Annotated in this window: 49 protein-coding genes and 1 tRNA gene (2 of these 50 running past the window's edge); 8 read left to right on the forward strand and 42 right to left on the reverse strand. The window is 71.7% G+C overall.

Annotated features, from left to right (window positions below):
* From efp to ACSU6M_RS05875, 12 genes are all read right to left on the reverse strand, one after another.
* Window positions 1–479, reverse strand: partial view of an elongation factor P gene (efp, locus tag ACSU6M_RS05820; protein WP_437067638.1) — the 5' portion only. It extends 88 nt beyond the left edge of the window; 479 of the gene's 567 nt are visible here — the first part of the coding sequence; its start codon is at window positions 477–479; the stop codon falls past the left edge of the window.
* A 47-nt stretch (window positions 480–526) separates the two neighbouring features.
* The gene (locus ACSU6M_RS05825; RefSeq protein ID WP_437067640.1) at window positions 527–1,633 is read right to left on the reverse strand and encodes an aminopeptidase P family protein; all 1,107 of its coding nucleotides are present in this window, start codon (window positions 1,631–1,633) and stop codon (window positions 527–529) included.
* A 67-nt stretch (window positions 1,634–1,700) separates the two neighbouring features.
* Window positions 1,701–2,528: a Pro-rich N-terminal domain-containing protein gene (locus ACSU6M_RS05830; protein WP_437067641.1), complete on the reverse strand. Its 828-nt coding sequence runs from the start codon at window positions 2,526–2,528 to the stop codon at window positions 1,701–1,703.
* Window positions 2,529–2,680: 152 nt separating this feature from the next.
* Window positions 2,681–3,763, reverse strand: coding sequence for a 3-dehydroquinate synthase (gene aroB / locus ACSU6M_RS05835; RefSeq protein WP_437067643.1), 1,083 nt, complete (start codon window positions 3,761–3,763; stop codon window positions 2,681–2,683).
* Window positions 3,760–4,275, reverse strand: a complete 516-nt coding sequence (locus ACSU6M_RS05840; RefSeq protein WP_437067645.1) for a shikimate kinase — start codon at window positions 4,273–4,275, stop codon at window positions 3,760–3,762. Before ACSU6M_RS05840 ends, aroB begins: the two co-directional genes overlap by 4 nt.
* Entirely contained in the window at window positions 4,272–5,456 is a 1,185-nt protein-coding gene (gene aroC / locus ACSU6M_RS05845) for a chorismate synthase (RefSeq protein ID WP_437067646.1), read from the reverse strand. Before aroC ends, ACSU6M_RS05840 begins: the two co-directional genes overlap by 4 nt.
* A 256-nt stretch (window positions 5,457–5,712) precedes the next feature.
* A complete protein-coding gene (locus ACSU6M_RS05850) occupies window positions 5,713–6,558 on the reverse strand; it encodes a shikimate dehydrogenase (RefSeq protein ID WP_437067648.1) in 846 nt (281 codons plus the stop codon).
* Window positions 6,539–8,182 (reverse strand): endolytic transglycosylase MltG, encoded by a 1,644-nt coding sequence (mltG, locus tag ACSU6M_RS05855; protein WP_437067649.1) that lies wholly within the window; start codon window positions 8,180–8,182, stop codon window positions 6,539–6,541. Before mltG ends, ACSU6M_RS05850 begins: the two co-directional genes overlap by 20 nt.
* A 122-nt stretch (window positions 8,183–8,304) precedes the next feature.
* The gene (gene ruvX / locus ACSU6M_RS05860; RefSeq protein ID WP_437067650.1) at window positions 8,305–8,769 is read right to left on the reverse strand and encodes a Holliday junction resolvase RuvX; all 465 of its coding nucleotides are present in this window, start codon (window positions 8,767–8,769) and stop codon (window positions 8,305–8,307) included.
* Complete coding sequence (alaS, locus tag ACSU6M_RS05865; RefSeq protein WP_437067651.1) at window positions 8,769–11,441, reverse strand: alanine--tRNA ligase; 2,673 nt, start codon at window positions 11,439–11,441, stop codon at window positions 8,769–8,771. Before alaS ends, ruvX begins: the two co-directional genes overlap by 1 nt.
* Window positions 11,441–11,812 carry a hypothetical protein gene (locus ACSU6M_RS05870; RefSeq protein WP_437067652.1) on the reverse strand — a complete coding sequence of 124 codons (372 nt, stop codon included), beginning with the start codon at window positions 11,810–11,812 and terminating at the stop codon, window positions 11,441–11,443. Before ACSU6M_RS05870 ends, alaS begins: the two co-directional genes overlap by 1 nt.
* 8 nt (window positions 11,813–11,820) lie before the next feature.
* Entirely contained in the window at window positions 11,821–12,264 is a 444-nt protein-coding gene (locus ACSU6M_RS05875) for a DUF948 domain-containing protein (RefSeq protein ID WP_437067654.1), read from the reverse strand.
* A gap of 154 nt (window positions 12,265–12,418) precedes the next feature.
* Here ACSU6M_RS05875 and ACSU6M_RS05880 point away from each other — a divergent pair, with 154 nt between their 5' ends.
* On the forward strand, window positions 12,419–14,611 hold the full coding sequence (locus ACSU6M_RS05880) for an ATP-binding protein (RefSeq protein ID WP_437067656.1): 2,193 nt from the start codon (window positions 12,419–12,421) through the stop codon (window positions 14,609–14,611).
* A 31-nt stretch (window positions 14,612–14,642) separates the two neighbouring features.
* Here the strand turns inward: ACSU6M_RS05880 and rpsD are convergent, their stop codons facing one another.
* The 5 genes from rpsD to ACSU6M_RS05905 form a co-directional block, all read right to left on the reverse strand.
* Window positions 14,643–15,257, reverse strand: a complete 615-nt coding sequence (gene rpsD / locus ACSU6M_RS05885) for a 30S ribosomal protein S4 (RefSeq protein WP_437067657.1) — start codon at window positions 15,255–15,257, stop codon at window positions 14,643–14,645.
* A gap of 291 nt (window positions 15,258–15,548) precedes the next feature.
* Window positions 15,549–16,904, reverse strand: a complete 1,356-nt coding sequence (locus tag ACSU6M_RS05890; protein WP_437067658.1) for a replication-associated recombination protein A — start codon at window positions 16,902–16,904, stop codon at window positions 15,549–15,551.
* Between the two features lie 39 nt (window positions 16,905–16,943).
* Window positions 16,944–17,600, reverse strand: a complete 657-nt coding sequence (locus ACSU6M_RS05895; protein WP_437067660.1) for a vitamin K epoxide reductase family protein — start codon at window positions 17,598–17,600, stop codon at window positions 16,944–16,946.
* A 193-nt stretch (window positions 17,601–17,793) separates the two neighbouring features.
* Window positions 17,794–19,056 (reverse strand): histidine--tRNA ligase, encoded by a 1,263-nt coding sequence (hisS, locus tag ACSU6M_RS05900; RefSeq protein WP_437067662.1) that lies wholly within the window; start codon window positions 19,054–19,056, stop codon window positions 17,794–17,796.
* A 13-nt stretch (window positions 19,057–19,069) separates the two neighbouring features.
* Complete coding sequence (locus tag ACSU6M_RS05905) at window positions 19,070–19,783, reverse strand: MBL fold metallo-hydrolase (protein WP_437067663.1); 714 nt, start codon at window positions 19,781–19,783, stop codon at window positions 19,070–19,072.
* A gap of 141 nt (window positions 19,784–19,924) precedes the next feature.
* Between ACSU6M_RS05905 and ACSU6M_RS05910 the strand changes: the two genes are divergently transcribed.
* Window positions 19,925–20,740 carry a peptidylprolyl isomerase gene (locus tag ACSU6M_RS05910; RefSeq protein WP_437067665.1) on the forward strand — a complete coding sequence of 272 codons (816 nt, stop codon included), beginning with the start codon at window positions 19,925–19,927 and terminating at the stop codon, window positions 20,738–20,740.
* A 135-nt stretch (window positions 20,741–20,875) separates the two neighbouring features.
* Window positions 20,876–22,105 carry a DUF349 domain-containing protein gene (locus tag ACSU6M_RS05915; protein ID WP_437067667.1) on the forward strand — a complete coding sequence of 410 codons (1,230 nt, stop codon included), beginning with the start codon at window positions 20,876–20,878 and terminating at the stop codon, window positions 22,103–22,105.
* 95 nt (window positions 22,106–22,200) lie between these two features.
* On the opposite strand, the gene ACSU6M_RS05920 is transcribed toward ACSU6M_RS05915, so the two are convergent.
* The 15 genes from ACSU6M_RS05920 to pgsA all read right to left on the reverse strand — a co-directional run bounded on the left by ACSU6M_RS05920 (window position 22,201) and on the right by pgsA (window position 38,749).
* Complete coding sequence (locus ACSU6M_RS05920; protein WP_437067668.1) at window positions 22,201–24,744, reverse strand: RelA/SpoT family protein; 2,544 nt, start codon at window positions 24,742–24,744, stop codon at window positions 22,201–22,203.
* A 439-nt stretch (window positions 24,745–25,183) separates the two neighbouring features.
* On the reverse strand, window positions 25,184–25,723 hold the full coding sequence (locus ACSU6M_RS05925; protein WP_437067670.1) for an adenine phosphoribosyltransferase: 540 nt from the start codon (window positions 25,721–25,723) through the stop codon (window positions 25,184–25,186).
* Entirely contained in the window at window positions 25,720–26,826 is a 1,107-nt protein-coding gene (secF, locus tag ACSU6M_RS05930) for a protein translocase subunit SecF (RefSeq protein WP_437067672.1), read from the reverse strand. The genes ACSU6M_RS05925 and secF overlap by 4 nt, the downstream gene beginning before the upstream one ends.
* A gap of 1 nt (window position 26,827) precedes the next feature.
* Window positions 26,828–28,570, reverse strand: a complete 1,743-nt coding sequence (gene secD / locus ACSU6M_RS05935) for a protein translocase subunit SecD (protein ID WP_437067674.1) — start codon at window positions 28,568–28,570, stop codon at window positions 26,828–26,830.
* A gap of 134 nt (window positions 28,571–28,704) precedes the next feature.
* Window positions 28,705–29,190, reverse strand: coding sequence for a preprotein translocase subunit YajC (gene yajC, locus ACSU6M_RS05940; RefSeq protein ID WP_437067675.1), 486 nt, complete (start codon window positions 29,188–29,190; stop codon window positions 28,705–28,707).
* Between the two features lie 196 nt (window positions 29,191–29,386).
* Window positions 29,387–30,457 carry a Holliday junction branch migration DNA helicase RuvB gene (gene ruvB, locus ACSU6M_RS05945; RefSeq protein WP_437067676.1) on the reverse strand — a complete coding sequence of 357 codons (1,071 nt, stop codon included), beginning with the start codon at window positions 30,455–30,457 and terminating at the stop codon, window positions 29,387–29,389.
* 203 nt (window positions 30,458–30,660) lie between these two features.
* Window positions 30,661–31,266, reverse strand: a complete 606-nt coding sequence (gene ruvA, locus ACSU6M_RS05950; RefSeq protein ID WP_437067678.1) for a Holliday junction branch migration protein RuvA — start codon at window positions 31,264–31,266, stop codon at window positions 30,661–30,663.
* Window positions 31,263–31,814, reverse strand: coding sequence for a crossover junction endodeoxyribonuclease RuvC (gene ruvC, locus ACSU6M_RS05955; RefSeq protein ID WP_437067680.1), 552 nt, complete (start codon window positions 31,812–31,814; stop codon window positions 31,263–31,265). Before ruvC ends, ruvA begins: the two co-directional genes overlap by 4 nt.
* 117 nt (window positions 31,815–31,931) lie before the next feature.
* Window positions 31,932–32,684 (reverse strand): YebC/PmpR family DNA-binding transcriptional regulator, encoded by a 753-nt coding sequence (locus ACSU6M_RS05960; protein ID WP_437067682.1) that lies wholly within the window; start codon window positions 32,682–32,684, stop codon window positions 31,932–31,934.
* A 50-nt stretch (window positions 32,685–32,734) separates the two neighbouring features.
* Window positions 32,735–33,346, reverse strand: coding sequence for a pyridoxal 5'-phosphate synthase glutaminase subunit PdxT (gene pdxT, locus ACSU6M_RS05965; protein WP_437067683.1), 612 nt, complete (start codon window positions 33,344–33,346; stop codon window positions 32,735–32,737).
* A gap of 7 nt (window positions 33,347–33,353) precedes the next feature.
* Entirely contained in the window at window positions 33,354–34,259 is a 906-nt protein-coding gene (gene pdxS / locus ACSU6M_RS05970; protein WP_093718978.1) for a pyridoxal 5'-phosphate synthase lyase subunit PdxS, read from the reverse strand.
* Window positions 34,260–34,454: 195 nt separating this feature from the next.
* Window positions 34,455–34,997: a hypothetical protein gene (locus ACSU6M_RS05975; RefSeq protein WP_437067685.1), complete on the reverse strand. Its 543-nt coding sequence runs from the start codon at window positions 34,995–34,997 to the stop codon at window positions 34,455–34,457.
* Window positions 34,998–35,880: 883 nt separating this feature from the next.
* Window positions 35,881–37,050 (reverse strand): glycosyltransferase family 4 protein, encoded by a 1,170-nt coding sequence (locus ACSU6M_RS05980; RefSeq protein ID WP_437067687.1) that lies wholly within the window; start codon window positions 37,048–37,050, stop codon window positions 35,881–35,883.
* Window positions 37,047–37,991 carry a phosphatidylinositol mannoside acyltransferase gene (locus ACSU6M_RS05985; RefSeq protein ID WP_437067689.1) on the reverse strand — a complete coding sequence of 315 codons (945 nt, stop codon included), beginning with the start codon at window positions 37,989–37,991 and terminating at the stop codon, window positions 37,047–37,049. The genes ACSU6M_RS05980 and ACSU6M_RS05985 overlap by 4 nt, the downstream gene beginning before the upstream one ends.
* Complete coding sequence (gene pgsA / locus ACSU6M_RS05990; RefSeq protein ID WP_437075017.1) at window positions 37,988–38,749, reverse strand: phosphatidylinositol phosphate synthase; 762 nt, start codon at window positions 38,747–38,749, stop codon at window positions 37,988–37,990. The genes ACSU6M_RS05985 and pgsA overlap by 4 nt, the downstream gene beginning before the upstream one ends.
* A gap of 269 nt (window positions 38,750–39,018) precedes the next feature.
* Here pgsA and ACSU6M_RS05995 point away from each other — a divergent pair, with 269 nt between their 5' ends.
* A complete protein-coding gene (locus ACSU6M_RS05995) occupies window positions 39,019–41,217 on the forward strand; it encodes an elongation factor G-like protein EF-G2 (RefSeq protein WP_437067691.1) in 2,199 nt (732 codons plus the stop codon).
* Between the two features lie 186 nt (window positions 41,218–41,403).
* Window positions 41,404–43,065 carry a hypothetical protein gene (locus tag ACSU6M_RS06000; protein WP_437067692.1) on the forward strand — a complete coding sequence of 554 codons (1,662 nt, stop codon included), beginning with the start codon at window positions 41,404–41,406 and terminating at the stop codon, window positions 43,063–43,065.
* 99 nt (window positions 43,066–43,164) lie between these two features.
* Here ACSU6M_RS06000 and ACSU6M_RS06005 read toward each other — a convergent pair whose 3' ends face one another.
* The gene (locus ACSU6M_RS06005; protein WP_437067694.1) at window positions 43,165–43,722 is read right to left on the reverse strand and encodes an HIT family protein; all 558 of its coding nucleotides are present in this window, start codon (window positions 43,720–43,722) and stop codon (window positions 43,165–43,167) included.
* Between the two features lie 124 nt (window positions 43,723–43,846).
* Here ACSU6M_RS06005 and ACSU6M_RS06010 point away from each other — a divergent pair, with 124 nt between their 5' ends.
* Window positions 43,847–44,452: a potassium channel family protein gene (locus ACSU6M_RS06010; protein WP_437075018.1), complete on the forward strand. Its 606-nt coding sequence runs from the start codon at window positions 43,847–43,849 to the stop codon at window positions 44,450–44,452.
* A gap of 25 nt (window positions 44,453–44,477) precedes the next feature.
* On the opposite strand, the gene thrS is transcribed toward ACSU6M_RS06010, so the two are convergent.
* The 3 genes from thrS to ACSU6M_RS06025 all read right to left on the reverse strand — a co-directional run bounded on the left by thrS (window position 44,478) and on the right by ACSU6M_RS06025 (window position 48,320).
* Window positions 44,478–46,454 carry a threonine--tRNA ligase gene (gene thrS, locus ACSU6M_RS06015; RefSeq protein ID WP_437067696.1) on the reverse strand — a complete coding sequence of 659 codons (1,977 nt, stop codon included), beginning with the start codon at window positions 46,452–46,454 and terminating at the stop codon, window positions 44,478–44,480.
* Between the two features lie 91 nt (window positions 46,455–46,545).
* Window positions 46,546–47,757, reverse strand: coding sequence for a hypothetical protein (locus ACSU6M_RS06020; RefSeq protein ID WP_437067698.1), 1,212 nt, complete (start codon window positions 47,755–47,757; stop codon window positions 46,546–46,548).
* Window positions 47,754–48,320, reverse strand: coding sequence for a DUF4365 domain-containing protein (locus ACSU6M_RS06025; RefSeq protein WP_437067699.1), 567 nt, complete (start codon window positions 48,318–48,320; stop codon window positions 47,754–47,756). Before ACSU6M_RS06025 ends, ACSU6M_RS06020 begins: the two co-directional genes overlap by 4 nt.
* A gap of 170 nt (window positions 48,321–48,490) precedes the next feature.
* Between ACSU6M_RS06025 and ACSU6M_RS06030 the strand changes: the two genes are divergently transcribed.
* Window positions 48,491–49,228, forward strand: a complete 738-nt coding sequence (locus tag ACSU6M_RS06030; protein WP_437067701.1) for a 3'-5' exonuclease — start codon at window positions 48,491–48,493, stop codon at window positions 49,226–49,228.
* Between the two features lie 38 nt (window positions 49,229–49,266).
* Here ACSU6M_RS06030 and ACSU6M_RS06035 read toward each other — a convergent pair.
* Both ACSU6M_RS06035 and ACSU6M_RS06040 read right to left on the reverse strand, forming a co-directional pair.
* Window positions 49,267–49,338 (reverse strand) — tRNA-Val (locus tag ACSU6M_RS06035).
* Between the two features lie 39 nt (window positions 49,339–49,377).
* Window positions 49,378–49,848 carry an SRPBCC family protein gene (locus ACSU6M_RS06040; RefSeq protein WP_437067702.1) on the reverse strand — a complete coding sequence of 157 codons (471 nt, stop codon included), beginning with the start codon at window positions 49,846–49,848 and terminating at the stop codon, window positions 49,378–49,380.
* A gap of 110 nt (window positions 49,849–49,958) precedes the next feature.
* Here ACSU6M_RS06040 and ACSU6M_RS06045 point away from each other — a divergent pair, with 110 nt between their 5' ends.
* Window positions 49,959–52,340, forward strand: a complete 2,382-nt coding sequence (locus ACSU6M_RS06045; protein ID WP_437067703.1) for an SCO7613 C-terminal domain-containing membrane protein — start codon at window positions 49,959–49,961, stop codon at window positions 52,338–52,340.
* Window positions 52,341–52,453: 113 nt separating this feature from the next.
* On the opposite strand, the gene ACSU6M_RS06050 is transcribed toward ACSU6M_RS06045, so the two are convergent.
* From ACSU6M_RS06050 to ACSU6M_RS06065, 4 genes are all read right to left on the reverse strand, one after another.
* A complete protein-coding gene (locus ACSU6M_RS06050) occupies window positions 52,454–55,189 on the reverse strand; it encodes a Tat pathway signal sequence domain protein (protein ID WP_437067704.1) in 2,736 nt (911 codons plus the stop codon).
* Window positions 55,190–55,389: 200 nt separating this feature from the next.
* Window positions 55,390–55,980, reverse strand: a complete 591-nt coding sequence (locus ACSU6M_RS06055) for a hypothetical protein (protein ID WP_437067705.1) — start codon at window positions 55,978–55,980, stop codon at window positions 55,390–55,392.
* Between the two features lie 10 nt (window positions 55,981–55,990).
* Window positions 55,991–56,869, reverse strand: a complete 879-nt coding sequence (locus tag ACSU6M_RS06060; protein WP_437067707.1) for a carbohydrate ABC transporter permease — start codon at window positions 56,867–56,869, stop codon at window positions 55,991–55,993.
* Window positions 56,866–57,413, reverse strand: partial view of a carbohydrate ABC transporter permease gene (locus ACSU6M_RS06065; RefSeq protein WP_437067709.1) — the 3' portion only. It continues 409 nt past the right edge of the window; only the last 548 of its 957 coding nucleotides appear in the window; its start codon lies beyond the right edge, outside the window — the gene reads right to left on this strand; its stop codon occupies window positions 56,866–56,868. Before ACSU6M_RS06065 ends, ACSU6M_RS06060 begins: the two co-directional genes overlap by 4 nt.

The following is a 57,413-nucleotide window of genomic DNA, read 5'->3' on the forward strand; positions in this document are numbered from 1 at the left end:
TGGTGGCCGGTCTCCAGCGTGGCGGGCTTGGTGCCACCGGTGGAGCGGTCGCCCTGGACGCCCGGCTCGGTCTCCGCGATCGTCAGCTCGACGGCGGCCGGCAGCTCGACGAAGAGCACCTCGCCCTCGTGCTGGGCGACGGTGGCGGTGAAGCCCTCGATGAGGAAGTTGGCGGCGTCACCGACCGTCTTGCGGTCGATGTGCAGCTGGTCGTAGGTCTCCATGTCCATGAAGACGAAGTACTCGCCGTCCATGTACGAGAACTGCATGTCGCGCTTGTCGACAGTGGCCGTCTCGACCTTGACGCCGGCGTTGAAGGTCTTGTCGACGACCTTGCCGGAGAGCACGTTCTTGAGCTTGGTGCGCACGAAGGCCGGGCCCTTGCCGGGCTTGACGTGCTGGAACTCGACGACGGACCAGAGCTGGCCGCCTTCGAGCTTGAGCACCATGCCGTTCTTGAGGTCGTTCGTGGAAGCCACGGTTGCGGAATCTCCTGGACTGACGTGGACGACCCCGGGGCACGCACCTATAGCGCGAGCAGCTCCTTGGTCGTAATGGTGAGTAGCTCGGGTCCGCCGTCCGCCTCGGGGCGGACGACGAGCGTGTCATCGATCCGGACGCCGCCCCGGCCCGGGAGGTGGACCCCCGGTTCGACGGTGACCGGCACGCAAGCGTCCAGTTTACCCATGGCCGCGGGGGTCAACTGAGGGTCCTCGTCGATTTCGAGTCCGACGCCGTGGCCGGTGAGCGGTGCGAGGCCCTGCGCATAGCCCGCGGAGTCCAGTACGTGGCGGGCCGCGCGGTCCACATCGCGGTAGGCCGCACCGGGCACCAGGCTCTCCCGTCCGGCCCGCTGGGCGGCGAAGACCAGGTCGTACAGCTCGATCTGCCAGTCGGCGGGGGTGGTGCCGATGACGAAGGTGCGGCCGATCTCGCAGCGGTAGCCGCGGTAGGTGGCGCCCAGGCAGACGGAGAGGAAGTCGCCCTCCTCCACCCGCCGGTCGGTGGGCCGGTGGGCGCGGCGCCCGGCGTTGGGGCCGGTGGCCACCGAGGTCGGGAAGGCGGGGCCGTCGGCGCCGTGGTCGACCAGGCGGCGCTCCAGCTCCAGGGCGAGGTGGCGTTCGGTGCGGCCGACCAGGATGGACTCCAGCAGTTCACCGAGCGCCTGGTCGGCGATCTCCGCGCCGATGCGCAGACAGGAGATCTCCTCCTCGTCCTTGACCACCCTCAGCTGTTCGACCGCGCCTCCCAGGTCGGCCAGCCTGAGCTGCGGCGCGACCGAGCCGATCGCGCGATGCCGGGCGACGGTGAGGTGGTGTTCCTCGACGGCGAGGGAGTCGGCGCCCTGGGCCCCCGCGAGATCCGCGGCGGCGACGGCGGGGTCGCCCGCGGGGCCGGGGAGGACATGGACACGCAGGGCCTCGTCGGGGCGGCCGTCGGTGGGGCGGTCCTCCGGGGGGCCGGTGCAGACGAGGAGGTCCTCGCGTTTTCCGAGGAGGAGGACGGCACCCTGCGGGGCCGCGCCCGCGAGGTACCGCACATTGGCGGGGCGGGAGACCAGGGCCGCCGCGCTTCCGCTCGCGGTGCAGCGCTCCCTCAGCCGCGTTCGGCGGGCTGCGTGTACCTCTGACATGAACCGAGCGTACGAGCGGTGGCCGGAAGTCGCCGGTCGGGAGCGCCATCCGTGGGCGAGCCACGGCTCACCACTTGGGCGGACTCGCGATCGCCCTGGCCAGCACCTCGTCCAGCACCCGTGCCGTGCCGGGGACATCGAGCTGGGAGTTGTCGATGATCGGCAGCCCCGAGCCGTACCAGCCGGCCATCCGGCCGTGGATACGGGCGACCTCCTCGTCGGAGAGCCTGCGGTTCCCGGACCGCTCGGCGTTGCGCTCCAGGACGATCTCCAGGCCCGGCAGCAGGACGACGGGCAGCAGACCGGGGCCGACATGCCGCTTCCAGCCGCCGAGCCCGACGACCGGTCGGTCGGGGAAGACCGCGTCGTCGAGGATGCAGGAGATGCCGTTGGCCAGGAAGTTGCGCGCGGCGAAGCCGCAGGTGCGGCGGGCCAGGCGGTACTGCGCCTCGGAGTTGTCGTTCCAGCCGGACTGCGGGTCGGCGAAGCCGGAGCGGACCCACTCGCGGACGTCGTCGAGGCTGATGTGGGCGGTGGGCACCCGGCGGTGGTCGGCCCAGTACTTGGCGACGGAGGTCTTGCCGGCGCCCGCGGGCCCGATCAGCAGGACCGCCATGGTGGTGGTCAGCGGGTCCGGCGCGGTGGCCGCGGGCGGCGGCGGGCCGGGCGCCGGCACCGGTCCGCCGGGCGGCAGCGTGACATGGCCGGTGGTGTCGACCGGGGGCGGGGCCGGGGGCATCTGCGCCGGGGGCGGCGCGCTGAAGCCGGGGGCGGGGGGCGGTGGGGGGACCGGGTGGTGCTGACCCTGGTGTTGTGCGGCCGGTGACCAGCCGACGGCCGGTCCGTGCCCCGGCTGGTGGGGCGGCGGCAGCGGAGACCCCACTGCGTGCTGCATCCGGTGCCACTCCGTCTCGTACAGGCAAATGGGCGGTGGCGGCGGGGCGGGCCCGCTCCCTACCGAACGGTACCGCCCCCGGCCGCCGTTTGGTGAACGGCCGGGGGCGGTCCCAAGTGCCCGGATCGCCCGGCGAATCGGGCGGACGGTGCTTACTGGCCCACTTCGCCGTACGCGGCGAGCAGCACGGCCGGATCGGGGCCCTCCAGCACGGTGGGCTTGGCCAGACCGTCCAGGACGATGAAGCGCAGCAGGTCACCGCGGGACTTCTTGTCGACCTTCATGGTCTCCAGCAGCTTGGGCCACTGGTCGTAGCGGTAGTGCAGCGGCAGACCGACCGACTCCAGGATCGTGCGGTGGCGGTCGGCCGTGGCGTCGTCCAGGCGGCCCGCCAGGCGGCCCAGTTCGGCGGCGAAGTGCATGCCGACGGCGACCGCGGCGCCGTGGCGCCACTTGTAGCGCTCGTTCTTCTCGATGGCGTGGGCGAGCGTGTGACCGTAGTTCAGGATCTCCCTGAGGCCCGACTCCTTCAGGTCCGAGGCGACGACGTCCGCCTTGACCTTGATGGACCGCTCGATCAGCTCGGCGGTGTGCGGGCCCGCGGGCGTGCGGGCGCCCTCCGGGTCGGCCTCGATCAGGTCCAGGATCACCGGGTCGGCGATGAAGCCGGCCTTGATGATCTCCGCGAGCCCGGAGACGTAGTCGTTGACCGGCAGGGAGTCCAGCGCCGCCAGGTCGCACAGCACGCCGGCCGGCGGGTGGAAGGCGCCGACGAGGTTCTTGCCCTCGGCGGTGTTGATGCCGGTCTTGCCGCCGACGGCCGCGTCGACCATCGCCAGCACGGTCGTCGGTACGGCGATCCAGCGCACCCCGCGCAGCCAGGTCGCCGCGACGAAGCCTGCCAGGTCGGTGGTGGCGCCGCCGCCCACGCCGACGATGACGTCGGTGCGGGTGAACCCGGACTGGCCGAGCGCCTTCCAGCAGTAGGCGGCGACCTCGGCGGTCTTGGCCTCCTCGGCGTTGGGCACCTGGATGGCGACGGCCTCGTAGCCCTGCTCGGCCAGGTCGGCGCGCAGCGCGTCCCCGGTCTCGGCCAGCGCCTCGGGGTGGACGACCGCGACACGCTTGGCCTTCTCGCCGATCAGCCCGGCGAGCTCACCGAGCAGCTGACGGCCCACCAGCACGTCGTAGGGGGCGTCGCCGCCGACGTGGATCCGCGTCACCGACTCGCTCATGCTTCCTTCAACTCCAGTGCGTCAAGGGCTGCTTGCACGACCTCTTCGGGCGTACGGCCATCGGTCGCGACCACCGCCGTCGCGACCTCCTCGTACAGATGCCGCCGGGCCTCCATCAGCTCGCGCCACTGCTTGCGCGGGTTGACCGCGAGCAGCGGGCGGGCCACGTTCAGGCCGGTGCGCCGCACCGCCTCCTCCACGTCCATGGAGAGATAGACGACCGGGCGGCCGGCCAGCAGCGCGCGCGTGTCCGCGTCGAGGACCGCGCCGCCGCCGAGCGCGAGGACACCCTCGTGCTCGGCCAGCGCCCGGGCCACGGCCTGCTTCTCCAGCGCGCGGAAGGCGGGCTCGCCCTCCTCGACGAAGATGTCGGAGATGGCGCGGCCCTCGGCGGCGAGGATGTCGTCGTCGGTGTCCCGGTAGCCGACCCCCAGGCGCTCGGCGAGCAGCTGCCCGACGGTGGACTTGCCCACGCCCATCGGGCCGACCAGGACGAGAAGCGGACCGCTCATCGGATGTGCAGGTTGTCGAGGTACGAGGTGACGTTGCGCCGTGTCTCGGCCACGCTGTCACCGCCGAACTTCTCCGCGACCGCGTCCGCGAGGACGAGCGCGACCATCGCCTCGGCGACGATGCCGGCCGCCGGCACCGCGGAGACGTCGGAGCGCTGGTGATGGGCCTGCGCGGGCTCCCCCGTGGTGACATCGATGGTCTTCAGCGCCCGCGGCACCGTCGCGATCGGCTTCATCGCCGCCCGCACCCGCAGCAGCTCACCGGTGGACAGGCCGCCCTCCGTGCCACCCGCGCGGCCGGAGACACGCCGGATACCCTCGGGCGTCTTCACGATCTCGTCGTGCGCCTTGGAACCGGGGACACGGGCCAGCTCGAAACCGTCACCGATCTCCACGCCCTTGATGGCCTGGATGCCCATGAGCGCACCGGCCAGCCGCGCGTCCAGCTTGCGGTCCCAGTGCACATGGGAGCCGAGACCGACCGGCACGCCGTAGGCCAGGACCTCGACCACACCACCGAGGGTGTCACCGTCCTTGTGCGCCTGGTCGACCTCGGCCACCATCGCCTTCGACGCGTCGGCGTCCAGGCAGCGCAGCGGGTCGGCGTCCAGCTTCTCCACGTCGGCAGGCGTCGGGTAGACACCCTGCGGGGCCCTCACCGAGCACAGCTCGACCACATGCGAGACGATCTCGATGCCGGCCGTCTCCTTCAGGTACGAGCGCGCGACCGCCCCCAGCGCGACACGGGCCGCGGTCTCACGGGCGGAGGCACGCTCCAGGATCGGACGGGCCTCGTCGAAGCCGTACTTCTGCATGCCCGCCAGGTCCGCATGGCCCGGACGCGGCCGGGTCAGCGGGGCGTTACGGGCCAGTTCGGCGAGCTCGCCCGGATCCACCGGGTCGGCCGCCATGACCTTCTCCCACTTCGGCCACTCGGTGTTGCCCACCATGACCGCGACCGGAGAGCCGAGGGTCAGGCCGTGCCGGACACCACCGAGAAAGGTGACCTCGTCCCGCTCGAACTTCATCCGCGCACCACGGCCGTAACCGAGCCGGCGCCGGGCCAGGTGATCCGCCACCATCTCCGTCGTGACCGGCACGCCGGCGGGAAGGCCCTCCAGCGTCGCCACCAGTGCGGGACCGTGCGACTCCCCCGCGGTCAGCCAGCGCAACCTGCTCAACGGTGCTCCTCCATGCTCGCGCCCCGGTACTGCTGCCCTGCGTACGCGTGTGCGCGCGTACGGCGACGGCGGAACCCGGTGCGCGGCCCTGGGCCCGCCACCTCCGATCCTCCCACGTCCGCGCCCTTGTCCCGGCCGCCGGTCCATCAGACGGACGGAAGGCGGGCGGAGGGCGGACGGAGGGTGACCGGAAGGCGGCCGGAGCGTCGGCGGGAAGGCGGGCCGGAAGCCCCGGCCAGGACTGACCAGGACTCCGTCAGACCGTGCCGCTCGCCAGGCTGCGCTCGCCCGCCGACCGCATCGCCGCCAGCGGCGCGGGAGCGCGGCCGGTCATCTGCTCGACCTGGAGCACCGCCTGGTGCACCAGCAGGTCGAGGCCGCTGACCACGGCCCCGCCGTACGCCGACCAGCGGGCGGCGAGCTGGGTGGGCCACGGGTCGTAGAGGACGTCGAAGAGGGCCGCGGGGCGCTCGGGCAGGTGCGCGGCGAGGGCGTCGGTGGCGCCGGCCGGGGTGGTCGCGACGACCAGCGGGGCGCGCAGGGCCCGCTCGGCGTCGGCCCAGTCGGCGACGCGGACGTCCGCCTCCAGCCGCTCGGCCCACTCGCGCATCTCGGCGGCGCGGGCCTCGCTGCGGACGTAGACGGCGATCTCGCCGGTGCAGATGCGCGACAGCGCGGCCAGCGCGGAGGAGGCGGTGGCCCCCGCGCCGAGGATCGCGGCGGTCTCGACCTTGTCGATGCCGTGCTCGCGCAGGGCGGCGACCATGCCGGGGATGTCGGTGTTGTCGCCGACCCGGCGGCCGTCCTCGGTGAAGACCACGGTGTTGACCGCCTCGACCGAGCGCGCGGTGTCGCTGATCTCGTCGAGCAGCGGGATGACCGCCCGCTTCAGCGGCATGGTCAGCGACAGCCCCGCCCACTCCGGGCCGAGCCCTTGCAGGAACCCGGGCAGCGCCGCCTCGTCCACCTCGAACCGGTCGTAGGACCAGTGGGTGAGCCCCAGCTCCTCGTAGGCGGCGCGGTGCAGCACCGGGGAGAGGGAGTGGGCGATGGGCGAGCCGAGCACGGCGGCCCGGCGGGCGTCAGTTTCCGGTGTTGGCATTGAATTTGTCCTGGAGCCTCTTGTGCTCGGCGTACGTCTTGGCGAACTCGGTGTTCTGCATGCCGTCGGTCGCCACGAAGTAGAGCCAGCCGTCGTCCGTGGGGTTCAGCGTCGCCCGCAGTGCCTCTTCGCCGGGGTTGCCGATCGGGCCGGGCGGCAGACCCGGGTACTTGTACGTGTTGTACGGGTCCGGGTTGGAGTTGACCTCGTCGTTCCCGATGTGGATGTTGCTCTCGTTCATCAGGTAGTTGTAGGTCGAGTCGAACTGGAGCTTCTGGTTGGTCTCCGTGTTCGTGGGCTTGAGGCGGTTGTAGACGACCTCCGCCATCTTGCGGTAGTCGTCCTCCGTCTTGCCCTCGGCCTGGACCAGGCTCGCCACCGTGATGACGTCCAGCGGGTTCTCCAGGTCCAGCGCCTTCGCCTTCGCCCCGAGGTCCAGTTCCTCGTACTCCTTGGCCGCGCGGCCGACCATGTCCTTCAGGACGGACTCCGGCTTCATGCCCTTGGCGGCGGGGTAGGTGCCGGGGTGCAGGAAGCCCTCCAGCGGGTCCTTGATGTCCTGGTCGTCGTTGGCCCACTCCGGCAGCCCGAGGCTGGCCAGCTTGGTCTCGGACGCCTTCTTCGTGGTGCCCGCGGCGAGCCCCAGCTTCTCGTCGATGGCCTTGTAGACGCTGGCGTTGCGCTCGCCGGGCCTGACCATCACGTTGTTCTGGCTCTTGGGGTCGAGCATCATCTCGACGGCGCTCTCGGCGGACATCCGCTTCCTGAGCAGATAGGCACCGGCCTGGATGGTGTCGCCGTCGGGGTTCTGGGACTGGGCGGAGACGAAAGCGTCGACGCTCTTGACGACGCCGGCCTCCTTCAGCCGCCGGCCGATCTCGTAGCCGAGCGCGCCCTTGGGGATCTGCACGGTGACCACTTCGCCGGTGCCGTCCCCCGCGTAGTCCGGAGCCGTGCCGAAACGATCCTGGTAGAACTGGTACCCGAAGTAGCTGACACCGGCCAGACCGCCGCCGAAGACGAGGGCGACCACCAGGCAGGCGATGCCGTTGCGGCTCTTCCTGCCCTTGCCGCCGCCGCGGCCCCGCCGCTCACCGCGTCCGCGCCGGTCCCCCGGCTCGGGGGCCTCGTCGTCGGCGTCGTTCCCGTCCGCGAAGAAGTCGCCCTCGCCCTGGTCGGCGCCTGGGTCCCAGTCGGTGCTCGGCTCGGGCTCGGGGCGCCGCCGGGAGGGCGGCTCGGGCGGCGGGTAGGCGTCCGGCGTCTGGTAGAAGTCGGGCTGCTGGTCGCCGTAGGCCGCGGTCTGCTGGCCGTAGGGGTCGGCCGGGTCGCCGGGGTAGGGGACGTGCTGCTGGGTGCCCGTGGCCCAGCCGCTGTTGTCGTACGACGGCTGGGCGGTGCCGTACTCCTGCTGGTACTGCTGCTGCGACTGGCCGTAGCCGCCGTGGCCGGTGCCCCACTCGTCGTAGGGCTGCTGCGGCTGCTGCGGGTAGTGCTGCTGCTGGCCGCCGTAGGCAGAGTGATGGCCCGTCTGGGCGGCCTGCTGCCCTTCCCATCCGCCGTCCCCGTACAACGGGTCCTGCGGATGCCACGGTTCGGAGCCTGGGCCCCGGCCATACTCAGTCATCGATCCCCTAGAGCCGCGAGACGACGGGCGCGGGGCTCGGGGGGCCCGGTTCCGTTCCGCCTCTAGTTGTGCGGTGGCTGTTCGAACGCCGCCGCATCGCGCGGAACGTTACCGTATCGCGATCAGATGACCACTTCGACGCCCTCGCCGGGAGCTTTACCTGACACCCGTTCGGATTCGAGGGCCTGCTGAAGGATGATCACAGCGGCCGCCTGATCGATGACGGAACGGCCCTTCTTGGACTTCACACCCGAGGCGCGCAGCCCCTGACCGGCCGTCACGGTCGTCATCCGCTCATCGACGAGCCTCACCGGAACCGGCGCGATCATGCGTGCCAGTTCCTGGGCGAAGCCGCGCACCTTGACCGCGGCGGGGCCCTCGCCCCCCTTGAGGGAGCGAGGGAGTCCGACGACGACCTCGATCGGCTCGTACTCCTCGACGAGCTGCTTCAGCCGGCGCTGAGCTGCGGGGACGTCCCGGCCGGGGACGGTCTCCACCGGTGTGGCGAGGATCCCGTCGGGGTCGCACGAGGCGACCCCGATCCGGGCGTCCCCGACGTCGATGGCGAGACGACGTCCTCTGCGCATTACTTGGCCGTCTCCGCGACCAGGCGCTCGACGGCCTCCACGGCCTCGCCGACGGCGGCCGGGTTCTGGCCGCCGCCCTGGGCGACGTCCGGCTTGCCGCCACCGCCGCCACCGAGGGTCTTGGCGGCCGTGCGGACCAGGTCACCGGCCTTCAGACCGCGCTCGCGGGCGGCCTCGTTGGTGGCGATGACCGTCAGCGGCTTGCCGTTGTTGACGGTGAACAGGGCGACCACGGCGGCCCGTCCGCCCTGGATGCGGCCGCGCACGTCGAGGACCAGCTTGCGCAGGTCGTCCGGCGTGGTGCCGTCCGGGACCTGCCCGGTGACCACGGCGATGCCGCGCACGTCCTTGGCGGACTCGGCGAGACCGGCGGCGGCCTGGAGCACCTTCTCGGCGCGGAACTTCTCGATCTCCTTCTCGGCGTCCTTCAGCTTGCCGAGCATCGCGGAGACCTTCTCCGGCAGCTCCTCCGGGCGTCCCTTCAGCAGCTCGGTGAGCTGGTTGACGACCGTGTGCTCACGGGCGAGGAAGTTGTAGGCGTCCACGCCGACCAGGGCCTCGATACGGCGCACACCGGAGCCGATGGAGGACTCGCCGAGCAGCTTCACCAGGCCCAGCTGGGAGGTGTTGTGCACATGGGTGCCGCCGCACAGCTCCTTGGAGAAGTCGCCGATGGTCACCACACGCACCCGCTCGCCGTACTTCTCGCCGAACTCGGCGATGGCGCCCTGCTTCTTGGCCTCCTCGATGCCCATGACCTCGGCGTGCACCGACAGGTCGCGGGAGAGCACCTCGTTGATCTTCTGCTCGACGTCGGTCATCACGGCCGTCGGTACGGCGGACGGGGAGCCGAAGTCGAAGCGGAAGCGGCCGGGCTGGTTCTCGGAACCGGCCTGGGCGGCCGTCGGGCCGAGGGCGTCGCGCAGGGCCTGGTGGGTGAGGTGGGTGGCCGAGTGGGCGCGGGCGATGGCGTGCCGGCGGCGGGCGTCGATGGAGGCGTGGGCCTTGGCGCCGACGGTGACCTCGCCGACCTGGACGACGCCCTTGTGGACGTAGACGCCCGGGACCGGCTTCTGGCAGTCGCGGATCTCGATCACGGCACCGGAGTCGGCCTTGATCCGGCCGGTGTCGCCGATCTGGCCGCCGCCCTCGGCGTAGAACGGGGTGCGGTCCAGGACGATCTCGACCTCGTCGCCCTCGGTGGCGGCCGGGGAGGAGACGCCGTCGACGAGGATGCCGACGATGGTGGACTCGCCCTCGGTGTCGGTGTAGCCGATGAAGTCGGTCTCGCCGGCGGTGTCGGCGATCTCGCGGTAGGCACCGAGGTCGGCGTGGCCGGTCTTCTTGGCCTGGGCGTCGGCCTTGGCGCGCTCCCGCTGCTCCTTCATCAGGCGGCGGAAGCCGTCCTCGTCCACGGTCAGGCCCTGCTCGGCGGCCATCTCCAGGGTGAGGTCGATCGGGAAGCCCCAGGTGTCGTGGAGCAGGAACGCCTTGTCGCCCGACAGGACGGTGGAGCCGGCCTGCTTGGTCTCGGTGACGGCGGTGTCGAGGATGTTGGTGCCGGCCTTCAGCGTCTTGAGGAAGGCGGCCTCCTCGGCGAGGGCGACCTTCTCGATGCGCTCGCGGTCGGTGATCAGCTCGGGGTACTGCTGGCCCATCATGCCGATCACGACGTCGATCAGGTCCTTGACGACCGGGCCGGTGGCGCCCAGCAGCCGCATGTTGCGGATGGCGCGGCGCATGATGCGGCGCAGGACGTAGCCGCGGCCCTCGTTGCCGGGGGTGACGCCGTCGCCGATGAGCATCACGGCCGTGCGGATGTGGTCGGTGACCACGCGCAGCGAGACGTCGGAGGTCTTGTTCTGGCCGTAGCGGACGCCGGTCAGCTCGGTGGCCTTGTCGATGACGGCCATCGAGGTGTCGATCTCGTACATGTTCTGCACACCCTGCAGAATCATGGCGAGTCGCTCCAGGCCGAGGCCGGTGTCGATGTTCTTGCTCGGCAGGTCGCCGAGGATCTCGAAGTCCTCCTTCGAGGTGCCCTCGCCGCGCTCGTACTGCATGAAGACCAGGTTCCAGATCTCCACGTACCGCTCGTCGTTGACGGCCGGACCGCCCTCGACGCCGAACTCGGGGCCGCGGTCGTAGTTGATCTCGGAGCACGGGCCGCACGGGCCGGGGACGCCCATGGACCAGAAGTTGTCCTTCTTGCCCAGGCGCTGGATGCGCTCCTTGGGCACGCCCACGACCTCGTGCCAGATCTGCTCGGCCTCGTCGTCGTCCTGGTAGACGGTGATCCACAGCCGCTCGGGGTCGAGGCCGTAACCGCCCTTGTCCTGGGGCGTGGTGAGCAGCTCCCAGGCGAGCTTGATGGCGCCTTCCTTGAAGTAGTCGCCGAAGGAGAAGTTGCCGCACATCTGGAAGAACGTGCCGTGCCGGGTGGTCTTGCCGACCTCTTCGATGTCCGGCGTGCGTACGCACTTCTGCACACTGGTGGCGCGAGGCGCGGGCGGGGTGACCTCACCGAGGAAGTACGGCTTGAAGGGCACCATGCCCGCGTTGACCAGGAGCAGAGTCGGGTCGTCCGCGATGAGCGACGCCGAAGGGACGACGGTGTGCCCGCGCTCCTCGAAGAAGCTCAGCCAGCGGCGGCGGATCTCAGCCGACTCCATCAGTGGTCCTCATTCCGGTCGTTCGTGTTGTTCCAGTACACCGTGGATTCGATGTACTTCGGATTGCTGCGGTTCTCGATGGCGGCGTGCCGCCGGGATGCGGTGAGTCCGGGGCCGTCGTGGACTCCGGGTTCCTCGTGGATGCCGAGGGCCTCCCCGAGTTCGGCCTCCCGCTGGGCCATGTTGTCGCGGACGTCGAGGGCGAACTCCACGGCACGGTCCTTGAGGCGGTGACCCGCCTCGATCGCCTTGTTCGTCGCGGTGACGGCGAGGTGTTCGGGGGTCAGCTGCTTCAGCTTGCGGTTGACCTTGGTGGTGGCCCACACACCGGCGGCGACGCCCGTGCTGAACCAGAACGTACGGCGGAACATCGCTTCCGTCAGCCCTTCTTCCGCTTGTCCCGCCGGGCGCCGGGCACCGTGCGGCCCACGATCACCGTACGGCGGGGCGCCGGGGCGGGCGCATCGTCCTTGCGGCCGCCGAGGGCCCGGCGCACGCCGTAGCCGAAGGCGGCGACCTTGACCAGGGGGCCGCCGAAGGTGGAGGCGACGGTCGTCGACAGCGCGGACGCGTTCGACGTGACCTCCTGGACGTCGGAGGCGATCGCGTCGACCCGGTCGATCTGCGTCTGCGCGGAGCGCACCGCGGCGGTCGCGTCGGCCAGCAGTGGGACGGCCTGGTCGGTCACGTCCGCGACCAGCTTGGTCGTCGCCCTGAGCGTCTGGGCCAGCCTCGCGAGAGCCACCGCGAGGAAGGAGACCAGGATCGCCCAGAAGACGGCCACCAGGATCCCGGCCACCTCTCCACCGGACACTGTGCGCACCCGCTCCCTGAAACGTGCCTGAACGTCGAACAAGTCGTCCACCGAGCCTATCGCGCCGGGGGCACCGCACCGTACCCGATTAGGGCTCCGCCGGAACCGGAACACCGGGGCACGGTTGTACGGAGTGATTACGCTTCAGTACGCTCCGTGTCCCATGCGAGTGGAACAGGGCGGGGACGACCTCGGACCGGGCAATCTGCCCGCGGAGCTGGACGTGTTCGTGGGCCGGACCGCCGAGCTCGACGGGCTGGCGGCCGCGCTGGACCGCTCCCGGCTGGTGACGGTGACCGGGGGCGGCGGGGTCGGCAAGTCGCGGCTCGCGGCGCACGCGGCGGCGCGGCGGCGGCCCCGGCACGGGGTGTGGCGGGTGGAGCTGGCCGCGGTGCGCGATCCGGAGTTCGTGGAGTACGCGGTCGTGGAGGCGCTGCGGCTGACGGACCACACCACCCGGCTGCCGCGCGAGACCCTGCTGGCCCAGCTCGCGGACCGGGAGCTGCTGCTCGTGCTCGACGGGTTCGAGCATCTGGTGGAGCCCTGTGCCGCCCTGGTGGGCGAGCTGCTGCGGCGCGCGCCGGGGCTGCGGGTGCTGGCCGTGGGGCGCCGGCCGCTCGCGGTGTCCGGTGAGCGGCTGTTCCCGCTGGCGCCGCTCGGCACGGACGACGCGGTGGACCTGCTCGTGGAGCGCGCCGCGGCCCAGGGTGTCGCCCTGGAGCACGGGGTGCGCGAGCGCGAGCTGTGCCGCCGCCTGGACGGCATCCCGCTGGCGGTGGAGCTGGCGGCGGGCCGGCTGTCGGCGCTGTCGCTGCCCCAGCTCCTGGACCGGCTCGACGACCGGTTCCGGCTGCTGACCGGCGGCGGCCGGGACGCCCTGCCGCGCCATCAGACGCTGCGCACGGCGATCGGCTGGAGCCATGAGCTGTGCACTGCGCAGGAGCGGCTGCTGTGGTCGCGGCTGTCGGTGTTCGCCGGGCAGTTCGACCTGGAGGCGGTGGAGTACGTGTGCAGCGGGGACGGGCTGCCCGCCGACGACGTCCTGGACGTGTTGTCCGCGCTGCTGGCCCAGTCCGTCGTGGCCCGTGAGGAGACGCCGGCCGGGGTGCGCTACCGGATGCTCGACACCGTCGGCGCGTACGGCGCCGAGTGGCTGGAGGCGATGGGGGACGCGGAGCGGCTGCGGCGCCGGCACCGGGACTGGTATCTGGGGCTGGCGACCTGGTGCGAGCTGGACTGGTTCTCGCCCCGGCAGCGCGAGGTGGCCGCCCGGGTGGAGGCGGAGCTGCCGAATCTGCGGATCGCCCTGGAGTACAGCCTGTCCGACCCGGACGAGGCGCATCTGGGCCAGTATCTGGCGGGCGCGCTGTGGTTCTGCTGGGCGGGCTGCGGCCGGCTGTCGGAGGGGCGGCGCTGGCTGGAGCGCAGTGTGGAGCTGCCGCCGGCCGAGGAGCCCTCCCATGAGCAGTCGCGGCTGAAGGCCCTGTGGGTGCTCGGTTATGTGGCGATCCTCCAGGGCGACGCGGTGGCCGCGCTGGCGGCGCTGCACGAGTGCCGGGAGGAGGCCGAGCGCCTGGGCAACGCGACGGCGGCGGCCTACGCCGAGCACCGGAGCGGCTGTCTGGCGCTGGTCACGGACGACATGCCGCGCGCAGAAACGCTGCTGCGGTCGGCGCTGGAGCGCTATCAGCAGATCGGCGAGCTCAACAGCCAGGTGCTGATGGGCCAGGTGGAGCTGGCCATGGCCCGCGCCTTCCAGGGCGATCTGCCGGACGCGATCCGGCTCAGCGAGGACGTGCGCCGGGTGTGCGAGGACCACGGGGAGCGCTGGGCCCGTTCCTACGCGCTGTATGTACTGGCCTACGCGGCCTGGGGCGACGGCGATCCGGCACGTGCCCGGAGTCTGCTGACCGACTGCCTGACCGCCGCCGACGGTTTCAACGATCTGCTGGGTTCGGTGCTGGTGGTGGAGCTGCTGGCGCTGGTGACGGCCGCGGAGGGCGATGCGGCGGAGGCCGCGGTCCTGCAGGGCGCGGCGGCCGCGATGTGGCCGTCGGTGGGACTGCCGCTGTTCGGCTCCGCCTACTACAACCAGCCGCACGAGCTGTGCGAGGCGGCGGCGCGTGAGGCGCTGGGCGACGAGCGGTACGAGGAGTGCGTACGGCTCGGCGGGCTGCTGGACCGGCGTGCGGCGGTGGCGCGGGCGCTGGGCGGGGCGGCGTCCAGGTCCGCGCGGGCGGCCTCGGCGGGCTCGCCGGGGCCGGTGCCGTCGCCGCGGGGCGCTGGCGATGCGGCGGCGGAGACGCGGAAGCCCGCCGCCTCCCCCACCCGCGGGGGCGGGGAGACGACGGGCTGAGGTACCGCTGGTGGTACGCGGCCTGCTGGGATCAGCGGGCGTAGTACTCGACGACGAGCTGCTCGTCGCAGATCACCGGGATCTCCTTGCGGTTCGGCTCACGGTCCAGGCGGAAGGCCAGGGCGCGGAGGTTCACCTGGAGGTAGCGCGGGGTCTCGCCGTCGGGGGCGAAGCCACCCTCACGGGCGATCGTGAAGAGGGTCTTCTCGCGGCTGCGCTCGCGGACCTGGACCACGTCGTCGGGACGGACGCGGAAGGACGGCTTGTCGACCTTCTGGCCGTTGACCTCGATGTGGCCGTGGACGACCATCTGGCGGGCCTGGTAGATCGTGCGGGCGATGCCCGAACGCAGGACCAGCGCGTCGAGACGGCGCTCGAGCTCGACGATCAGGGCCTCACCGGTCTTGCCCTGGACCTTGGACGCACGCTCGTAGGCGCGGACCAGCTGGCGCTCGGAGATGTCGTACTGAGCGCGCAGACGCTGCTTCTCCAGCAGACGGACCTTGTAGTCCGAGTTCTGCTTGCGGCCGCGGCCGTGCTCACCCGGCGGGTACGGACGGGCCTCGAAGTACTTGACGGCCTTCGGGGTCAGCGCGATGCCGAGGGCACGCGACTTCTTGACCTTGGGGCGGGACTGGTTCGCCACTGTCTCTCATTTCCTTGATTCGGCTTGTCAGAGTCGTGGGAGGTCGCATCCGCAGCCGGGGAAACCCTTGAGGTCCGTGGACCTGCCGGGCAGCCGCTCCCCTGGTCTGGGCACATACGTGCAGCACGCGAGTGGCCCACCGACCGGTCCCGTCCTGCGACGAGGTGGTGGTGGGCTGCCCGCGACACCGTTCGACGGTGCGCGACGCTCCTGGAACCCGCTGGGGGTTCCGGCTGACCGTCCCGCTCTGACAGCACGGGACACAGCACTTCGGAGCAGTCTACAGGCTTCTCACGACCCTCTGCGACCGAGGTGCTTGCGGGTCCACTCCACCGCGTCCGCGTACCGCGCCTCCGCCCCGTGCCGGGTCGGGGTGTAGTACTCGCGGTCCTTGAGGGCGTCCGGCGCGTACTGCTGCTCGGCGATGCCCTCGGCGAGGTCGTGCGGATACACGTACCCCTGGGCGTGCCCCAGCTTGGCCGCGCCCTTGTAGTGCCCGTCCCGCAGATGCGGCGGCACGGGTCCGGCCAGTCCCTTGCGGACGTCGTCCAGGGCGGCGCCGATCGCGGTGGTGGCGGAGTTGGACTTGGGGGCGAGGGCGAGGGCGATGGTGGCGTGGCTGAGGGTGAGGGCGGCCTCGGGGAAACCGATCATGGCGACGGCCTGGGCCGCGGCCACCGCGATGGGCAGGGCGTTCGGGTCGGCGAGGCCGATGTCCTCGCTGGCGGAGATCATCAGGCGGCGGGCGATGAAGCGGGGGTCCTCGCCGGCCTCGATCATCCGGGCCAGGTAGTGCAGGGCCGCGTCCACGTCGGAGCCGCGGATGGACTTGATCAGGGCGCTGGCCACGTCGTAGTGCTGGTCGCCGTCGCGGTCGTACTTCACCGCCGCGCGGTCGACCGTCTCCTCCAGCGTGGTCAGGGAGATCTCCCCCTCGCCCTTGTCCAGGGCGGCCCCGGCGGCCGCCTCCAGGGCGGTCAGGGCGCGGCGGGCGTCGCCGCCGGCGATGCGCAGGAGGTGGTCCTCGGACTCCTCGGGGAGCGTGACGGCGCTCCTCAGGCCGCGCTCGTCGGTGAGGGCGCGCCGGAGCAGGCCGCGCACGTCGTCGTCGGTCAGCGGCTCCAGGGTGAGCAGCAGGGAGCGGGACAGCAGGGGGGAGATCACCGAGAAGTACGGGTTCTCGGTGGTCGCGGCGATCAGGGTGACCCAGCGGTTCTCGACGGCGGGCAGGAGGGAGTCCTGCTGGGCCTTGCTGAAGCGGTGGATCTCGTCGAGGAAGAGGACGGTCTCCTTGCCGTAGCCCCCGGTGGCGCGGCGGGCGCCGTCGATGACCGCGCGGACCTCCTTGACGCCGGCGGTGATCGCGGACAGCTCCACGAAGCGCTTGTTGGTGGCCTTGGAGACGACATAGGCCAGCGTGGTCTTGCCGGTGCCGGGCGGGCCCCACAGGATCACCGAGGAGGGTCCGGCCGGTCCCCCGGCGCCCTCGCCGACCAGTCGGCGCAGCGGGGAGCCGGGCTTGAGCAGGTGCTGCTGGCCCACCACCTCGTCGAGGGTGCGCGGGCGCATGCGGACCGCCAGGGGACTGCTCGTCGGGTCCTTCTCCTGGCGCTCTTCGGCTGCGGCGGTGAACAGATCGGGCTCCACGCTGAAACCCTAAATCACCCCACTGACAACGCCCCCGGCTCAGGCCCAGAGCTGGCTGCCCCAGCGGGTGAGGATCAGCATGGCGATGATGCCGATGTGGGTGACCGGCAGCGCCCAGGTGAACTCGGCGAGGAACGTCCTCAGGCCGGCGGGGGCGGGCAGGAAGCCGTTGCGGACGTTGAACGAGGTCACGTACCAGAACATGACGATCGTGGCGACCCAGGCCAGCGAGCACCACAGGCACAGCGCGTTGATCTCGTACAGCGACTGGACCATCAGCCAGGTGCAGAAGCCGACGCCGAAGAGGGTGCCCGCGTTGAAGGTCAGCCAGTACCAGCGCGGGAAGCGGGCGCGGGCGAGCAGGCTCATGCCGACGCAGATGACGATGCCGTAGGCGACGAGGCCGAGCATCGGGTTCGGGAAGCCGAAGACGGACGCCTGGTCGCTCTCCATCACATTGCCGCAGGAGATGATCGGGTTCAGGCTGCAGCTCGGCGTGAACGTCTCGCCCCGGGCCTTCGCCTCAAGGATCTTGAACTTGTCGAGCGTGATGACCCAGGCGGCCAGCAGGCCCGCCGCGCCCGTGATCACGAGCAGCAGGGCGAGGCCCCGGCTGCCGCCGACCGTGCGCGGCTCCGCGGCGGCCGGGCGGGGCTCGGGCTCGGTGGAGACGTCCTGCACTGTCGTCCTGCTCATCACACCGATTCCGTCACTTGAGACGTGGAACATCTTCGGGCACGGCACATTGTGCCGCACACGGGCGTAAGCGCACCGTTCGCTCACCATAAGGATGTACGTCGGTTCAGCCGGGAGCGTTCGGTTCCGGACAGGCGTGCGGGAACGCGGAAGGGGCGCCCGGCAGCCGGACGCCCCTCCACGCGCGCGTGGTTCAGCCGAGCCGCTGCTGGAGCTCGGCGACGATCCGGTCGAGGGCGATCGCCGTCTGCTCGCCGGACTGCATGTCCTTGAGCTGGACGACGCCCTCGGCGAGGTCGCGCTCGCCGGCGACCAGGGCATAGCCCGCGCCGGAGCGGTTGGCCGCCTTCATCGCCGCCTTCAGGCCCTTGCCGCCGTAGGAGAAGTCCGCCGCGACGCCCAGCTTGCGCAGCTCGGTCACCTTCGCGAACAGCACCCGGCGGGCCTCCTCGCCGAGCGGGACGGCGAAGACGCTGGTGGACGCGGGCAGCGCGAGCTCGACGCCCTCGGCCTCCAGGGCGAGGACCGTGCGGTCGACGCCGAGGGCCCAGCCGACGGACGGCAGGGCGGGGCCGCCGATCATCTCCGACAGGCCGTCGTAGCGGCCGCCGCCGCCCACCGCGGACTGGGAGCCCAGACCGTCGTGGACGAACTCGAAGGTCGTGCGGGTGTAGTAGTCCAGGCCGCGGACCAGCTTCGGGTCGTCCTCGAAGGCGACACCGGCGGCCGTGATCAGCTCGCGGACCTCCTCGTGGTACGCCTTGCAGGCGTCGCACAGGTAGTCGCGCAGCAGCGGGGCGTCGCCGAGCTGCTTCTGGACCGACTCGCGCTTGTCGTCCAGGACGCGCAGCGGGTTGATCTCGGCGCGGCGCAGGGTGTCCTCGTCGAGGTCGAGGCCGCGCAGGAACTCCTGGAGGGCGGCCCGGTAGACGGGGCGGCACTCCTTGTCGCCCAGGCTGTTGAGCAGGATGCGGAAGTCGCTCAGGCCCAGCGAGCGGTACGCCTGGTCGGCCAGGATGATCAGCTCGGCGTCCAGGGCCGGGTCCTCCGCGCCGATCGCCTCGGCGCCGACCTGGGAGAAGTGCCGGTAGCGGCCCTTCTGGGGGCGCTCGTAGCGGTAGTACGAGCCGGAGTACCAGAGCTTGACCGGGAGGTTGCCCGCCTTGTGCAGGTTGGCCTCCAGGGCGGCGCGCAGCACGGACGCGGTGCCCTCGGGGCGCAGGGCCAGCTTGTCGCCGCCCTTGGTCTCGAAGGCGTACATCTCCTTGGTGACGATGTCGGTGGACTCACCGACGCCGCGCGCGAAGAGCTCGACGTTCTCGAAGCCGGGCGTCTCGATGTAGCCGTAGCCGGAGTTGCGCAGCGGGGCGGCGATGGCCTCGCGGACCGCCAGGAACTTGGCGCTGTCCGGCGGCAGAAGGTCGTAGGTGCCCTTGGGGGCCTTGAAGGTGCTCACGGAAGGTCTCTCGTCACATTCCTCGTCGGGGAGGGGTGTCGGCACCCGCTCCCTGGCCGGTGGCCACCTTCCGCAGATACGGGTTGGTGGCGCGCTCCTGGCCGATGGTCGTCTGGGGGCCGTGGCCGGACAGCACCACGGTCGAGTCGTCGAGCGGCAGGCACACGCGGGCCAGCGAGTCGAGCATCTCGGCCATGTCACCGCCGGGCAGGTCGGTGCGTCCGATGGAGCCGGCGAACAGCAGGTCGCCCGAGAACAGGATCGGCGGGATGTCCGCCGCCTCGGGCATGCCGAAGGTCACCGACCCCTTGGTATGGCCGGGCGCGTGCGACACGGTCAGCTCCAGACCGGCCAGCTCCAGCCTTGCGCCGTCGGTCAGTTCCTTGACGTCGTCCGGCTCCCCCACGGTCAGCTCGCCCATCAGCGGCATGCCGATGGACCGGCCGAGCGCCTTCTCGGGGTCGCTCATCATGTACCGGTCCTCGGGGTGGATCCAGGCCGGTACGTCGTGCGCTCCGCAGACCGGGACGACCGAGGCCACATGGTCGATGTGGCCGTGGGTGAGGACGACGGCGACGGGCTTGAGCCGATGCTTCTTGAGTGCTTCCTCGACTCCAGGGGCCGCCTGGTGGCCCGGGTCGATGATCACGCACTCCTCACCGGCGGCGGGGGCGACGAGGTAGCAGTTCGTCCCCCAGGCCCCGGCGGGGAACCCCGCAATGAGCACGTTCGTCCTTCGTTTGTGTCGGTTCGGGCGGCTTGCGCATGGGCTGCGCCTGAGGTCAGAGCCTACCGGCGCTGCCGATTCCACAGCGAACCCATATACGGTACGGGGCACACACAGACGGACGTACGAGGAGAGAACCCGGTGGTCACCCAGGAACAGCGGCGGCGGCAGCTCGCCCGGGAGAAGTTCTTGCGGCAGCAGCAGCGGCGCACCGAGGCACGGCGGAAAGCGAAGGTCCGCAACTCGGTGATCGCCTCGGTGCTCGGCGTGGTCCTGGTGGGCAGCCTGGCGCTGTACACGACCGGGGCCCTGAAGGACGACAAGGACGACAAGGCGAACGCGGGCGCGACCGCGGACCCGACGCCCAGCGCGGTGAAGGACCCCTGCGACAAGCCGGCCGCGGGCAAGGTCAAGACGCAGACCTGGAAGAAGGAGCCGGCGGTCACCATCGACAAGTCGGCGAAGTACACGATGAAGCTCGCGACGACCTGCGGTGACATCGACATCGCGCTGGACGCGGCGGCCGCTCCGCACACCGTGAACTCGTTCAGTTTCCTGGCGGGCAAGGGCTACTTCGACCACACCAAGTGCCACCGGCTCACCACCAACGGCATCTTCGTGCTCCAGTGCGGCGACCCGACGGGCAGCGGCAGCGGCGGACCGGGCTACACCATCCCGGACGAGAACCTGAAGGACAAGCGCCTCAAGGGCGGCGTGTACCCGGCGGGCACGGTGGCGATGGCGAATACCGGTCAGCCGCACTCCGGCGGCAGCCAGTTCTTCCTCGTCTACCAGGACAGTAAGCTGCCGCCCAGCTACACCCCGTTCGGTACCGTGTCGAAGGACGGCATGACGGTCCTGAAGAAGATCGCGGCGGCGGGCGAGAACACGGGCGGCGGTGACGGCACGCCGAACGCGACCGTGGTGATCGACAAGGCGACGGTCACCGAATCCTGACCCTCATCTGCGGAACTTCGGTCGCGCGGGATGCGGACAGGCGCCCCGCCGGTCGCCTATGTTGGCCGTGACGAAACTGTGGACGATGCCCGGGGGAGCTGAGGCCCCCCGCAGGCATCATGTGGAGGAGGCGCTGTGAGCAGCGACCCGTGGGGCCGCGTCGACGAGACGGGGACCGTGTACGTGCGTACGGCCGACGGCGAGAAGGTCGTCGGTTCCTGGCAGGCCGGCTCCCCTGACGAGGCGCTGGCCTACTTCGAGCGCAAGTACGAGGGCCTGGTTGTCGAGATCGGCCTCCTCGAGAAGCGAGTGAAGACCACCGACCTGTCCGCGAAGGACGCCCACACCGCCATCGGCCATCTGCGCGAGCAGGTGGACGCGCACCACGCGGTCGGCGATCTGGACGCCCTGCGGACCCGGCTGGACAAGCTCGCGGAGCTGGTCGACAAGCGGCGCGAGGAGCGCAAGGCGCAGCGTGCGAAGCAGGCCGACGAGGCCCGCCAGGCCAAGGAGGCGCTGGTCGCCGAGGCCGAGCAGCTGGCGCAGTCGGACCAGTGGCGGGCGGCCGGTGAGCGGCTGCGGGCCCTGGTGGACACGTGGAAGGGGCTGCCCCGGCTCGACCGCAAGTCGGACGACGAGCTGTGGCACCGCTTCTCGCACGCCCGGTCGGCGTTCTCCAAGCGTCGCAAGGCCCACTTCGCGCAGCTGGACGCGCAGCGCGAGGAGGCCCGTAAGACCAAGGAGCGGCTGGTCGCGGAGGCCGAGGCGCTGTCCGGCTCCACGGACTGGGGTCCGACGGCCGCGCGCTACCGCGAGCTGATGGCCGAGTGGAAGGCCGCCGGCCGTGCCCAGCGCGAGCACGAGGACGACCTGTGGAACCGCTTCCGCGGTGCCCAGGACGTGTTCTTCGCCGCCCGCGGCTCGGTGTTCGCCGAGCGGGACGCGGAGCAGGCGGAGAACCTCAAGCTGAAGGAGGAGCTGGCCGAGGAGGCCGAGAAGATCCTCCCGGTCACGGATCTGAAGGCGGCGCGGGCCGCGTTCCGTGCGATCAACGAGCGCTGGGAGGCCATCGGCCATGTGCCGCGGGACGCCCGGCCGAAGGTCGAGGGCCGCATGCACGCGGTCGAGCGGGCCATCCAGGAGGCCGAGGAGGCCGAGTGGCGCCGGACGAACCCGGAGGCACGCGCGCGTGCCGAGGGTCTGACCGGTCAGTTGCAGGCCGCCGTGGACAAGCTGAAGGGCCAGATCGAGCAGGCGCGCGCCCAGGGCAACAACGCCCGCGCCGACAAGCTGGAGAAGGAGCTTCAGGGCCGCCAGGCGCTGCTGGACCAGGCGCTGAAGGGTCTGCAGGAGTTCGGCGGCTGACGTCCGCCGCATGAGTGAAGGGGCTCCCCGAGGGGAGCCCCTTCTTCGTGTCCGTGCGGCGGCCGCGGAGCGTTCGGGTCCGTACCGCTCCGCTGCTACGAGCGGCTGCGGGCGGAGGTCACGCGGTACACGTCGTAGACGCCCTCCACGCCGCGTACGGCCTTCAGGACGTGGCCCAGGTGCTTGGGGTCGCCCATCTCGAAGGTGAAGCGGGAGGTGGCCACGCGGTCGCGGGAGGTCTGGACGGCCGCGGAGAGGATGTTGACGTGCTGGTCGGACAGGACGCGGGTGACGTCGGAGAGGAGCCGGGAGCGGTCCAGGGCCTCGACCTGGATGGCGACCAGGAACACCGAGGACTGGGTGGGGGCCCACTCGACGTCGAGGATGCGCTCGGGCTCGCGGGACAGTGACTCCACGTTGACGCAGTCGCTGCGGTGAACCGATACGCCACTACCGCGGGTGACGAAGCCGATGATCGGGTCGCCGGGGACAGGCGTACAGCAGCGGGCCAGCTTGACCCACACGTCGTCGACGCCCTTGACGACCACACCCGGATCCGCGCTGGAGCGGCGCTTGCGGCCGCGCCCACGGCTGGGCGGCACGCTCTCGTCGATCTCCTCGGTGGCCGCCTCCTCGCCGCCGAATGCCTGGACGAGCTTCTGCACGATGTGCTGCGCGGAGACATGGCCCTCGCCGATCGCCGCGTACAGGGCGGAGATGTCCGAGTAGCGCATCTCGTGGGCGAGCGTGACGAGCGAGTCGCCGGTGAGGATGCGCTGGATCGGCAGGTTCTGCTTGCGCATCGCGCGGACGATGGCGTCCTTGCCCTGCTCGATGGCCTCGTCGCGGCGCTCCTTGGAGAACCAGGCGCGGATCTTGTTGCGGGCGCGGGGCGACTTGACGAAGCCCAGCCAGTCACGGGACGGTCCGGCGCCCGCGGCCTTGGAGGTGAACACCTCCACCAGGTCGCCGTTGTCCAGCGTGGACTCCAGCGGCACCAGACGGCCGTTGACCCGGGCTCCTATGGTGCGGTGGCCGACCTCGGTGTGGACGGCGTAGGCGAAGTCCACCGGGGTGGCGCCGGCGGGGAGTGCTATGACGTCGCCCTTGGGGGTGAAGACGAAGACCTCGTTGCGGGAGAGGTCGAAGCGCAGCGACTCCAGGAACTCGCTGGGGTCCTCGGTCTCCTTCTGCCAGTCGAGGAGCTGCCTGAGCCACGCCATGTCGTTGATGGCGTCCTTGTCCTTGCCGGACGACTTCGGCGCGTCCGTGCGCACCTTCGACGCCCCGGCGACGGCCTCCTGCTTGTACTTCCAGTGCGCGGCGATGCCGTACTCGGCGCGGCGGTGCATGTCGAACGTGCGGATCTGGAGCTCGACCGGCTTGCCGTTGGGGCCGATGACCGTGGTGTGCAGCGACTGGTACATGTTGAACTTCGGCATCGCGATGTAGTCCTTGAACCGGCCGGGGACCGGGTTCCAGCGCGCGTGCACGGTGCCGAGGGCCGCGTAGCAGTCGCGGACGGTGTCCACGAGGACGCGGATGCCCACCAGGTCGTAGATCTCCGCGAAGTCACGGCCGCGGACGATCATCTTCTGGTAGACGCTGTAGTAGTGCTTCGGGCGGCCGGTGACCGTCGCCTTGATACGGGCCGCGCGCAGGTCCTGCTGGACCTCGTCGGTCACTATGGCCAGGTACTCGTCGCGCTTGGGGGCGCGCTCGGCGACCAGGCGGACGATCTCGTCGTACATCTTGGGGTAGAGGATCGCGAAGGCGAGGTCCTCCAGCTCCCACTTGATGGTGTTCATGCCCAGGCGGTGGGCGAGCGGCGCGTAGATCTCCAGGGTCTCGCGCGCCTTCTTCTCCTGCTTCTCGCGCTTGAGGTAGCGCATGGTGCGCATGTTGTGCAGGCGGTCGGCGAGCTTGATGACCAGGACGCGGGGGTCCTTGGCCATGGCGACGACCATCTTGCGCACGGTCTCGGCCTGGGCGGCCTCGCCGAACTTGACCTTGTCCAGCTTGGTGACGCCGTCGACGAGCAGGGCGACCACGTCGCCGAAGTCGCGGCGCAGATCTTCCAGGCCGTACTCGGTGTCCTCGACGGTGTCGTGCAGCAGGCCCGCCATCAGGGTGGCCGGGTCCATGCCGAGCTCGGCGAGGATCGTGGTCACCGCGAGGGGGTGGGTGATGTACGGGTCGCCGCTCTTGCGCTTCTGGCCGCGGTGCCAGCGCTCGGCGACCTGGTACGCCTTCTCGATCTGGCGCAGGGTCGCCGTCTCGATCTTGGGGTCGTTGCTGCGCACTATCCGCAGCAGCGGTTCCAGCACCGGGTTGTAGGGGTTGGCGCGCTGCACGCCGAGGCGGGCGAGGCGGGCGCGGACCCGGTTGGAGGAGCCGGAGCGGGCGGGCGGCTGGGGGGCCGTCGGGCGGATCGGGGGCGTGGGCGCGGGGGCGCTGCGCGCGGGAGGCGCGGGGGCCGGCTTGGGGCGCGCGGGCTCCGCGGGGCGTTCGGCGGGCGCGGACTGGGCGTGCTCCGCCGTCCCGCGGGTGTCGTTCTTCGCGTGCGACGCGGGCGGGGCCGGCTGCTCCGAGGCGCGCTCGGGCTTGGCGGCGGTCAGGTGCTGGGCCTCGTCTGACAAGAGGGCTCCTCGTGCGCGTTCCGGGTCCCCCGGTCAGGCTCCGGAAACCCCATGGTAGCGAGCCTGGGCTCCAGGATCGCCTTCAGGCCGAAGTGCGGACGGTGCCGGTGGGGTGGCCCGGCCGGGCGCCGGTTTCCTGCGGGGCGGGCTGGGACCGCTGTGACCTGGTGTTACGGGGGCGGTGGATGACGCTGTGTCGGAGTGGCGCGCCCTTGAGCGGGGTCTTCTCGGGGTGCAGAAGCTCGTAGGGGTGCGCGGACCTCGTAGCGGGGGCCAGACCTCGCGGGGGGCGCGGGGGGCGCAGACCTCGTGGGGGGCGCATGGCTCGCAGGGGGCGCAGACCTCGTTGAGGGTGCGCGGAACCTCGTGTCCGGCGCCCGGCAACGGAAACGGGCGCCCAGGGCCGGAGCCCGGGGCGCCCGTCGTCGCCGTGAACCGGTCAGACCGTGAGCAGCGCTTCCAGCGGTGCCCCGTCCAGGGCCGCCGCCAGGCGGGTGCGGCCCTCCAGGAAGCTGAGCTCCATCAGGACGGCGACGCCCGCGACCTGGGCGCCGGCGCGCCGGACCAGCTGGAGCGATGCCTCGGCGGTGCCGCCGGTGGCCAGGACGTCGTCGACGACCAGGACACGGTCGGCGGCGGTGAGGTCCTCGGCGTGCACCTCGATCTCGGCCGAGCCGTACTCCAGGTCGTACGCCTGGCTGAGGGTCGCGCCGGGGAGCTTGCCCGCCTTGCGCACCGGGATGAAGCCGACGCCCGCGCGGACGGCGACCGGGGCGCCGAGGATGAAGCCTCGCGCCTCCAGACCGACGACCTTGGTGGCACCGGTGCGCTCGACGATCTCCGCGAACGCGTCGGTGAGCGCGGTGAACGCGGCCGGGTCCGCGAGCAGCGGGGTGATGTCCTTGAACATCACGCCCGGCTCGGGGTAGTCGGCCACCTCCCGGATGCGGCTGAGCAGCAGCTCCCTGATCTCGGTCATCGCCGCTTCCCCGACGGCCGGCCGCGGCCGCTGCGGCTGCGCGGCGCGGACTGGTCGCGCGGGCCGACGACCGCCGGAGCGGCGTCCTCGTCGTACGCCTCGTCGGTGACGGCGGGCGACGGCTCGGCCTGGTCCCCGCCCTGGGCGCGCTTGGCGAGCACCCGCTTGCGCAGCGACTTCATCTGCGGCTCAAGTTCCTTGAGGTCCGCGACGAGCGGCGTGGCGATGAAGATCGAGGAGTACGCACCGGCCGCGAGGCCGACGAACAGCGACAGCGAGATGTCGTTGAGCGTGCCCGCGCCGAGCACACCGCCACCGATGAACAGCAGGCCGGCCACCGGCAGCAGCGCCACCACCGTGGTGTTGATCGAACGCACCAGCGTGCCGTTGATCGACCGGTTGGCGATGTCGCTGTAGGTCCAGCGGCTCTGCTTGGTGATGTCCTTCGTCTGCTCCTTGAGGCTGTCGAAGACGACGACCGTGTCGTAGAGCGAGTAACCGAGGATCGTCAGCAGACCGATCACCGTGCCCGGTGTGACCTCGAAGCCCACCAGGGCGTAGATGCCCACGGTGATGGTGATGTCGTGGATCAGGGCGACGAGCGCCGCGATGGCCATGCGCCATTCGAACGCGATCGCCAGATAGATCACCACGAGGACCATGAAGACGGCCAGGCCCTGCCATGCCTTGTTGGCGATCTGGTCGCCCCAGCTCGGACCGACCAGGTCGGCGGCGATCTTCTCGGAGTCGACCTTGAAGTCCTTGGCGAGCTCTTCCTTGATCCGGTCGGACTGCTGGGTGTCCATGCCGGCGATCTGGATGCGCATCGTGCCGTTGCCGAGCTTCTGCACGACCGCGTGGTGGCCGGACGCCTCGTTGGCGTACTCCTCGGCCTGGGAGACCGAGACGCTGGTCTTCGGGGTGGTGAAGATGGCACCGCCCTGGAAGTCGATGCCCATGTTCAGTCCGCGCACCGCCAGGCCGACGATGGCCGTGATGGTGATCAGGACGGAGATGCCGTACCAGAGCTTGCGGTGGCCGATGAAGTCGTAGCTGACCTCACCGCGGTGCAGTCGGGCGCCGAGGTTGCCGAGCTTCGACATCTCACGCCTCCTTCGGGTCGACGGTGACGGGGCGACGGGTACGGCGCAGCGGCGGCTTGGCACCCAGGCTCTTCGGGTCGAGGCCCGACCACTTGTGACCGCCTCCGAAGAACTTCCCGCGGGCGAGGATCGTCATCAGCGGCTTGGTGAAGAAGAAGACGACCACGACGTCGAGCAGCGTGGTCAGACCCAGCGTGAACGCGAAGCCCTGGACCTTGCCGACCGTGACCACGAAGAGCACCGCGGCGGCCAGGAAGGACACGAAGTCGGAGACCAGGATGGTGCGACGGGCGCGCGGCCAGGCCCGCTCGACGGCGGGGCGCAGCGAACGGCCCTCGCGGATCTCGTCCCGGATGCGTTCGAAGTACACGATGAACGAGTCCGCGGTGATACCGATGGCGACGATGGCGCCGCAGACGGCCGGCAGGTTCAGCGCGAAGCCGATGGCCGGGCCGAGCAGCGACATGATCACGTAGGTGAGCGCCGCCGAGACCAGCAGCGAGGCGATGGCGACGAGCGACAGGCCGCGGTAGTACACGACCAGGTAGAGCACGACCAGGCCGAGACCGATGGCGCCGGCCAGGAGACCGGCGTGCAGCTGGTCGGTGCCGAGCGCGGCCGTCACGGTGGTGACGCTGGCCTCCCTGAAGGACAGCGGGAGCGCGCCGTAGGACAGCATGTTGGCGAGTTCCTCGGCGTCCTGCTGCTGGAAGTTGCCGGAGATCTCCGCGTTGCCGCCGGTGATGGCCTGGCGGACGTACGGGTGCGAGACGACCTTGTCGTCGAGGACGATGGCGAACTCGTTCTGCGGAGACGCCTTGGTGGCCAGCTCACCGGTGATCTTGGCGAACTTCTTCTCGCCGCTGCCGGTGAAGTCCATCAGGACCTTCCAGCCGAGGCCGCTCTGCGTGTCGAGGGACGCCTCGGCCTTCTTGACCTCGGTGCCGTCGACGGCGACCGGGCCGAGCACGAACTTGGTCCACACATCGCCGTCCTGGCCGCAGGCGACGGTCGGGGCCTCGGGCTTGGCGCCCTTGCCGGCCTGGGCGCGCTGCTTGGGGTCGGCGCAGTTCAGCGCGGCGAACTGGGCCTGGAGGTCGGCGGTGCCGCCGTCGGGGGACGGCGTGGCGCTCGGGGAGCCGGAGGGCGAGCCGCTCGCCGAGGGCGTGGGGTCGGCCTTCAGGGCGTCCGTGAGGGCGCGGCCCTGCGTGGTGGCGCTCGCGGACGGGCTCGCCTCCCCGGTGCCGCTCGCGGAGGCGGAGGGGCTCGGGGTGGCGCTGCCGCTGGGGCTGGCGCTCGGGCTGCCGCTGGGGCTCGCGCTCGGGGTCGGCGCGGCGCCGCCGGAGACCTCGCTCTGGAGTACGGGCCGGAAGTACAGCTTGGCGGTGGTGCCGACCTGCTCGCGGGCCTGCTTGGAGTTGGTGCCCTTGGGGATGTTGACGATGATGTGGCGGTTGCCCTGGGTCTGGACCTCCGCCTCGGACACGCCCAGGCCGTTGACACGGCGGTTCATGATGTCGACCGCGGTGTCCATGTTCTTCTTGTTGATCGCGGATTCCTGGTCGCTCCTCGCCTCAAGCGTGATGCTCGTGCCACCGGCGAGATCGATACCAAGGCGCGGGGTCGTGGTCCCGGCGGCGAACATGCCGCCGGTGAGCGCCACGATGGCGATCAGGATCAGGGCCAGCGAGCGCCCCGGCTTGCTCTGGGCGCTCGCGTTCCGGCCCTTTTTAGGTGCTGCCACCTTCTCGTACTCCCTCTCGGGCCGCCTCGCGCCGGGTCGGCGGGCGGGCGGCCATGACATGGTGTCGGGATCCCCTGAACGAGAGACACGTGTCCCGGGGCGCACGGTACGGGGCCGCGCGCTCCGGGACAGGGCTACTTCGCGTCGGAGTCGCCGTCGGTCTTCTTCGGCTCTTCCGCCTTCACCTCGGCGGCGTCCGCGGACGGCTCCTCGTCCGTGTCCTTCTTGCCGAGGTCGACGTGCGTCTCGTCGGAGGCGGCGGCAGAGCCGGCGGACTCGTCGGACTCGGTGAGGGACGAGGCGTCGTCCGGGACGACGTCGGACTTCAGGTCGTGCTCGATGCCGTGGACGATGCGGTTGTACTCGTCGTCGGACAGGACGGCACCGATGGCGTTCTTGGCGAACAGGAGCTCGACGCCCGGACCGGCGTCGAGGAGGACCGTGTCCTCGTTGACCTCCTTGACCGTCGCGTACATGCCCCCGATGGTGCGGACGCCGGAACCGGGCTGCATCTGGTTCCGCATGTCGATGGCCTGCTGCTGCTTCTTCTTGGCCGACCGGGTCATCAGGATCATGGCCCCGATGAGCACGATGAACGGGAGGAGGGTCACGAGACTCACGGGTCGGAACTTCCTTCACACGACCGCGATGGTGTGCGGCCTGATGGTTGGGGGTATGCATGCCGTCCGGCACGGGCGGCATCGGCGGAGTCTAAGCGAGTCCGCGCGCATGGAACAACGCTCAGCATGGCACCTGGGTTCCTGACGTCGCGAATCCCGCGCCGATCCGTGTCCCGCGGGCGTCCGTCCCGCTCCGTCACGTCCCGAACAGGTCCTGTTGTCCGTTTCCCCCGCCCGCCGCGCGGGGCGGGGTGAGGCCGAGGTGGGCCCAGGCGGCGGGGGTCGCGACCCGGCCGCGGGGGGTGCGGGCGAGCAGCCCCTCCCTGACCAGGAACGGTTCGGCGACCTCCTCGACGGTCTCACGCTCCTCCCCCACCGCCACGGCGAGCGTGGACAGCCCGACCGGGCCGCCGCCGAACAGCTTCAGCAGGGCCTCGAGCACGGCGCGGTCGAGCCGGTCGAGGCCGCGCGCGTCGACCTCGTAGACGGCCAGCGCCGCCGAGGCGATGTCTCTGGTGATCACCCCGTCGGCCTTGACCTGGGCGTAGTCGCGCACCCGGCGCAGCAGTCGGTTGGCGATACGGGGCGTGCCGCGGGAGCGGCCGGCGATCTCGGCGGCGCCGGCGGTGTCGATCTCGACGTCGAGGAGGCTCGCCGAGCGGTGCACGACGCGCTGGAGCTCGGCGGGTTCGTAGAACTCCATGTGCGCGGTGAAGCCGAAGCGGTCGCGCAGCGGGGGCGGCAGCAGACCCGCGCGGGTGGTGGCGCCGACCAGGGTGAAGGGCGGCAGTTCGAGCGGGATGGCGGTGGCGCCGGGGCCCTTGCCGACGATCACGTCGACCCGGAAGTCCTCCATCGCCATGTACAGCATCTCTTCGGCGGGCCGGGACATGCGGTGGATCTCGTCGAGGAAGAGCACCTCGCCCTCCTGGAGGGAGGAGAGGATGGCCGCGAGGTCGCCGGCGTGCTGGATGGCCGGGCCCGAGGTGATCCGGATGGGGGCGCCCATCTCGGCGGCGATGATCATCGACAGGGTGGTCTTGCCGAGGCCGGGGGCACCGGAGAGCAGGACGTGGTCGGCGGTGGCGCCGCGCGCGCGGGCGGCCCGCAGCACGAGGTCGAGCTGTTCGCGGACCTTCTCCTGGCCGATGAACTCGCCCAGGTCCTTGGGGCGCAGGGCGGCTTCGACGGCCTGGTCCTCGCGGTCGGCGACAGCGCCCACCAGCCGCTCGGGGGCGGAGGCGTCGGTCGTGTCGTCCCAGTTCATGTGGTGTGCCTCGGGGTTCGGGGTCCGATGGTCCTACGACGGTGGGGGCGCGGTGCCGGGGGCGGTGCCGCTCGGCCGGGGTGCCGCTCGGCTCGGGTGCCGCTCGGTTCGGGTGCCGCTCGGCTCGGGTGCCGTGGTCGGCGTCCTCGGCTCGCGCGCCCAGTCGCTGTCTGCGGCTCGGGCGCACTGTGGCGCCTCTTCGGCTAGCGCGCTCTGTTCAGCGTCTGGAGGGCGGCCTTGAGGAGCTGGCCGACCTGGGGTGTGCCGTCGGCGGCCTCGGCCTGCGGGGTGACGGCGGCCACGGCCTCGTCGGCCTCGCGGGTGGCGTAGCCCAGGCCGATCAGGGCGGCGTGCAGCTGGTCGCGCCAGCCCTGGGTGACCGGAGCGCCGACCACGGGGGCGCCGACGGGTTCGCCGAGGCGGTCCTTCAGTTCCAGGAGCAGCTTCTGGGCGCCCTTCTTGCCGATTCCGGGGACGGCGGTGAGGGCCTTCTCGTCGCCCGTGGCCACCGCGCGGCGCAGGGCGTCGGGGGTGTGCACGGCGAGCATCGCCTGGGCGAGCCGCGGGCCGACGCCGCTTGCGGTCTGGAGCAGTTCGAAGACCTGGCGCTCGTCGTCGTCGGCGAAGCCGTACAGGGTGAGGGAGTCCTCACGGACGACCAGGGAGGTGTGCAGCTTGGCGGGCTGGCCGAGCCGGAGGGTGGACAGCGTGTTCGGCGTGCACTGGACGGCCATGCCGACGCCGCCGACCTCGACGACCGCGGCGTCCGGAGCGAGTGCGGCCACTGTGCCGCTGACGAAGGCGATCATGCCGTACGGCCCTTCACTGTCTTGTTCGGTGCTGTGGCTGAGTGCAGGGCGACGGCCTGCTGGAGTCGGTTCTGCGCGGGGGCCCGCCAGATGTGGCAGATGGCGAGCGCGAGGGCGTCGGCGGCGTCGGCCGGCTTGGGCGGGGCGTCGAGCCGGAGCAGGCGGGTGACCATGGCGCCGACCTGTGCCTTGTCGGCGCGGCCGCTGCCGGTGACGGCGGCCTTGACCTCGCTGGGGGTGTGCAGGGCGACGGGGATGCCGCGGCGGGCGGCGCACAGCATGGCGACGGCGCTGGCCTGGGCGGTGCCCATCACCGTCCGTACGTTGTGCTGGCTGAAGACGCGCTCCACGGCGACGTATTCGGGTCGGTGCTCGTCGAGCCAGGTCTCCAGGCCCTGCTCGACGGCGAGGAGGCGGTGGCTGAGGTCGGCGTCGACGGGGGTGCGCACGACGCCCACGCCGAGCATGGTCAGCGGTCGCCCGGCGACGCCGTCGACCACGCCCACCCCGCACCGGGTCAGTCCGGGGTCCACCCCGAGTACGCGCACTGTGCCCCCTCCGCTTCGCTCACCTGTTTGTGCAGGCTATCGGGTGCCACTGACAACGGCGGCGGGCCGGTGGGGTGTGTCCCACCGGCCCGCCTGAATCCGTTCGCGCGCGGCCCGTTACGCGTCGACCTTCTCCATGACCTCGTCGCTGACGTCGAAGTTGGCGAAGACGTTCTGCACGTCGTCGCTGTCCTCCAGCGCGTCGATCAGCTTGAAGATCTTCTTGGCGCCCTCCTCGTCCAGCTCGACCTGCATGGTCGGGACGAAGTTGGCCTCCGCGGAGTCGTAGTCGATGCCGGCCTCCTGGAGGGCGGTGCGGACCGCGACCAGGTCGGTGGCCTCGCTGATGACCTCGAAGTTCTCGCCGAGGTCGTTGACCTCCTCGGCGCCGGCGTCCAGGACGGCGCCGAGGACGTCGTCCTCGGTCAGCTCGCCCTTGGGGACGATGATGACGCCCTTGCGGTTGAAGAGGTACGACACCGAGCCCGGGTCGGCCATGGAGCCGCCGTTGCGGGTCATGGCGACGCGGACCTCGGAGGCGGCGCGGTTGCGGTTGTCGGTGAGGCACTCGATGAGCACCGCGACGCCGTTCGGGCCGTAGCCCTCGTACATGATCGTCTCGTAGTCGGCGCCACCGGCCTCGAGACCGGCGCCGCGCTTGACCGCGGAGTCGATGTTCTTGTTCGGGACCGAGCTCTTCTTCGCCTTCTGGATGGCGTCGTACAGCGTCGGGTTGCCGTCCGGGTCCGCTCCGCCCATCCGGGCCGCGACCTCGATGTTCTTGATCAGCTTCGCGAAGAGCTTGCCGCGCTTGGCGTCGATGACGGCCTTCTTGTGCTTCGTCGTGGCCCATTTAGAGTGGCCGGACATCTGCCTGTCTCCTTCGCGTAACCCATCCAGATAAACGAACGCCAGAGATCCTACAAGGATCCGGCTTCCCGGTTCGCGCGCACCATGTCGACGAACAGCGAGTGCACGCGGTGGTCGCCGGTCAGTTCCGGGTGGAACGACGTGGCCAGCGCGTTGCCCTGGCGGACCGCGACGATGTGGCCGTCGTGCTCAGCGAGCACCTCGGCGCCGGCGCCCACGGACTCGACCCAGGGGGCGCGGATAAAGACGCCCTCGACGGGGTCGCCCGCGATGCCCTTGACGTCGAGCGCGGCCTCGAAGGACTCGTTCTGGCGGCCGAAGGCGTTGCGGCGCACGATCATGTCGATGCCGCCGATGGTCTCCTGGCCCGAGCGCGGGTCGAGGATCTTGTCGGCGAGCATGATCATGCCGGCGCAGGTGCCGTAGACGGGCAGGCCCGCCCGCACGCGCGCGCGAAGGGGCTCCATCACGCCGAAGAGGACGGCCAGCTTGGAGATGGTGGTGGATTCGCCGCCGGGGAGGACGAGGCCGTCCACCTCGGCGAGCTCCTCGGGGCGCCTGACCGGCCTGGCCACGGCGTCGGCCGCGGCCAGGGCGATGAGGTGCTCCCGTACGTCGCCCTGGAGGGCCAGGACGCCGATGACAGGGGCTTCGTTCGTCATGGGGTGATTACCAGCCGCGGTTGGCGTAACGCTCGGTCTCGGGGAGGGTGTCGCAGTTGATGCCGACCATGGCCTCGCCCAGGTTGCGGGAGGCGTCCGCGATGATCTTCGGGTCGTCGTAGAAGGTGGTGGCCTTCACGATGGCGGCGGCGCGCTTGGCCGGGTCGCCGGACTTGAAGATGCCGGAGCCGACGAAGACGCCCTCGGCGCCGAGCTGACGCATCAGGGCGGCGTCGGCCGGGGTGGCCACGCCACCGGCGGAGAACAGCACGACCGGCAGCTTGCCGAGCTCGGCGACCTCCTTGACGAGCTCGTACGGGGCGCGCAGCTCCTTGGCGGCGGCGTACAGCTCGTTGTTGTCGAAGCCGCGCAGCTTGGCGATCTCGTTCTTGATCTGGCGCAGGTGGCGGACGGCCTCGACGACGTTGCCGGTGCCGGCCTCGCCCTTGGAGCGGATCATCGCGGCGCCCTCGGCGATGCGGCGCAGGGCCTCGCCCAGGTTGGTGGCACCGCAGACGAAGGGGGTGGTGAAGGCCCACTTGTCGGAGTGGTTGACCTCGTCGGCCGGGGTGAGGACCTCGGACTCGTCGATGTAGTCGACGCCGAGGGACTGCAGGACCTGGGCCTCGACGAAGTGGCCGATGCGGGACTTGGCCATCACCGGGATGGAGACGGCGTTGATGATGCCCTCGATCATGTCCGGGTCGGACATACGGGCCACGCCGCCGTCCTTGCGGATGTCGGCCGGGACGCGCTCCAGGGCCATGACGGCCACGGCGCCCGCGTCCTCGGCGATCTTCGCCTGCTCCGGCGTGACGACGTCCATGATGACGCCGCCCTTGAGCTGCTCGGCCATGCCGCGCTTGACGCGGGCGGTGCCGGTGGCGGGAGCCTGGTTCTCGGTGATGGACACGGGTTGACCTCACAGAAGGTGAAAAGAGGATATCTGCATCACTGAGGAAACGTGAACGGACCAGGCCACAACAAGGGCCAATGGAAAGCCGGTGGATCGTTTTTTCGCCGGGCGCGGCGCGCGCTTTCGGCCAGGCGGCGGGCGGTGGGGCGAAAAGTGCTGGTCAGGCGGGTGGGACGAGCAGCGGCGGGTGACTCAGGACGCGCGGTCCGCCAGGGCCGCGGGTGGCTCGTCGTCCATCTCGAAGGCCATCGGGAACGGGGCGTGGCCGGCCAGCCGGAACCAGCGGACCTTGCGGTGCTCGCGCAGCCGGCGGGCCGCGCCGACGGCGTCGTTGTGGAACCGGCGGGCCATCGGTACGCGGCGAACCGCCTCGGTGAGCTCCCGCGCGGCCTCCTCGCCGCCGGGCGCCACCCGTACCGCCTCCACCTGCGCCGCGTCCTCGAACACGGCCCGCAGCGCCTGGCTCAGCTCGCTCTCCGCGACCTCCCGGTGCTCCTCCTCGGCCTGCCGGGCGGCGTGCGCGGCCTCGTACAGGACGATCGAGGCGGCCGGGTCGAGCACGCCCGACGTGGCCACCTCCTGGGTGACGGAGGCCCGGCGAAGCAACTGCGCGTCCAGTGCGGCGCGGGCGGCGTCGATACGGGCGTGCAGCCGGTCCAGCCGCCCGGCCGTCCAGCTCAGGTACAGGCCGATGGCCACGAGGGCGACGAGGATCCAGATGAGCGTTGGTGTCACGGGCGGCAAGGCTAGCGCGAGCCCCGAGACCCGAGGAGCCACCGCCCCGGCCGACCGCGGCGCCGCCGCGCGGGCGCGGGAGGAAGCGGGGCCACCGTGGGGGGGCGGAGCGGCGGACTCGCGGTGCCGGGCTGCGCTATGGGCGCGGAGCAGAGGGCCGCCGAGCCGAGGCCGCCGCGCGGGCGCGGGAGGGGGCGGGCCGCCGTGTAGAGGCTGCCGCGCGGGCGCGGGGAGGGGCAGGCCCGCTGTGCAGAGCCTGCCGTACGGGCGCGCGGAAAGGGCCTGCACGCTGCCCGGAAGCCGCCCGTACGGGTCCCGGAGAGAGCGGGCCGCCGTGCCAAGGCCGTCGCGCGGGCGCTGGGACGGGCAGGCCCGCCGTGCAGAACCTGCCGTACGGGCGCGCGGAGAGGGCCTGCACGCTGCCCGGAAGCCGCCCGCGCGGGTCCCGGAGAGAGCGGGCCACCGTGCCAAAGCCGCCGCGCGGGCGCGGGAAGGGCCAGGCCCGCCGTGCAGAACCTGCCCTATGGGCGCGGGAAGGGGCGGGGACACCCCGCTGGTGCCGGAGGAACGATGCCGCCACGCGGGTGCCGGAGCGGCGGGGCCACCGCGCCTAGGCCGCCGCGCCCCGCAGGGGCAGCCCCGCCGCCCAGAGGCCGCCCTCAGGGGCGCCGGAGGGGTAGGGTCCGGCCGGTACCTGCGAGGCCGAGAGGCCGGCGCCGCCGAGTCGCCGCGCGGCCGGCCCGGCCGCCTCCGCCCGTCCCTCAAAGCCTCCGCGCCTCAGCCCACCGTCGCACAGCGCCCCGCGCTCGACCCACCGGTCGCACAACGCCGCCGCGCCTCAACCCCAGCGTCCCTCAGACCTCACCGCCCCCGCGCCCCACCCTCAGTCGCGGGCCAAGCCGAAGCGTGCCCTGAGCCCCGATCCGGGTTCGCGTTCGTCGGTGGCCACCGCTGCCGCGCCCGCCGTGACCGTCTCGTAGACCGAGAGGATGTCCGCGCCCACGGTCGACCAGTCGAAGCGGCGGACGTGGGTCATGCCCCGCTCGCGCAGCTCGGCGCGGCGGGTGGGGTCGCCGAGGAGCCGTACGGCGGCGTCGGCGAGGGCGTCCGGGTCCTCGTTGGCGAAGAGTTCGCCGGCCGCGCCCTGGTCGAGGACCTGGGCGAAGGCGTCGAGGTCGGAGGCGAGGACGGGGGCGCCCGCGGACATCGCCTCGACGAGGATGATGCCGAAGCTCTCGCCGCCGGTGTTGGGAGCGACGTACAGGTCGACGCTGCGCAGCAGCCGCGCCTTGTCCTCGTCGCTGATCATGCCGAGGAACTCCACGCGCGGGCGCAGCTCCTCCGGCAGCCCGGCGACGGCCTCCTCCTCGTCCCCGCGCCCGGCGACCAGCAGCCGCGCCTTGGGATACTCGGCGAAGATCTTCGGCAGCGCCCGCATCAGCACGGGCAGGCCCTTGCGGGGCTCGTCGATACGGCCGATGAAGCCGATCGTCTCGCCCTGCCACTCCGCCTTGGGCTCGGCCCCCGCGAAGAAGTCCACGTCGACGCCGTTGGGGATCACGACCGCGTCCCCGCCCAGATGCTCCACCAGCGTGCGCCGGGCGTACTCGCTGACCGCGATCCGGGCGCTGATCTTCTCCAGCGCGGCCTGGAGGATCGAGTACGCGGCGATCATCGCCTTGGAGCGCGGGTTGGACGTGTGGAACGTGGCGACCATCGGCCCCTGCGCCGCCCAGCAGGTGAGCAGCCCCAGCGACGGCGAGGTCGGCTCGTGGATGTGGACGACGTCGAACTCGCCGTCGTGCAGCCAGCGCCGCACCCGCGCGGCCGACAGGAAGCCGAAGTTCAGGCGGGCCACCGAGCCGTTGTACGGCACCGGCACCGCACGGCCCGCGGAGACCACGTACGGCGGCAGCGGGGTGTCGTCGTCGGCCGGGGCCAGGACGGACACCTCGTGCCCGAGCCGGATGAAGTACTCGGCGAGGTCACGGATGTGGAACTGGACGCCGCCCGGCACGTCCCAGGAGTACGGGCAGACGATGCCGATCCTCACGAGGACCCCTTCGCCGGGTCGGCGGCCGGGCCGGGAGCCGGGCCGGCCTGGGGATCGAGGTCGGCGAGCCACAGCCGTTGCAGCATGTGCCAGTCCTCCGGGTGCTCCGCGATGCCGGTGGCGAAGGCGTTGGCCAGCGCCTGTGTCATGACAGACGTCTTCTCGGCGCGCGTACCTGACTCGGGCACCTCGATCGGCGGATGCACCCGGCCCCGCATGACGGGCGAGTGGTCGTACCAGAGGGTGACCGGCAGCAGCAGCGCGCCGGTCTGCTGGGCCAGCAGCGCGGGCCCCGCGGGCATCCGGGCGGTCGCCCCGAAGAAGTCCACCTCCACGCCGGAGGAGGACAGGTCGCGGTCGGCGACCAGGCAGACCAGGCCGCCGTCGCGCAGCCTGCGGGCCAGCGTGCCGAACGCGGAGCCGCCGCTGTGCGGCAGGACCTCCATGCCGAGGCCCTCGCGGTAGGCGACGAAACGGTCGTAGAGCGACTCCGGCTTCAGGCGCTCGGCGACCGTCGTGAACGGCGTCCGGAGCTCGGTGGTGACCCAGGCGCCGGCGAGGTCCCAGTTGGCCAGGTGCGGCAGCGCCAGGACGACGCCCCGGCCGGAGGCGAGACCGTCGGTGAGGTGGTGCACGTCCTTGGGGTCGAAGCCGTTCCTGATCCGCTCGGCGCTCCACGCGGGCAGCCGGAAGGACTCCATCCAGTAGCGCAGGTAGGAGCGCATGCCCGCGCGGGACAGCTCGGCCAGCCGCTCAGGGCTCGCGTCGGGCACCACGCGCGCGTAGTTGCTCTCCAGGCGCTGTACGCCCTTGCCGCGGCGCTTCCAGGCCGCGTCCGCGATGGTGCGGCCCAGGCGCACGGCGACCGGCTCGGGGAGCTTCTTGACCGTGCTCCAGCCGAGCCCGTACAGCGCGTCCGTCAGACGCTCCGAAGCGCTCACTTCGCCGCCTCACTCCCCCGAGAGGCATTCTCCGCCCCCTGGGAGCCCTCCGGCGCGGCGTTCCCCTCCGCCGCCTCCGCCTCGGCGGACTCCCGGCGGACCGTGACGACCCGCTGGATCAGCGTGACCAGGCTGCCCACGGCGACCAGCCACAGGGCGATCGGCAGCAGCACGTCGATGCCGGGGACGCCGAACGCGTGCATGCCCGCGAGCCCCGCCGCCACCAGCGAGATCACCAGCCGCTCGGCGCGCTCCACCAGCCCGTTGACGGCCACCGGCAGGCCGATCGACTCGCCGCGGGCCTTGGTGTACGACACCACCTGGCCGCTGGCCAGGCAGAAGATCGACACCGCGCACAGCACGTTGTCGTCACCCGAGCCCGCGTACCACAGGGCGAAGCCGCCGAAGATGGCGCCGTCCGCGACCCGGTCCAGCGTGGAGTCCAGGAACGCGCCCCAGCGGCTGGAGCGGCCCAGCTGGCGGGCCATGTTGCCGTCGACCAGGTCGGAGAACACGAACAGCGTGATCACGATCGTGCCCCAGAAGAACTCGCCCCGGGGGAAGAAGACCAGCGCGCCCGCGACCACACCGGCGGTGCCGATCAGGGTGACCGTGTCGGGGCTGACGCCCCTGCGGATCAGAAACGCGGCGAACGGTGTGAGGACACGCGTGAAGAATGCACGCGCGTACTTGTTCAGCATGGCCTTCCAAAGGGTCGCTGTCGCCGCGCGGCCCCTGCTGGCCACCGGCTGGCCCATCGTAGCCACGCGCGCACGCCGACGACCGCCGGGCACCCCCGGCGCCCGTCTTTCTCCCCCCGCCCGAGAACCGGGCTCCCGCGGGGCGTCCGGGAGCAGCGCCCCGGCCCGCCCGCAACCGGTGGCGGGCGGCCGGTTCACGTCGTTCGTATGGACGCACCGTGACGGGAGTGGAAAGCTCGAAGAACCGCGGGCGTCACCGGAGCCGCCCACCGCGGCACCGCATGCCCGCGCCCACAGTGACCTCACCGTGCACGGGAGGCAGGACCATGGGCGACAAGGCGAACGCACACCCCGGAGCCGCCGGCAGGGCTACGGCGGCCGACCACCCCCAGTCCGTACGGAACGTGGTGCTGGTCGGCCACAGCGGATCGGGCAAGACGACTCTGGTGGAGGCCCTCGCGCTGACCGCGGGGGCGGTGAACCGGGCGGGCCGCGTGGAGGACGGCACCGCCGTCTCCGACTACGACGACATCGAGCACCGTCAGCAGCGCTCGGTACAGCTCTCCCTGGTGCCCGTCGAATGGGACGGCATCAAGATCAATCTTCTGGACACCCCTGGATACGCCGACTTCGTCGGGGAACTGCGGGCCGGTCTGCGAGCGGCGGACGCGGCCCTTTTCGTCGTCTCCGCCTCCGACGGGGTGGACGGCTCCACCCGCATGGTGTGGGACGAGTGCGCGGCCGTCGGCATGCCCCGCGCGATCGTCGTGACCCACCTGGAGGCCGCGCGCGCCGACCTGGAGGAGATGACCCGGGTGTGCGCCGAGGCATTCGGCGGCGACGACCCCGACGCCGTGCTGCCGCTGTATCTGCCGCTGCGCGGCCCGCAGGGGCCGGACGGGCACGCGCCCGTGACCGGGCTGATCGGGCTGCTGTCCCAGACGCTGTTCGACTACTCCACCGGGCAGCGGGTGGAGTCGCAGCCGGGCGAGGACGAACTGCCGCTGATCGAGGAGGCCCGCAACCGGCTGATCGAGGGGATCATCGCCGAGAGCGAGGACGAGACCCTCATGGACCGCTACGTCGGCGGTGAGCCGATCGACGTCAAGACGCTGATCCAGGACCTGGAGCGGGCCGTCGCGCGCGGCGTCTTCTTCCCCGTCCTGGCCGCCGCCCCGGCCGCCGACGGCGCCAAGCAGGGCCTGGGCACGGTCGAGCTGCTGGAGCTGATCACCCGCGGCTTCCCGACCCCGCTGGAGCGGGAGGCGCCCGCCGTCACCACCATCGACGGCCGGCCCCGCGAGCTGCCCGTCTGCGATCCCTCCGGTCCCCTGGTCGCCGAGGTCGTCAAGACCGCCTCCGACCCCTACGTCGGCCGGATCTCCCTGGTCCGCGTCTTCTCCGGCACCCTGCGCCCCGACCAGACGGTGCACGTCTCCGGGCACGGCCTGGCCGACCGGGGGCACGAGGACCACGACGTCGACGAACGGGTCGGCGCCCTGTCCACCCCCTTCGGCAAACAGCAGCGCCCGGTCAGCCACGTCGTGGCCGGCGACCTGGCGTGCGTGGCCAAGCTGAGCCGCGCGGAGACCGGCGACACCCTCTCCGCCAAGGACGATCCGCTGCTGATGGAGCCCTGGCGGATGCCCGACCCGCTGCTGCCGCTGGCCATCCAGGCGCACAGCAAGGCCGACGAGGACAAGCTCTCCCAGGGCCTGGCCCGGCTCGCCGCCGAGGACCCCACCATGCGGCTGGAACAGAACCAGGACACCCACCAGGTCGTGCTGTGGTGCCTGGGCGAGGCCCACGCCGACGTCGCCCTGGAGCGGCTGCGCAGCCGCTACGGCGTGCAGGTGGACGTCGTACCGCACAAGGTGTCGCTGCGCGAGACGTTCGCGGCGAAGTCGGCCGGGCGCGGCCGGCATGTGAAGCAGTCCGGCGGGCACGGCCAGTACGCCATCTGCGAGATCGAGGTGGAGCCGCTGCCCGGCGGCTCGGGCATCGAGTTCGTGGACAAGGTCGTCGGCGGCGCGGTGCCCCGCCAGTTCATCCCCTCCGTGGAGAAGGGGGTGCGCGCCCAGGCCGCCAAGGGGGTGGCGTCCGGCCATCCGCTGGTGGACGTCCGGATCACCCTGCTCGACGGCAAGGCCCACTCGGTGGACTCCTCCGACGCCGCCTTCCAGACGGCGGGCGCGCTCGCGCTGCGGGAGGCCGCGGCCGACGCGAAGATCCATCTGCTGGAGCCGGTGGCCGAGGTGAGCGTGCTGGTCGGCGACGAGTACGTGGGCGCGGTGATGAGCGACCTGTCCGGGCGGCGCGGCCGCGTGCTGGGCACCGAGCAGGCGGGCGGCGGCCGCACCCTGATCAGGGCCGAGGTGCCGGAGATCGAGATCGGCCGGTACGCGGTCGACCTGCGCTCCCTCTCCCACGGCACCGCGCGCTTCGACCGCTCCTACGCCCGGCACGAACCGATGCCGGCGCAGGTGGCCGAGCGGCTCAGGCAACAGGAGGCCAAGGTCTCGTAGTTGGGGCGGGCGGTCCTCAAGTGACCGCGTCCGGAACGGTTTCCTCCGTCTCGGCGGGCGGCTTCGGCCGTCCGCCGACGCGGTGTCAGTGGCTGCGGATACGCTGATGACCTGATCAACAGGTGTGCGGGGCAGGGAAGTCGGGAAGGCCGCAGAAGCGGACCACGGCGGCGATCGGGGGCGGGAATGACCGTTGACAGCGGTTACGCGGACATCTTCGGACCACAGGTGCCGCGCACGGGCGACGAGGGCCAGGCGGCGACGTTCGCGCTGGCCTCGGCGGCCTACCGGGACGGCCCGATGGAGGAGATCAAGAAGGCCGACAACGACTGGCACCAGACGACCGTCAACGAAGGCCGCAAGTGGGCCGCGATCTTCCGCCCCAACCTGGGCGAGGCGTTCTCCCGCGCGGTCGTCGACCGCATGCTCGGCAGCGGCCGCAAGCCGCTGATCCAGTCCTTCGGCACCGAACCTCAAGTGGTCGTCGAGCACTGCCTGGCCGCCAACCGCATCCGCCGCGAGCGCGACAACAAGCTCACCGCGATCAGCGTGCTGTGCGGCCTGATCTTCCTGCCCGGCTTCCTGCTGTGGCTGCTGGTCTTCCAGCTGCGCGCCACCATCGACCGGCGCGACGACAAGCGCGCCTCGGCGCTCGCCACCACCCTGCTCGTGGCCGTCGGGGCGCTCGCCGTGGTCGCCCTGCTCAGGCTGCCGTTCACCGGGTTCTGGGGGTGGTACGCGCGCGCGGCCGTCGTCATGCCCGTGCTCGGCTGGTTCGTGGCCCGCCGGATCTGCGAGTCGACGGCACATGACCTGCGCCAGCGCTGGGACGGCCTGCTGTCGGGCAGCAGCGTCGGCGCCAAGGTCCCCGAGGCCGTCCCCAGCAGCCCCGGCGAGACCGCCGCCGAGCAGCTGCGCCAGTCCCTGGCCCGGCTCAGCGCCGAGCAGCAGTCCAACTCCGTCTTCTACGCCGGCCCCAAGGGCATCCTCGGCATGGGCACCCGCTGGGGCGCCTGGCAGCTCGCCGAGGAGCTGGTGCCCGCCGACGCCGACCGGGAGATCCACCCCTTCCGCAGCTGGGACGTCGTACGGGCCGTCTACGACCAGCTGCGCATGCTGGAGCGCGGCCCGCTGAACACCGGCGGCTTCCCCACCCCGTCCATACGGCACTGGATCGTCACCCCCGTCGGGGAGAACGCCAAGGCCGTCTCCCGGCCCGACGGCACCGACGTGGAGGACTACCAGGTCAAGCCGCACGCGATACAGGAGATCTGCAACCGCCAGCAGTTCGGCGCCGGCGACCGCCACTACCTCGGCGTCCAGTGGACCCTGTGGGACGGCCAGCTGGTCATCACCATGCTGATCACCGTGACCGTGCTGCACGCCACCTTGCGCATCGAGGTCACCGGCCACGCCCTGGGCCCGGTGAACGGACTGTTCACCACCAAACCGGAGGCGCCGACCAAGGAGGTCAGCAAGTCCTTCAAGCCCTGGGAGAGCCGCACGATCAAGCTGCCGCTGGTCTCCACCAACGAGGTCGTACGCCTCGCCGTGCGCGCCCCGCTGACCTGGTACCCGCCGCTGCTGAAGTGGCTCGGCGGATCGATCACCCTGCCCGAGCCCTTCGGTCTGCGGCACGCCTGGGCCGACCAGCCCTGGCGCCACCGCTTCATGGCCGACGACGCGCTGCGCGCGGCCACGCCCGTCCTGCGGGTGGTGCACTCGGCCGCGCTCAAGGTCCTCGCGGAGAACGGCGTGGACACCGAGAAGTTCGGCGCCCGCTCGGCGTTCCTCAGCACCAACGTCCAGGACGCGTCACCGCGGAAGGCCGACCTGTACGACGCGTAGGCCCCCGGCGGTGCGGCCGCGCGGCCGGGTCCGGGTGAGCGCCCGCCGTGCGCGGCGCTCCCCGGCCCCTCGGGCCCGTCGACCCCTCGAGCTCGTCGCTCACGCGGGCCAGGCGTCCGCCAGCATCTTGCGGGTGTCCGCCAGCAGCTGCGGCAGCACCTTGGTGTGGCCGACGACCGGCATGAAGTTCGTGTCGCCGCCCCAGCGCGGGACGATGTGCTGGTGCAGGTGGGCGGCGATCCCGGCGCCCGCCACCGTGCCCTGGTTCATGCCGATGTTGAAGCCGTGCGCGCCGGACGCCGTGCGCAGGGCCGTCATCGCCTGCTTGGTGAACTCCGCGAGCTCGGCGGTCTCCGCCTCGGTGAGGTCGGTGTAGTCGGCGACATGACGGTAGGGCACGGTCATCAGATGGCCGCCGTTGTACGGGTACAGGTTGAGCACCGCGTACACCTGCGCACCGCGCCTGACGACCAGCCCGTCCTCGTCCGACTTGGCCGGGATCGAGCAGAAGGGGCAGCCGTCGTCGGCCCCCGGACCGGTCGGCTTGTTCTCGCCCTGGATGTAGGCCATCCGGTGGGGCGTCCACAGGCGCTGGAACGCGTCCTGCGTCCCCACTCCGATCTGCTGCTCCGGCTCACTCGTCATACAGCGCAGCATATGGCTTCGCCCGTTCGGGGCGTGTCGCCGGGGCGCGGCAGGGGCCCTGCCCGGCGAAGCTGAGCCGGTGGACGACGACCGGGACGACGACAGCCGCCGGGCCCGCTGGGAGCAGCGCACCGAGATGCCGCTCGCGGCGGCCTCCCTCGCCTTCCTCGCCGCGTACGCGGTGCTGGTCCTCACACCGCACCAGGACGTGGCCTCGGCGGTGCTGCTGGGCGTGTGGCTGCTGTTCGCCGTCGACTACGGCGTGCGCTGGCGGCTGTCCGGACAGGGCCCGCGTTTCGCGCGCACCCACTGGCTGGACACCCTGGTGGTGCTGCTGCCCCTGCTGCGCCCGCTGCGGGTCGTGAAGCTGTACGAGGCGGTGCTGCGACGGCACGGCCGGCCACGGCTGCCGCTGCACGGCCGGGTGATCACCTACGCGGGGGTCTCCGTGGCGCTGCTCGGCTTCGCCGGCGCCCTCGCCGTCTACCAGCAGGAGCGCGGAGCACCCGGCGCCGGCATGCGGACCTTCGGCGACGCGGTCTGGTGGACCTGCGCCACCCTGACCACCGTCGGGTACGGCGACATTGCCCCCGTGACGCCGCTGGGCCGGCTGATCGCCGTCGGCATGATGGCCTGCGGCCTGGCGCTGCTGGGCGCGGTCACCGGGTCGTTCTCCTCGTGGCTGATCCAGGTGTTCTCGCGCGAGGACGACCAGCAGGACGGCGAAAGGCCCCCGGGGTGACCCCGGGGGCCCGTGAGGCGCCGGATCAGACCTGCGTCCGCTCCTCGACGACCTTCACGATCTTCTCGATCGCCTCGTCGAAGGGGATGCCGTTCTCCTGCGAGCCGTCGCGGTAGCGGAAGGACACCGAGCCGCCCGACATGTCCTCGTCGCCCGCGATGACCATGAAGGGCACCTTCTGCTTCTGGGCGTTGCGGATCTTCTTCTGCATACGGTCCGAGGAGGAGTCCACCTCGACCCGCAGGCCCTTGCTCTTCGCGGCGGCGGCGAACTTCTGCAGGTACTCCACGTGCGCGTCGCCGATCGGGATGCCGATCGCCTGCACCGGCGCGAGCCACGCCGGGAAGGCACCCGCGTAGTGCTCGAGGAGCACCGCGAAGAACCGCTCGATGGAGCCGAACAGCGCGCGGTGGATCATGACCGGACGCTGCTTGGTGCCGTCGGCGCCGGTGTACTCCAGGTCGAAGCGCTCCGGCAGGTTGAAGTCGAGCTGGATGGTCGACATCTGCCAGGTGCGGCCGATGGCGTCCTTGGCCTGGACGGAGATCTTCGGACCGTAGAACGCGGCACCGCCCGGGTCCGGGACCAGCGGCAGCCCCTGCTTCTCGGCGACCTGGCGCAGCGTCTCGGTCGCCTCCTCCCACGCCTCGTCGGTGCCGACGTACTTCTCCGGGTCCTTGGTGGACAGCTCCAGGTAGAAGTCGGTCAGGCCGTAGTCGCGCAGCAGGCCGAGGACGAAGGTGAGCGTCTTGTCGAGCTCCTCCGACATCTGCTCGCGGGTGCAGTAGATGTGCGCGTCGTCCTGGGTGAAGCCGCGGGCACGGGTCAGGCCGTGCACGACGCCCGACTTCTCGTACCGGTACACGGTCCCGAACTCGAAGAGGCGCAGCGGCAGTTCACGGTACGAGCGGCCGCGCGCGTCGAAGATCAGGTTGTGCATCGGGCAGTTCATGGGCTTGAGGTAGTAGTCCACGCCCTCGTCGAGCTGCATGGGCGGGTACATGCCGTCGGCGTACCAGTCCAGGTGGCCCGAGGTCTCGAAGAGCTTCCCCTTGGTGGCGTGCGGGGTGTAGACGAACTCGTAGCCCTCCTCCTCGTGGCGGCGCCGCGAGTAGTCCTCCATGACCCGGCGGATGATGCCGCCCTTGGGGTGGAAGACGGCGAGGCCGGAGCCGATCTGCTCCGGGATGGAGAACAGGTCGAGCTCGCTGCCCAGCTTGCGGTGGTCGCGCTTCTCGGCCTCGGCGAGGAAGTCCAGGTACGCCTTCAGCTCGTCCTTGGACGGCCAGGCGGTGCCGTAGATGCGCTGGAGCATCGGGTTCTTCTCGCTGCCGCGCCAGTAGGCGGCCGCGTTGCGCATCAGCTTGAACGCCGGGATCAGCCGGGTGGAGGGCAGGTGGGGACCGCGGCAGAGGTCCTTCCAGCACAGCTCGCCGGTCTTGGCGTCCAGGTTGTCGTAGATCGTCAGCTCGCCGGCACCGACCTCGACGTCCGCGCCGTCGTCGCTGGAGGCGGAGCCCTTGAGGCCGATCAGCTCCAGCTTGTACGGCTCGTTCGCCAGCTCCTCGCGGGCGGCCTCGTCGGTGACCACACGGCGGGCGAACTTCTGCCCGCGCTTCTGGATCTCCTGCATCTTCTTCTCGATGGCCTTGAGATCCTCGGGCGTGAACGGCTTCTCGACGTCGAAGTCGTAGTAGAAGCCGTCCTTGACGGGCGGGCCGATGCCCAGCTTGGCCTCGGGGAACAGCTCCTGCACGGCCTGCGCCATGACGTGCGCGGTGGAGTGCCGCAGGATGTTCAGGCCGTCCTCGGAGGAGATCTCCACGCCCTCGACGGTCTCGCCGTCCTGCACGACGTAGGTGAGGTCCTTGAGCTCGCCGCCCACCCGCGCGGCGATGATCGAGCGCTCGCCGGCGAAGAGGTCGGCGGCCGTAGTGCCCGTCGTCACCACGCGCTCTTCCCGCTCGGAATCGCGTTGGATGATCACACGGACGTCTGACACCGGTCTCTCCTGACTGAAGGGGGGTGCGGCGCCATACCGGAGCGCACGCATTGAGTGCGATCGTACCGACCCGACACCCCCGACCGCGAAATCAATCCTCTCCGCAGCCCTCCTCCAAGAACGCCGCGATCTCCGCGGTGTCCTGCGAGGACTTCATCAGCCGGTCCCGCTCCCCCTCGTCCACGCGCACCGGGACGACCCCGCCGGCCCCCGTCAGCCGCCGGAACCCGCCCCTGCTCTCCAGCCTCCCCTGCACCCGCACCGGCAGCCCGACGAGGTGGGCGTGCCCGGCGATGCGGTAGTCCTCCTCGTCGAGGACGGCCCGCACGTACGGGATCTCCGCCCCGGCGAGGACCCGCAGCCGGACGCTGCCCTCACCGCGCGGCTCGGCCCGGCGCATCCGCACGACGGCCCCGGTGATCCGCACCGGCACGGACGGCTCGGCCCGCAGATAGCGGGCCCCGGCCTCGCGCAGCGCGGGCAGATCGCCGGGCGAGAACTCCACGGGCTCGAAGGCGCAGCCCTCGGGGACGCCGGCGGCGGGCGCCCACTGGACGGCGATCCGGGCGCCCTCGCTGCCGCGGACCAGCTCGATCAGCGCCTCGGTGAGCTCCCGGCTGACCCCGGCCCCGACCGCGCCGTCGAAGGCGTCCATGCCCCCGGTCGCGCGCCGGTAGTCGACGGCCTCGCGGGCGGCGTACAGCGCCTGGTGCAGGCGTACGGCGAGCGGCCGGCCGCCGTCGACCGGCACGAACGCGGTCAGGTGGTCCCCGCCGCTCGCGGCACCGACCAGCACGCCGTCCAGCAGCGCGGCGGCGGGGCGCCGGTGCCGGGCGCCGTGGTAGCCGGCGCGGGCGCGGGTGGCGAGGGCGCCGGCGAGCAGCATCTGGCGGGCGGCGGCGCGCAGTTGCTCCTCCGCCGCCCAGGAGGCGGGGCCGCCGGGGACATCGCGCCACCAGCGGATCTCGTCGCTGGGCACGCTCAGTGCGAGCAGCACCTCTCGGGCGGAGGGCGTGCCGCTGCGGGCGAGGGCGACCAGGGCCTCGCCCAGCAGGTCGTCGCTGTCGGGGAAGGCGCGGCTGACGGGAACGAGCAGGCTGGTGCCGGTGCCGCCCGGTCCGGGCGGGGTCCAGCGGCCGTAGCGTCCGGCGGCTCCGCCCCGCCGCTGCCAGCCGTGCCGGTGCAGCAGGGCGCCCAGCACGGCCGGGTCGACGGCGCCGGGCTCGGGCGGGCGGGTCCACCGCTCGTCGTCGGGGTGCGGCCGCACGGCCCGCAGCGGCTCGTCGTACGGGCGGTGGGTCATGGTCTGCCTCCCGTCCCGACCCGCGTCATGATCTCGCACAGGGCCCGGTCGTCGAAGATCCGCGCGGTCGGCACGCGCACGGTGGTGCGGCGCCGGCCGGTGATCGGGTGCCCGGCGAGGTTGACCCAGTAGCAGCAGTGCCTGAGGTCGAGCCGGTCGTGGCTGGCACGCAGCCAGTCGTCCTGGGACCTCGGCACGAGCATCACGACAAGGATCTTGTGCACCGACACCGGGGTGCGGGCGAGTTTCCTCAGATGGTCGTTGTCGAGGGTGAAGGAGAAGAAGCGGCCGGGAGGGTTCGGTGCGATCTGGTACGTCGCCTTGAGCTGGACCTTGATGGTGACCTCGTCGTCGACCGTGTGTCCGGGCGCGCTGTGGCTGACGTGCCAGTCGATGCCGTTGTCCGGGAACGGCTGGGACAGCGAGCAGCCGGCCGCCGCCGCGACCGCGTGCAGATAGCCCACCTGCAGTGTCTCCATGCAGGCGGTGGTGGCGAGCGTCCCGCGCTCCTGGCCCGTGCGTCCGGGCAGCAGCCCGCCCCGCTCGGGCTGCGCCATGGCCATGACCGAACAGCCTTCCAGGCAAGGTGATTTCCCCGTACCGGGCCGCTGAACTGCAAAGACCCGTACCTGTGTTGTCTCCTCCCGGCGTAGTGCGCAAACAGCCCGGGTATCACCAGACCGGCGGAAGACGGATCGTCAGCTGCCGTGGGTGATCGAGGAGTTGTGGGCCGATGAAATCCTGGTACGAGGGGCCGCTGGCGGCATTCGACACGGAGACTACGGGAGTGGACGTCGAGACCGACCGGATCGTGTCGGCCGCGCTCGTCGTCCAGGACGCGCCGGGCACCCGGCCGCGGGTGACGCGCTGGCTGGTCAACCCCGGTGTGCCCGTGCCCGAGGCGGCGACGGCCGTGCACGGTCTGACGGAGGATCATCTGCAGCGCAACGGCCGCTGGCCGGCGCCGGTGATGTACGAGATAGCCACGGAACTGCACGAGCAGGCGGCGGTGGGCCGCCCGCTGGTGGTGATGAACGCGCCGTTCGATCTGACGCTGCTGGACCGCGAACTGCGCCGGCACCGCGCGTCGTCGCTGGCCCGCTGGTTCGAGACGACGCCGCTGCTGGTGCTGGACCCGCGCGTCCTGGACAAGCACCTGGACCGCTACCGCAAGGGCCGGCGCACGCTCACCGACCTGTGCGCGCACTACGGCGTCCCGCTGGAGGGCGCGCACGACGCGGCGGCGGACGCGCTGGCCTCCCTGGAGGTCGTGCGGTCGCTGGGCCGCCGGTACGCCGCGCGTCTGGGTCATGTCTCCCCCGCCGAACTGCACACCTTGCAGGCGGTGTGGCACGCGGCACAGGCACGCGGGCTGCAGACGTGGTTCGCGCGCAACGGCAGCGAGGAGGCGGTGGATCCGGCGTGGCCGCTGCGTCCGCAGCTGCCGGCCGTCCAGGAGGGCGCGGCATGAAGAAGGCCGGTCCGCACTGGCGGACCGGCCTTTCCCGGTGGGCGATACTGGGTTCGAACCAGTGACCTCTTCGGTGTGAACGAAGCGCTCTCCCACTGAGCTAATCGCCCGGGAACGCACTGAACAATACAGGTCTTCGCGGGTTTCCTTCAAACCGCTTCCCGAGGTCCGTCGGGGCCCGCGTCCAGATAGGCCCGCAGCCCGCGCCGCCCGGCCCGCATCATCAGGGCGTGGTTGGCGCGGAAGACGAGCCGTCCGGGCACGGCCAGCCGCCGCAGCAGCGGCCTGCGGACCTCGACCACCTGGTCGTAGCGGGCGAGGCTGCCGCCACCGCGGGCGCTCACCGTCCAGCGGGCCCACCCCTCGACCTCCCCGCTCATGGCGATCTCCAGCACCCCGGCCGCGGGGTCCTGCCGGACCTCCCGCGCGACGAAGGTCATCTCGTACGGCAGGAGCGAGCCGATCCGCACCACGCCGGTGGTGGCGCCGAGCCGTTCGACCGCCCGGATCTGCGGCCACCAGCGCGGATAGTCCGCGGCCCGGGCCAGCGCCGCGTACACGGCCTCGGGGGCGGCGGGCAGGGACCACAGGCTGCGGAAGCGGTAGTGGTTCCAGTCCATGGGCGCAGTCTGCCTTCCTTCCGCCGGGCCCGCTGAGTACGTGGTCTGAGTACGTCGTCTGAGTACGCGCACTCATGCCGTACGCCGTGACGCGGGCCACACTGCGGGGCATGACGCACAATCCGCCGCCGGCCGAGGAGTTGCGGCTGGTCGACGCCGAGCTGTTCCGGCTCGACGCCCGCCGGTCCCAGTTGCTGGCCCGCCGCGCCTGGCTGGTGTCCCAGCTGACCCCCGTACGGCCGCTCCCGGCCGCCGGTCCGCCGCGCCCGGAGACCTCCGCACCGAGCGTGCAGAACGCGCTGCTGGTGCTGGGCGGTGTCCTGCTGACCATCGCGGCGACCGCGTTCACCGTGGTCAGCTGGGGGAACCTCGGGATCGCCGGGCGCGCCCTGGTGCTGGGCGCGGTGACCGCGGCCGCGCTCGGGGCACCGCTGCCGCTGCTGCGGCGGGGGCTGCGTTCGACGGCGGAGTCGGTGGCGGGCCTGGGCCTGGCCCTGACGGTGCTGGACGCCTACGCCCTGCACCGGGTGGCGCTCACGGACACGGACGGCACGGGGTACGCGGCGGTGGCCTCGGCGGCGCTGGCCGCGCTGTGGGCGGGGTACGGCCGGGCCGTCGCCGCCCGTCCCATGCCGGGGCTGCGCCTGCCGGTGCCGGCCGCGCTGGCGGTGGCACAACTCCCGCTGCTGCTGGGGGCGGTGGCCGTCGGCGCGGATCGGTACGCCGTCACGGCGGCCCTGCTGGTGACGGCCGGCTGCGACACGCTGCTCGCGCTGAGGCTGGGTGCGGGCGGTGTGCGCCGGGTGGCGGTCGCCTGCGCGTCCGCCACCGGCGGATGGGGGGTGCTGGCCGCCGGGGCGCTCTCGGCGACGGCCTCCGGCCCGTCCGAGGCGGCGCGCGCGTCGGCGCTGCTGCTCCTCGCCGCGGCCGTGGCGCTGCTCGCCGCGTGGCGGGTGACGCACCGCGCGCTCGCAGTGGGTGTTGCGGTGGCGGCGGGGCTGCTGACGGTGGCCGCGCTGGGCGGGGTGCCGCGCGTGACGCTGCCGGCTCTGTGGACGGTGCCGGTCCATCTCGCCCTGGCGATCGGCCTGTTGGCGGTGGTACGGGTCTCCCGCGCGCCGGAGGCGGTACGGCTCGGGGCGCTGTGGGCGTCGGCCGGCGTACAGGCGCTGGCCGTGCTCTCGGCGGCGCCGGTGGTGCTGCTGTCCCTGCTGGGGCCGGTGGGCCGCGTCACGCGTGCCTGGTCGGGTGCGCCCGCCGACGCCCGTGCGGTGCTGACGGCCGACGTGCCGTGGCCGCCGGACGCCGCCATGGCCCCGCTGGTGCTCGGCGTGGTCGCCGGGGTGCTGGCCCTGGCGGTGCGGGACGCCGTACAGCGCCCGCGGGCCCTGGCCGCGGCCCTCGCTCTCGCCTGGGCGGCGGCACTGGTGCTGCCCGCGGCCCTGGAGCTGCCGTACCTCGCCGGACTGGCCCTCACCGGCGTGCTCACCGCCGCGCTGCTGTGGCTCGGCGCGGCACCGCAGGCGTGGCTGCCGCGCGGAACGCGGCCTACCGGGCACCTCCGCACGACGGCGACGGTCCTCGCGCTGACCACGTCGGCGGTCCTGGCGCTGCTGTCGCTCGCCACCGAGCCGGCCACGCTCACCGTGCTCGCCCTGCTGACCGCCCTGTGCGCGGCCCTGGCCCGCCGGACCCTGCCCGCCGTGGGCGCGACGGTCCACGCGACCGCGCTGGCCTGCGCGACCGGCGCCTCGCTCGGCTGGGAGCCGCGGCACATCGCCCTGCTGGTCCTGGCGGTCCCCGCGGCGACGGTCCGGTACGCCCCGCGCACCGAGGGCACGGCCCGCCCGGCGCTGGAGGTCTCGGGCGCCGCGTCCGCGCTGGTGGCCGTCGCTCTGGCGCTCACCGACCCGCCGATGCTGGCCCTGGTCCTCGCCCTGACCGGCGTACTCGCCGCGGCCACGGCCGTGCACCCCGACCGGCGCCCCGTCGGCCACGCCGCGGCGGCCCTGTTCGTCCTGGCGGCCTGGGTCCGGTTGGCCTCCTGGGAGGTCACCGTCCCGGAGGCATACACCCTCCCGGTGACGATCCCGGCCCTGCTGGTGGGCCACCTGCGCCGCCGCCGCGCCCCGGAGACCTCCTCCTGGACGGCGTACGGCCCCGGTCTGGCCGCCACCCTGCTGCCCAGCCTGCCGGCAGCCTGGGCCGACCCCCACTGGCAGCGCCCTCTCCTGCTGGGCCTGGGCGCCCTGGCCGTCACCCTCCTCGGCGCCGGCCACAACCTCCAGGCGCCCTTGGTCCTCGGCGGTGCGGTCCTCGCCCTGGACGCCCTGCACGAGCTGGCCCCCTACATCGTCCAGCTCACCGACGCCCTGCCCCGCTGGGTCCTGCCGGCCGTGGCCGGAATGCTGCTGCTCGCCCTGGGAGCGACGTACGAGCAGCGCCTGCGGGACGTACGAAGGATGCGGAACCTTCTGCAGGGAATGCGCTGACCCCCCAGAAGCGGCCGCAGGCCGCCTGAGGGGCGCGGGGAACTGCGCGACCGGCCACGACCGACCCGCAGTCGGCGGACGGCCCGCAGTTCCCCGGCGGGATCCCGCGAGCATCACGGCATCTTGTCGCCCAGCAGTGCCAGATTCTCGATCGCCGCAAGCCCGTACAACGCGGTGTCATTGGTCGACACCCACGTCGCCTCACTGCCCGCGACCAGAGCGACCGGCCCACTGATCGCCTCGGTCTTCCAGGGCGAAGACTCCTTGTACCCGTCGGAGTTGTAGAACTTGCTCCAGGCCCGAGCGGCGAGCTTCGCGTCCCCGGTCTGCACCGCGGCGTACGCGTCCAGCCGCGAATGCCCCTGGAACAGGATGATCGACCCGAAGTTGGATCCGTACCGCGCCGCCTGTTCGGCCTTGGTCGCGTTGTAGTACCGGCAGTAGTCCAGGTACGCCTCCTTGAACTTCGGCATGTCCACGAGGTCGATCAGCTCGGCGCACAGCTCGTTGAGCCCGAACACGGCCGACAGGTGCGAGACCCCGACCACCGGCTTCTCGGCGATCGCGAACCGCCCTGTGTCCAGGTCGTACAGCCCGGTGCCCTGGACGAACCCGTTGGGCTGGGCGGCGATGGTCTCCATGGTGGACAGCACCCGGTCGCGGGCCTTCTCCCACTTCGGCCCCCTGCGCTCCCACTCGGTGAGCCACGCCGAGACCAGCCCGCTCCAGTCCGTGCCGAACCCGATGGACAGCGCGTGCCGGTCGGGTGTGTACGGCTCGGTGCGGATCTTGCGGATGGGGTCGAGGATGAGGAACGTCTCGTCGGAGTCGACATTGGCGTGCATGAGGTCGCCGACGCGCTCGTCGGCGGTGAGGAAGTAGTAGTAGCGGCGGTACGTGGTGTTGGCGATCCGCTGCTGCTTGGCGCTGTCGGCGTAGTGCTGCACACCGTGCCGGGTGCCGAGGCCCGCCCACTTGCCGAGGTGGTAGACGTCGACCTCGCCGGTGTGCCGGGTCATGGCCTCGGCGAACCGGAAGATGTCGGCGCGGCCGCTTCTGAGGTACGCGTACCAGAGCCACAGGTCCGGCGAGAGCTCGGAGTTGTCCCAGGCGTAGCCGCCGACGTCGTAGCGCCACTGGTGCCGCGCGTTGTCGTAGGTGTGCATGATGTCGCCGTAGTCCCAGAAGCCGTACCAGCGGCGCTGCTCCACCTGGTCCTTGTAGTAGGTGAAGAGGAAGTCGAGGTGGTCCTCGATCTTCGCCTTGGCCGGGGTGGAGCGGTCGGGCTCGGCGAACAGGCCCTTGCCGAAGACGCCCGCCTTGATGAGCTGCCGGGGCGGGGCGACGAGCTGGGGCAGGGTGCGGACGGCCTCGACCTGCTGGGCGAGCCGGTCCGCGGAGGGGGTGGAGTCGTTGGCCCAGAAGAGGAGTTCGGAGGTGCGGGCGATGCCGTAGGGGGTGCCGAAGCCGGGCTCGTAGTCCTCGTAGGTGATGTTGAGGCCCTCGAGCTGCTCGGGGTAGGTGTCCTGGCCGAGGCCGTCGTGGTAGAAGCGCAGGTCCATCGGCTGGGCCTCGGGCGACCAGAGCCAGACGGTGACCTGGGCCTCGTCGGTGTGGGCGTCGCGGATGTCGAGCTGGGCGGGGAACTTCTCCCAGAACTCGCGCAGCCCGAAGGAGAGTCCGCCGCTCGCGCCGCCGACGTACCCGAAGCCCGAGGCGCGCCGGCCGCCGCCCGCGGGGATCCAGCCGTGGCCCTTCTTGGTGCGCTTGCGCACGCCGAAGCCGTCGGCGGAGAGCTGGGAGAGGGTGTAGTCGCCCCATTCGGGGATGTACTGGAGGCGGGTGGTGACGCGCTGGTCCCAGGTGGACGGGTCGGGCAGCTTCCGGCCCTCGAACTGGGCCGCCTGCACGGCCGCTCCGGGGTCGCGGCGCAGGCCGGTGATGCCCTTGACGGCCTCGCGCAGCAGGCCGGTGCCCTCGCCGCCGAGGCGGATGTGGCGGTCGTAGGACCGGTCGCGCATCGGCACGGTGAAGCGCACGCCGATGCCGCGGATGAAGTCGCCGCTCGCCTTGCCGGGCTCCTGGGTGCCGTCGAAGGTGATGGTGTGCACCATGCGGAAGGAGTCGGCGCCGGCGTAGAAGTAGAGCCGGACGGAGAACGGCAGCCAGTCGCGGGTGCCCTTGCGGTGCTTGCCGTCGATGCGGACGACCGCGCGGACGGGTCCGGCCTGTTCGACCTTCACCTCGTCGATGGCGCTGTCGAAGCGCTCGTACTTCACGGTGCCCTGGTCACCGTCCTCGATCTCCGGCTGGCGCAGCAGCACGAGGCGGCCGTCCTTGGCGATCTCGGTGGAGCCGCGGGTGACGGACTTGACCAGGACCGAGCCGGACTTGCCGATCCTGGTGGTGACGACGCCGGTGGAGACGTCGATGGTGCCGCCGTTCTCGTCGACGGTGACCTGGTGCGCGGGGGCGGCGGGGGTGCCGGCGGCGAGGGTGAGCCTGCCGTCGCCGGAGCCGACGGCGTGGGCGGTCCACTTCAGGGAGCCGTCCGGCCAGTAGGCGATCGGCCAGGACTGCACGGGGACGGCCTTGCCGTTCTCGTCCGTGAGCGCGAAGGTCTGGCCGGCCTGGAAGGCGCCCTTGGGCCAGGGCACGCCGACGGTGGAGCCGGGTGCGGCGCCCAGGCCCCCGTCCTCCAGCCAGTTCAGGACGACCGGGTCGGTGTCGGCGGCCGCGGCCATGGGCGCCGCCTGCGCCTGCTGCGGACCCAGGGCCCAGCTGAACTGCGCGGCGGCTCCGGCGACGGCGGCCGCCTTCAGGAGGGACCTGCGGGGGATGGGGGACATGGCTTTCCTTTCCGTACGGGTACGGGGCTTGCCAGGGGCATGACAGAGAGAGGTGCGGCGCGCCGGGGGGCACCGCCCTCGCAGTACGGCGGCGGGCACCGCCCTCGCAGTACGGCGCGCGATCAGGCGCCGCGGAGTACGGCGGGCTGCGGGCGCCGCGGGAGTACGGCGGGCTGCGGGCGCCGCCTTCGGGGCCGGGCTCAGCGGTTGCGGTACCGCTCCTCCACGGCGACGGCCGCCGCCGCGACGGCGCCCAGCACGGGCACCGCCAGCGGCAGGACCAGCCGGCCGGACAGGACGACAACCAGCAGTCCCCCGACGATCAGGAAGGACCCGGCGGGATCGAGCAGGGTGCGCCGGCCCGCGTCGGCGAGCAGCACCCGCCAGGCCGCGCCCGGTGTCCAGGTCGCCGCCGCCCGCATCCCGGCGACGGCGGCGGCGATGAGCGCGAGCAGGCCGACCGCTCCGACCAGCGGTCCGCCGGGCAGCCCGGCCCGCGCCGCCTGTACGTCCACCCAGACGACGGCGGCGACACCCCACCCGGCGAGGCCCACGAGCCACCCGCCGCGCAGCGCGGACCGGAAGTCCACGGCGAACTCCCGCAGGCCGCCGCCCTCGTGGGCGGTACGGCGGCGCAGGTGCCGTGCGCCCGCGGCGAACGCGGCCGGCCAGGTGACCACGCCGAGCGAGGCGACGGCGATCCACACGCCGGTGAGCAGACACTCGGTGAACACCCCGAACCGCTCGTGGAACACCGGCTCCTTGCGGGCCTTCACACGCACCTGTGCCATGAGCGGCACCTCAGCCCTTCAGTCCGGAGGTCGCCATACCGTCGATGAGGTACCGCTGGAAGGCCATGAAGAAGGCGATGACCGGCACCAGCGCCACCAGCGACATCGCGATCATGCTGCCGTAGTTGGAGATGCCCTCCTGGTCGCGGAACATCATCAGACCGAGGGAGACGGTGTACTTCTCGGGGGTGTTCAGGTAGATCAACGGCCCCATGAAGTCGTTCCAGGCGTTGATGAAGGTGAAGATGGCGCTGGTGATGATGGCGGGACGGCTCAGCGGCAGCACGATCGACCAGTAGGTCCTCAGGTGCCCGCAGCCGTCGAGCTTGGCGGCCTCGTCCAGCTCACGCGGCAGTCCGCGCATGAACTGCACCATCAGGAAGACGAAGAACGCCTCCGTGGCCAGGAACTTGCCCGCGACGAGCGGCACCAGGGTGTCGGTGAGCTCCAGGTTCCGGAAGAGCACGTACTGCGGGATGAGCAGCACGTGGTACGGCAGCAGCAGCGTGCCGATCATCAGGGTGAAGAGCAGGTTCCGCCCGGCGAACCGGATCTTGGCGAAGGCGTACGCGGTCAGCGAGCTGGACAGCACGACGCCGACGACGGCGAGGACCGCGTACATCAGCGAGTTCCAGAAGAAGCTGCCGATGGAGATGCCGGAGATGCCGTCGGCCAGTCCGGAGAAGTTCGCCCAGACCGGGTCGGTGGGCAGCAGGTCGAGGCTGGCGATGATGTCCTTGCTGGGCTTGAACGAGGCGCCGACCACCCAGATCACGGGGTACAGGACGACCGCGAGGACGGCGAGGGCGCCCAGGTGCCAGGCGATCGATCCGGTGCGCCGCCGCTCGTTCCCGGCGCCGCGCACGGCAGGTGTGGTGGCAGTGGTCACTTGGCGGCCTCCTCGTAGTGCACCCACTTCTTCTGGGACCAGAACAGGACCGCCGTGACGAGCGCCACCGCGACCACCAGCGTCCAGGCCATGGCCGAGGCGAAGCCCATCTGGGCCTCCTTGAAGCCCTTCTGGTAGAGGTAACAGGTGTAGACCAGCGTGGCGTCGGCCGGCCCGCACCGGGTGTCGGAGACGACATACGCGGAGCCGAACACCTGGAACGCGTGGATGGACTCCAGCAGCACGTTGAAGAACAGCACCGGGGAGATCATCGGCAGCGTGATGTTCCAGAACCGCCTGAGCGGCCCGGCCCCGTCCACCTCGGCCGCCTCGTACAGCTCCTGCGGGACCTGCTTGAGCCCGGCCAGGAAGATCACCATGGGCGCGCCGAACTGCCAGATGCTCAGGGCCACCAGGGCGTAGAGGACGTAGTCGGGGTTGCCGATCCAGCCGCCGACGTCGACCCCGAAGACCTTCTGCGTACGGTCCACGATCGCGTCGTCCGAGAACAGCGCCCGCCACACGAAGCCCACGGAGACGCTGG

Origin of the sequence: Streptomyces sp. enrichment culture (assembly GCF_964272895.1) — a bacterium.
GTDB lineage: Bacteria > Actinomycetota > Actinomycetes > Streptomycetales > Streptomycetaceae > Streptomyces.

Coding starts and splice junctions, on each gene's coding strand:
- ACSU6M_RS05825 (WP_437067640.1), bottom strand. CDS start 1,633: ATGTCAGAGGTACACGCAGCCCGCCGAACGCGGCTGAGGGAGCGCTGC.
- ACSU6M_RS05830 (WP_437067641.1), bottom strand. CDS start 2,528: ATGCAGCACGCAGTGGGGTCTCCGCTGCCGCCGCCCCACCAGCCGGGG.
- aroB (WP_437067643.1), bottom strand. CDS start 3,763: ATGAGCGAGTCGGTGACGCGGATCCACGTCGGCGGCGACGCCCCCTAC.
- ACSU6M_RS05840 (WP_437067645.1), bottom strand. CDS start 4,275: ATGAGCGGTCCGCTTCTCGTCCTGGTCGGCCCGATGGGCGTGGGCAAG.
- ACSU6M_RS05850 (WP_437067648.1), bottom strand. CDS start 6,558: ATGCCAACACCGGAAACTGACGCCCGCCGGGCCGCCGTGCTCGGCTCG.
- mltG (WP_437067649.1), bottom strand. CDS start 8,182: ATGACTGAGTATGGCCGGGGCCCAGGCTCCGAACCGTGGCATCCGCAG.
- ruvX (WP_437067650.1), bottom strand. CDS start 8,769: ATGCGCAGAGGACGTCGTCTCGCCATCGACGTCGGGGACGCCCGGATC.
- alaS (WP_437067651.1), bottom strand. CDS start 11,441: ATGGAGTCGGCTGAGATCCGCCGCCGCTGGCTGAGCTTCTTCGAGGAG.
- ACSU6M_RS05870 (WP_437067652.1), bottom strand. CDS start 11,812: ATGTTCCGCCGTACGTTCTGGTTCAGCACGGGCGTCGCCGCCGGTGTG.
- ACSU6M_RS05880 (WP_437067656.1), top strand. CDS start 12,419: ATGCGAGTGGAACAGGGCGGGGACGACCTCGGACCGGGCAATCTGCCC.
- ACSU6M_RS05895 (WP_437067660.1), bottom strand. CDS start 17,600: ATGAGCAGGACGACAGTGCAGGACGTCTCCACCGAGCCCGAGCCCCGC.
- ACSU6M_RS05925 (WP_437067670.1), bottom strand. CDS start 25,723: ATGACCGAGATCAGGGAGCTGCTGCTCAGCCGCATCCGGGAGGTGGCC.
- secF (WP_437067672.1), bottom strand. CDS start 26,826: ATGTCGAAGCTCGGCAACCTCGGCGCCCGACTGCACCGCGGTGAGGTC.
- ruvB (WP_437067676.1), bottom strand. CDS start 30,457: ATGAACTGGGACGACACGACCGACGCCTCCGCCCCCGAGCGGCTGGTG.
- ruvA (WP_437067678.1), bottom strand. CDS start 31,266: ATGATCGCCTTCGTCAGCGGCACAGTGGCCGCACTCGCTCCGGACGCC.
- ACSU6M_RS05960 (WP_437067682.1), bottom strand. CDS start 32,684: ATGTCCGGCCACTCTAAATGGGCCACGACGAAGCACAAGAAGGCCGTC.
- pdxT (WP_437067683.1), bottom strand. CDS start 33,346: ATGACGAACGAAGCCCCTGTCATCGGCGTCCTGGCCCTCCAGGGCGAC.
- pgsA (WP_437075017.1), bottom strand. CDS start 38,749: ATGGGCCAGCCGGTGGCCAGCAGGGGCCGCGCGGCGACAGCGACCCTT.
- ACSU6M_RS05995 (WP_437067691.1), top strand. CDS start 39,019: ATGGGCGACAAGGCGAACGCACACCCCGGAGCCGCCGGCAGGGCTACG.
- ACSU6M_RS06000 (WP_437067692.1), top strand. CDS start 41,404: ATGACCGTTGACAGCGGTTACGCGGACATCTTCGGACCACAGGTGCCG.
- ACSU6M_RS06005 (WP_437067694.1), bottom strand. CDS start 43,722: ATGCTGCGCTGTATGACGAGTGAGCCGGAGCAGCAGATCGGAGTGGGG.
- ACSU6M_RS06010 (WP_437075018.1), top strand. CDS start 43,847: ATGCCGCTCGCGGCGGCCTCCCTCGCCTTCCTCGCCGCGTACGCGGTG.
- ACSU6M_RS06020 (WP_437067698.1), bottom strand. CDS start 47,757: ATGACCCACCGCCCGTACGACGAGCCGCTGCGGGCCGTGCGGCCGCAC.
- ACSU6M_RS06025 (WP_437067699.1), bottom strand. CDS start 48,320: ATGGCCATGGCGCAGCCCGAGCGGGGCGGGCTGCTGCCCGGACGCACG.
- ACSU6M_RS06030 (WP_437067701.1), top strand. CDS start 48,491: ATGAAATCCTGGTACGAGGGGCCGCTGGCGGCATTCGACACGGAGACT.
- ACSU6M_RS06040 (WP_437067702.1), bottom strand. CDS start 49,848: ATGGACTGGAACCACTACCGCTTCCGCAGCCTGTGGTCCCTGCCCGCC.
- ACSU6M_RS06045 (WP_437067703.1), top strand. CDS start 49,959: ATGACGCACAATCCGCCGCCGGCCGAGGAGTTGCGGCTGGTCGACGCC.
- ACSU6M_RS06050 (WP_437067704.1), bottom strand. CDS start 55,189: ATGTCCCCCATCCCCCGCAGGTCCCTCCTGAAGGCGGCCGCCGTCGCC.
- ACSU6M_RS06055 (WP_437067705.1), bottom strand. CDS start 55,980: ATGGCACAGGTGCGTGTGAAGGCCCGCAAGGAGCCGGTGTTCCACGAG.